At 27.9% G+C, this 42,707-nt stretch carries 41 protein-coding genes and 1 riboswitch (1 of these 42 only partly in view); of the genes, 4 read left to right on the top strand and 37 right to left on the bottom strand.

Annotated elements, in window-relative coordinates:
- From BUB01_RS18920 to mgtA, 6 genes are all read right to left on the bottom strand, one after another.
- Positions 1–461, bottom strand: a 461-nt coding sequence (locus BUB01_RS18920; protein WP_143152537.1) for a PTS sugar transporter subunit IIC, incomplete at its 3' end; no start/stop codon positions are given.
- Between the two features lie 28 nt (positions 462–489).
- Positions 490–903 carry a PTS sugar transporter subunit IIA gene (locus BUB01_RS18915; RefSeq protein ID WP_072991920.1) on the bottom strand — a complete coding sequence of 138 codons (414 nt, stop codon included), beginning with the start codon at positions 901–903 and terminating at the stop codon, positions 490–492.
- 206 nt (positions 904–1,109) lie between these two features.
- Positions 1,110–3,830 (bottom strand): sigma 54-interacting transcriptional regulator, encoded by a 2,721-nt coding sequence (locus BUB01_RS18910; RefSeq protein WP_072991917.1) that lies wholly within the window; start codon positions 3,828–3,830, stop codon positions 1,110–1,112.
- Between the two features lie 218 nt (positions 3,831–4,048).
- Complete coding sequence (locus BUB01_RS18905; RefSeq protein ID WP_072991913.1) at positions 4,049–4,690, bottom strand: undecaprenyl diphosphate synthase family protein; 642 nt, start codon at positions 4,688–4,690, stop codon at positions 4,049–4,051.
- Positions 4,691–4,843: 153 nt separating this feature from the next.
- Positions 4,844–5,686, bottom strand: a complete 843-nt coding sequence (locus tag BUB01_RS18900) for a CPBP family intramembrane glutamic endopeptidase (RefSeq protein ID WP_072991910.1) — start codon at positions 5,684–5,686, stop codon at positions 4,844–4,846.
- A gap of 119 nt (positions 5,687–5,805) precedes the next feature.
- Positions 5,806–8,367, bottom strand: coding sequence for a magnesium-translocating P-type ATPase (gene mgtA / locus BUB01_RS18895; protein WP_242958448.1), 2,562 nt, complete (start codon positions 8,365–8,367; stop codon positions 5,806–5,808).
- Between the two features lie 319 nt (positions 8,368–8,686).
- Positions 8,687–8,851, bottom strand: a riboswitch (M-box (ykoK) riboswitch).
- A 328-nt stretch (positions 8,852–9,179) separates the two neighbouring features.
- Here mgtA and BUB01_RS18890 point away from each other — a divergent pair.
- Positions 9,180–11,456: a bifunctional diguanylate cyclase/phosphodiesterase gene (locus BUB01_RS18890; RefSeq protein WP_072991907.1), complete on the top strand. Its 2,277-nt coding sequence runs from the start codon at positions 9,180–9,182 to the stop codon at positions 11,454–11,456.
- Between the two features lie 17 nt (positions 11,457–11,473).
- On the opposite strand, the gene BUB01_RS18885 is transcribed toward BUB01_RS18890, so the two are convergent.
- From BUB01_RS18885 to BUB01_RS18870, 4 genes are all read right to left on the bottom strand, one after another.
- Positions 11,474–12,322: a PhnE/PtxC family ABC transporter permease gene (locus BUB01_RS18885; protein WP_072991903.1), complete on the bottom strand. Its 849-nt coding sequence runs from the start codon at positions 12,320–12,322 to the stop codon at positions 11,474–11,476.
- Positions 12,322–13,125, bottom strand: coding sequence for an ABC transporter permease subunit (locus BUB01_RS18880; protein WP_084109025.1), 804 nt, complete (start codon positions 13,123–13,125; stop codon positions 12,322–12,324). Before BUB01_RS18880 ends, BUB01_RS18885 begins: the two co-directional genes overlap by 1 nt.
- Complete coding sequence (phnC, locus tag BUB01_RS18875; RefSeq protein ID WP_072991900.1) at positions 13,118–13,882, bottom strand: phosphonate ABC transporter ATP-binding protein; 765 nt, start codon at positions 13,880–13,882, stop codon at positions 13,118–13,120. The genes BUB01_RS18880 and phnC overlap by 8 nt, the downstream gene beginning before the upstream one ends.
- Positions 13,883–13,979: 97 nt before the next feature.
- Positions 13,980–15,029 (bottom strand): PhnD/SsuA/transferrin family substrate-binding protein, encoded by a 1,050-nt coding sequence (locus tag BUB01_RS18870; protein ID WP_072991896.1) that lies wholly within the window; start codon positions 15,027–15,029, stop codon positions 13,980–13,982.
- A 355-nt stretch (positions 15,030–15,384) separates the two neighbouring features.
- Between BUB01_RS18870 and BUB01_RS18865 the strand changes: the two genes are divergently transcribed.
- Both BUB01_RS18865 and BUB01_RS18860 read left to right on the top strand, forming a co-directional pair.
- On the top strand, positions 15,385–15,840 hold the full coding sequence (locus BUB01_RS18865; RefSeq protein WP_072991893.1) for a GNAT family N-acetyltransferase: 456 nt from the start codon (positions 15,385–15,387) through the stop codon (positions 15,838–15,840).
- A gap of 77 nt (positions 15,841–15,917) precedes the next feature.
- Positions 15,918–16,799 carry an SPL family radical SAM protein gene (locus tag BUB01_RS18860; RefSeq protein ID WP_072991889.1) on the top strand — a complete coding sequence of 294 codons (882 nt, stop codon included), beginning with the start codon at positions 15,918–15,920 and terminating at the stop codon, positions 16,797–16,799.
- Positions 16,800–16,947: 148 nt separating this feature from the next.
- Here BUB01_RS18860 and BUB01_RS18855 read toward each other — a convergent pair whose 3' ends face one another.
- From BUB01_RS18855 to BUB01_RS18820, 9 genes are all read right to left on the bottom strand, one after another.
- A complete protein-coding gene (locus tag BUB01_RS18855) occupies positions 16,948–17,742 on the bottom strand; it encodes an ABC transporter ATP-binding protein (protein ID WP_072991885.1) in 795 nt (264 codons plus the stop codon).
- The gene (locus tag BUB01_RS18850) at positions 17,735–18,634 is read right to left on the bottom strand and encodes an ABC transporter permease (protein WP_072991881.1); all 900 of its coding nucleotides are present in this window, start codon (positions 18,632–18,634) and stop codon (positions 17,735–17,737) included. Before BUB01_RS18850 ends, BUB01_RS18855 begins: the two co-directional genes overlap by 8 nt.
- Positions 18,635–19,636, bottom strand: a complete 1,002-nt coding sequence (locus BUB01_RS18845; RefSeq protein WP_072991878.1) for an ABC transporter substrate-binding protein — start codon at positions 19,634–19,636, stop codon at positions 18,635–18,637.
- 558 nt (positions 19,637–20,194) lie between these two features.
- A complete protein-coding gene (locus BUB01_RS18840; protein WP_072991933.1) occupies positions 20,195–20,620 on the bottom strand; it encodes a HutP family protein in 426 nt (141 codons plus the stop codon).
- Between the two features lie 116 nt (positions 20,621–20,736).
- Entirely contained in the window at positions 20,737–20,889 is a 153-nt protein-coding gene (locus tag BUB01_RS23325) for a hypothetical protein (RefSeq protein ID WP_159433278.1), read from the bottom strand.
- A gap of 632 nt (positions 20,890–21,521) precedes the next feature.
- The gene (phnX, locus tag BUB01_RS18835; protein ID WP_072991875.1) at positions 21,522–22,358 is read right to left on the bottom strand and encodes a phosphonoacetaldehyde hydrolase; all 837 of its coding nucleotides are present in this window, start codon (positions 22,356–22,358) and stop codon (positions 21,522–21,524) included.
- Entirely contained in the window at positions 22,358–23,455 is a 1,098-nt protein-coding gene (gene phnW / locus BUB01_RS18830; RefSeq protein ID WP_072991929.1) for a 2-aminoethylphosphonate--pyruvate transaminase, read from the bottom strand. The genes phnX and phnW overlap by 1 nt, the downstream gene beginning before the upstream one ends.
- A gap of 200 nt (positions 23,456–23,655) precedes the next feature.
- Positions 23,656–24,207, bottom strand: a complete 552-nt coding sequence (locus BUB01_RS18825) for a Uma2 family endonuclease (protein WP_072991872.1) — start codon at positions 24,205–24,207, stop codon at positions 23,656–23,658.
- A gap of 122 nt (positions 24,208–24,329) precedes the next feature.
- Positions 24,330–24,815, bottom strand: coding sequence for a hypothetical protein (locus BUB01_RS18820; protein ID WP_072991869.1), 486 nt, complete (start codon positions 24,813–24,815; stop codon positions 24,330–24,332).
- Between the two features lie 232 nt (positions 24,816–25,047).
- Between BUB01_RS18820 and BUB01_RS18815 the strand changes: the two genes are divergently transcribed.
- Positions 25,048–25,986, top strand: coding sequence for a type I phosphomannose isomerase catalytic subunit (locus tag BUB01_RS18815; protein WP_072991866.1), 939 nt, complete (start codon positions 25,048–25,050; stop codon positions 25,984–25,986).
- 188 nt (positions 25,987–26,174) lie between these two features.
- On the opposite strand, the gene BUB01_RS18810 is transcribed toward BUB01_RS18815, so the two are convergent.
- The 18 genes from BUB01_RS18810 to BUB01_RS18725 form a co-directional block, all read right to left on the bottom strand.
- Positions 26,175–26,576 (bottom strand): retropepsin-like aspartic protease, encoded by a 402-nt coding sequence (locus BUB01_RS18810; RefSeq protein WP_072991864.1) that lies wholly within the window; start codon positions 26,574–26,576, stop codon positions 26,175–26,177.
- Position 26,577: 1 nt separating this feature from the next.
- Entirely contained in the window at positions 26,578–26,823 is a 246-nt protein-coding gene (locus tag BUB01_RS18805) for a hypothetical protein (protein WP_072991861.1), read from the bottom strand.
- A gap of 350 nt (positions 26,824–27,173) precedes the next feature.
- Positions 27,174–28,418, bottom strand: coding sequence for a multidrug effflux MFS transporter (locus BUB01_RS18800; RefSeq protein WP_072991858.1), 1,245 nt, complete (start codon positions 28,416–28,418; stop codon positions 27,174–27,176).
- A 163-nt stretch (positions 28,419–28,581) separates the two neighbouring features.
- Positions 28,582–29,760 (bottom strand): MalY/PatB family protein, encoded by a 1,179-nt coding sequence (locus tag BUB01_RS18795; RefSeq protein WP_072991856.1) that lies wholly within the window; start codon positions 29,758–29,760, stop codon positions 28,582–28,584.
- A gap of 1 nt (position 29,761) precedes the next feature.
- Positions 29,762–30,838 carry a M24 family metallopeptidase gene (locus BUB01_RS18790; protein ID WP_072991852.1) on the bottom strand — a complete coding sequence of 359 codons (1,077 nt, stop codon included), beginning with the start codon at positions 30,836–30,838 and terminating at the stop codon, positions 29,762–29,764.
- 9 nt (positions 30,839–30,847) lie between these two features.
- Entirely contained in the window at positions 30,848–32,161 is a 1,314-nt protein-coding gene (locus BUB01_RS18785; RefSeq protein ID WP_072991849.1) for a PTS sugar transporter subunit IIC, read from the bottom strand.
- A 36-nt stretch (positions 32,162–32,197) separates the two neighbouring features.
- Positions 32,198–32,539 (bottom strand): PTS sugar transporter subunit IIB, encoded by a 342-nt coding sequence (locus BUB01_RS18780; RefSeq protein ID WP_072991846.1) that lies wholly within the window; start codon positions 32,537–32,539, stop codon positions 32,198–32,200.
- Positions 32,540–32,543: 4 nt separating this feature from the next.
- Positions 32,544–32,864 carry a PTS lactose/cellobiose transporter subunit IIA gene (locus tag BUB01_RS18775; protein ID WP_072991842.1) on the bottom strand — a complete coding sequence of 107 codons (321 nt, stop codon included), beginning with the start codon at positions 32,862–32,864 and terminating at the stop codon, positions 32,544–32,546.
- On the bottom strand, positions 32,861–33,919 hold the full coding sequence (gene ypdE / locus BUB01_RS18770) for an aminopeptidase (RefSeq protein WP_072991839.1): 1,059 nt from the start codon (positions 33,917–33,919) through the stop codon (positions 32,861–32,863). The genes BUB01_RS18775 and ypdE overlap by 4 nt, the downstream gene beginning before the upstream one ends.
- A 10-nt stretch (positions 33,920–33,929) precedes the next feature.
- Entirely contained in the window at positions 33,930–35,828 is a 1,899-nt protein-coding gene (locus BUB01_RS18765; protein WP_072991836.1) for a BglG family transcription antiterminator, read from the bottom strand.
- Between the two features lie 183 nt (positions 35,829–36,011).
- Positions 36,012–37,229: an NAD(P)/FAD-dependent oxidoreductase gene (locus BUB01_RS18760; RefSeq protein ID WP_072991833.1), complete on the bottom strand. Its 1,218-nt coding sequence runs from the start codon at positions 37,227–37,229 to the stop codon at positions 36,012–36,014.
- Between the two features lie 179 nt (positions 37,230–37,408).
- Positions 37,409–38,023 (bottom strand): hypothetical protein, encoded by a 615-nt coding sequence (locus BUB01_RS18755; RefSeq protein WP_072991830.1) that lies wholly within the window; start codon positions 38,021–38,023, stop codon positions 37,409–37,411.
- Positions 38,001–39,185: an ABC transporter permease gene (locus BUB01_RS18750; RefSeq protein ID WP_072991827.1), complete on the bottom strand. Its 1,185-nt coding sequence runs from the start codon at positions 39,183–39,185 to the stop codon at positions 38,001–38,003. Before BUB01_RS18750 ends, BUB01_RS18755 begins: the two co-directional genes overlap by 23 nt.
- Before the next feature lie 2 nt (positions 39,186–39,187).
- Positions 39,188–40,051 carry an ABC transporter ATP-binding protein gene (locus BUB01_RS18745; RefSeq protein WP_072991823.1) on the bottom strand — a complete coding sequence of 288 codons (864 nt, stop codon included), beginning with the start codon at positions 40,049–40,051 and terminating at the stop codon, positions 39,188–39,190.
- Positions 40,052–40,103: 52 nt separating this feature from the next.
- On the bottom strand, positions 40,104–40,379 hold the full coding sequence (locus BUB01_RS18740) for a hypothetical protein (protein ID WP_072991820.1): 276 nt from the start codon (positions 40,377–40,379) through the stop codon (positions 40,104–40,106).
- A gap of 3 nt (positions 40,380–40,382) precedes the next feature.
- Positions 40,383–40,904 (bottom strand): RNA polymerase sigma factor, encoded by a 522-nt coding sequence (locus BUB01_RS18735; RefSeq protein ID WP_072991816.1) that lies wholly within the window; start codon positions 40,902–40,904, stop codon positions 40,383–40,385.
- A gap of 161 nt (positions 40,905–41,065) precedes the next feature.
- Positions 41,066–42,001: an AEC family transporter gene (locus tag BUB01_RS18730; RefSeq protein ID WP_072991813.1), complete on the bottom strand. Its 936-nt coding sequence runs from the start codon at positions 41,999–42,001 to the stop codon at positions 41,066–41,068.
- Positions 42,002–42,332: 331 nt separating this feature from the next.
- Positions 42,333–42,707: the 3' portion of a hypothetical protein gene (locus tag BUB01_RS18725; RefSeq protein WP_072991810.1), read on the bottom strand. Its footprint extends 282 nt past the window's final position; the window shows 375 of its 657 coding nt (coding positions 283–657); its start codon lies off the right edge, out of view; the stop codon is at positions 42,333–42,335.

Here is a 42,707-nt window from a genome sequence, read left to right as displayed (position 1 = left end):
GGTATGAATCTTGATATTATCCATGTTGATAAACCTAATATATTCATTAGTTCTATCTTTTCATATTTTCCTTCCTCTGCATACTTTTCTGCTCTATGTTGGAAAAATACGTTACTCATTCTTGCTAATATATCTAGCTGTACTAAAAGTAGTGCTGCTGGTACCCCTATTCCTATTGCAAAATCTATTCCTTGATTTGTTGATATTGCCAATGCTCCTGCTATTATTGTTGCTGTTGCATAATCTGGTATTGTGGCTCCACCATAACTCCCTATTCCTAAAGTCATTAACTGTAGTGTTCCACCTACTAATAATCCTGTTTTTATGTCTCCCATTATAATTCCTACTATTAGTCCTGTTATAACTGGGTTTCTAAACCCTATTTTCATATTAGTCTCATCCCATTGAGCTATTCCGCCTAACAGTGATAAAATTATAATTTGCCATAATTGTATGTGCATATCTCTTCCTCCTTACTAAAATTATTTTTTAATCTTCATCTTCTGACGAACCTAAACATTCTGTAAGTACAATTGATTCTTTTGCAGATTGTTGTAAGTCTTTAACTATATCCTTAAGGTTACTATCTCTTTGTAGACTTGACTCTATTAATATAGGTAAATTAACACCTGTTATTATTTCAACATTCTCATACTTATTTTTTATTTCAAGTACACATGTATTAAAAGGCGTTCCTCCAAAAAGATCTGCTAATACTAATAATCCCTTTCCCTCTTCATAACATATCTCTACTTCCTTCTTTAATCTTTCTCTAAAGTTTTCTACTCCACTTTCATTTAAACCAACAGTATGAATTCCTTCTAAATCATTAGTAAACATTTTTAATGTTTCTTTTAATGATGCTGCCATATTTCCATGAGTTACTATCATTATTTTATACATTATTCTCTCTCCCTCTTCTGTTTTTGATGTCACTAACTTATTATAGCAAATATTATGCCAACTTTTATTTATAAATAATTTATCGTTAAAACCCTTTTAAATACCTACATTACTCCCTACCAAAATAAATGTGTCTAGTTTTTCTTATTTTGTCATATGCAAAACAGATAAAAGGATAAGACACAATTTTTATGTGTCTTATCCTTTTAAAAATTTAATTTCCCTATTCTAGATTCTATTATACTTTGTATAATAAAAATCTCTTTTTCTGTAACAACAAGGTTATATTCATCTGTAATAGCTTTAAATATATCATTAGATATATCTATAAATTTAATATTATTATCTCTATAACATTTTCCTTCCTCTTCACTAAATTCAAGCCCTTGCTTTAACATTATTCTTTCAATCATTACACTTATATGCATATATAAAGTCATCTTTAAATCTACTTTAAATCTTTTATCTAATATTCTTTCATATCCAAGTATTATACTTTCGACTTCATTTATTATTTTCTTAGGATTCAATATAGTCATTCTAGATATAAGATTGTCCATAGAAAACATCTTTATTATATCTTGTTTTATATTATTAATATTTTTATCAATAGTAACATCTTCTAATATGTTAAATAAAGTATCATCATAATTTTCACTTATTAAATCATGTATAAGTATAGTTTTTACACCTTCTATATCAAGCTTAGTAGTACTTATTATAAGTTTAACATCATAGTCTGAGAAAACCTTATCATTTTTCCCTTTAAGATTTAAAGCCGCATACTCATATTCCTTAACTTCTATGTCTGCATTACCTATACATTCTTTAATAAGATTTCTAACTTTTATTGCAGTTCCTATACCTGATATACAAGTTGTTAATATAGCTTTTTTCTTACTCTTTGCCTTTATTAATTTACACATTAATGGATTGTTCTTTTCTATACCAGTAATCATACTTTCAACATCTTGTCCATTAATAATTCGTCCTGCTATATCAAGTGCTATATTTGTTGTTATATTATTTATTATGCCTAAATCTCCACTTATAATAGATTCCAACTCTAAATTTATATCTACTAAAGAGCCCATATCAACCAATATTATAGTTCCTTTAGATGTATTTATTTCACTTATGTAATGTTTTATCTTATTTTTCACCTCTATTGGACTACTATCTATTGGCATATCAAATGCTTGAAATACAAACTCACCATACAATTGATTAGCTACGCTAGCTATGCTACTAGCTGTGGAATATCCGTGAGCTACTATTATGGCATTTATTAAAGAAGACTCATTTCCCATCATTGTAAAAACATAAAGTATAATTATAATTTGAACTCTAATATCTAATTCACAAGCTAAATTATTTTCTAAATTGCTAATTATATTTTCTGATATTATTAGTGGCTTACTTATTTCCTTCTTTAATATATTTTTAATCCTTTTCAATTTATTAAAATGTTCTTCATTATTAACTATGTTCATATTATTCTTATTATAAATTAAAACCTTAGTTAATATTTTACTAGTATTACCATAATATTTTATTCCATATTTGCCTTCTATTAATTTTAAAGTATTATCTACTGTTTCTAAATAAATATTATTAATCAAGTCATTACACGTTTCTTCTTCTTCATAAACTATAAGTTCTAAACTTCTATTTAATTCTATAGTTAAACTTTTTCTTAGTTCACTTATAGATATATTGTGCTTTTGATATTCTATAAATAGATATTCCACAGTTTCTATAAGCTCATTTAATCTATTATATCTATCATTTGCTAAAAGATTTATTTCACTTATCTCTTCATCTTCTCTTCTTAATTTCATATATTCTTCAAAATAATATTGTTTTATATTTTGATTAAAATTTTCTTCATATAAACATAAGTGTATTCTATTTATTTTTATTATTTCTTCATTCTGCTGCTCTTTATAAGCAAGTGCACAACATAACTTTATTATATTTTTTAAACTTCCAACGTTTCCTCCATTCTTTTGAGATAATATATAATTTATTACCTTTCTGTGTATATATATATCCTTATCTATTTTTAAAGCTTCATCTTTAAAAAACTTATAAATCATAGTAATTCTTTCATCTACTGGTCTTCTATCTAGCTTAGGAATATTTATAATCATAGGAATTCTTCTTCTAAAGGTTTGCAAAAGAGCTTCTTTAGGATTTTCTGTGGTTGCAAAAATAAACCTTACATTTGCTCTTCTTTCAGCTTTACTCTCTCCAAGCCTTTTAAATACACCCTTATCCATAAATACAAATAGCTTTTCTTGTCCTTCTGAAGAAAGTCTATGAACTTCATCTAAAAACAAATATCCTCCATCAGCTAATTCTAATGCCCCTAAATGCTCTTTCTCTGCTCCAGTAAAACTTCCCTTAACATAACCAAAAAGATTAGCCGATAACAATTCTGGATTATCTGCATAATCTGCACAATTAAAAATTATAAACGGTGCTCCTGATTTTATCTTACCTTGTTCTTCTGCATATCTATGGATAAGACTTGCAATATAACTCTTTCCAACTCCACTATCACCCGTTAATAATACAGACATATCCTTACTTGGATAAAATACTGCTGCTTTACACTTTTCAACCGCCTCTCTAAGACTCCCATTATACCCCACTAAATTATTAAATACATTATCGTTTTTATTATTAATAATTACATTTTTATTTTCCATAATATAAGTAAATAACACTGGTCTAGTTTTAATTTTCATAGCCTTCTTTTCTTCTACAAGCTCATTTAAATATTGACTAACTAAATTTCTTCTAATGGATAATTTCTCAGATATTTCTTCAGTGGTAACACCTTTAAAGTCATCATTTTGTATATACTTTTCTGTAATATCCCTAAGTAACTCTTCAATTCTTCTCTTGTTATTCTTTAGCATTTACCTCAACCTTCCCCATTATATTCAAACCACATATTAAATTTTATAACCATATTTTTAATATTAATTCTAACATATTTTAAAAATTTAAAATACATTTAATACGTATATAATAATCTCTAATAAAACTTGATCTTATATAATTTTCTTACTCCAATAATAAAATTTAAATTTTAAAAATTATATAAGACCACTTTACTATAAGGACACTTATTCTGTTAACCACCTAAAGTTATATCTTGTTTGTCATACCAATTTACAGCTTCATAAAAATGTTCTTTTTTAAAATCTGGCCAATAATCATCTACAACATAAAAGTCTGCATATATTGACTGAACTGGTAAGAATCCACTTAGTCTTCTTCTTCCCCCCCATCTTATAATTAAATCAACCCTAGATATGTCAGAAGATTTAATTACATTTGATACCTTAACCTTTTCTTCATTGGCTCCATGTAAAGAATTCAAATCCCATTCCCAACCATAATTCACTAAAAAATTAACCTTTGTAGTTCCCTTCCCAAAAATTTGTCTTGTTGTATATGGTAACAAATCTTTAGGAAACATAGCTGATTCTGTATTACCTATTACTAAAAGAGCAGCATCTTCCTTTGCTAAAAGTTTTACCGCGTTTACACATGCTTCTGTAAATGCTAATCTCTGCTCCCTTGGTCTTTTTGTATTATCTGTAGTAAAGCCATAGTAAGTTATTTCATTTACTCCAACCTTTTGACATAACTTAAAAAGTTCTAATCCTGGATCTAAACCACTATCATAGCCCTCGCCCTTCTCCTTACCTTGTCTTACTGCCCATCTTCTATTTCCATCTGGTATTACACCTATATGCTTAGGTATCCTCATAACATTCACCTCTTCAAATCAATATTGATACTATTATTTCCATAAATTAAATTAACATACTATTTTGTTAAAGAAAATTAAGTTTCTTCAACAAAAAAAGTGGGTTATCCCCACTTTTTAATTTAAGCAAATATATAATATTGAAATTATAATTTAAACAAGCTCTATTATTTCATCCTCAAAGTCTCTAGCTCTCCAGTTTTCTTTACAGAATTTGAATAAATATATACCTGATAAAATTACTAATACTAATGATATAGCAATACATATGTTTATTGATGTATCACTTGCAGTAAGGATATCAAAATTCAAAAATGATAATCCTAACACTCCACCAACAACTGTAGCCAAAAAGTTATACACTGAATGTAATATCATATTTAAAAATATATTATTATACTTCTTAAATATTACACAAAATGTCACACCTAAAATAAACGCATGAACTATTGATAATGAAATATGTAACAAACCAAATATAAGTGATGAAATCAAAATTGCAGCAGTAGTATTAAATCTAAATCTAAGTCTAGTAAATATAATTCCTCTAAATACAAGTTCCTCTACTACAGGAGCCATTATGCAGGCTACTAATATTGCCATAATAATACTATCTGATTTAATAGGACTTTCCTGTAATAATTCCTTTAACATCTCTGGTTTTACATAATGTATTATTCCTTGTAATAAAAAAACTGATGCAAAAGCAAAAATAAGGTTAAAAACTGTAAGTAATATGAATTCTTTCTTAGTCCCACTTTCTTTTATAAATTTAAAATTTATTTTATTATCACCTTTATTTTTATAGTAATATATGCCTACAAATATTACTATTGTGAGATTACTAACAAAGCCTATCAAATCAGTCATTATTCCATCTAATGAATCTCCATAGATAATAGTATATATAACTAAAGGAATTGCTAACACTATATTAATTATAACAAAAAATAATAATAACCATCTTATTTTCGTTTTTTCAAAAACTTCCAACATTTGAAAATCCCCCTTTTTTAGATTTATTTTAACACCAAAGTTTGTATTTTAACATTAAATTCTTCTTAAATATTAATTTGTACAAAATAAAATCGCCGCACAAAATACGGCGATAAATTTTAATAATCTAATTTAAACTTTTTAATATATAAAGTTTTTACAAGTTGAGTCAATAAGAAATAACAGAATATTGTTAAAGCTAATATTGGATAATACATTAATGGTAGTTTTGCAAAACCAAATGCTGATGCTAATGGTGAATTTACTAGAATTACACCTGCTGTTACTATTAATAATGAGGTTATTAATAGTGGTTTAGAAGCTCTACTTTGAATAAATGGTATCTTATTAGTTCTTATAACATGTATTATTAAAGTTTGAGTAAATAGAGATTCTAAAAACCAACCTGTTTGAAATAAACTTGGATTTCCAAAACAATTAAAAATATATAGCATTACAATGAATGTAGTTATATCAAATACTGAGCTTGTTGGCCCTATACAAAAAATAAATTTTTTTATCTCATCTACTGCCCATTTTCTTGGTTTTCTTATCCACGCTTCATCTACTGTATCTGTTGGTATTGTTGTTTGTGATAAATCATAAAGTAGATTATTAGTTAAAACTTGTATTGGTAACATAGGTATAAAGGGTACAAATATACTAGCTGCTATTACGCTGAACATATTACCGAAATTTGAACTTGCAGTCATTTTTATATATTTAACTATATTGCCAAATACTCTTCTTCCCTCTAAAACTCCTTCTTCTAATACAAGTAAATTATTTTCTAAAAGAATTATATCAGAAGACTCTTTAGCTATATCTACTGCACTATCTACTGAAATACCTACATCTGCTGCCTTTAAAGCTGGTGCATCATTTATTCCATCTCCCATAAACCCTACAACATGATTTCTTGATTTTAAAGCTCCTATAATTCTTTCCTTATGCATTGGTGATAACTTTGCAAATACAGATACCTTTTCAGCCTCTACCCCAAGTTCCTCATCTGTTAAATTTTCTATATCGCTGCCTAATAATATATGCTCTACAGGGAGATTAACTTCTTTGCATATCTTTCTTGTTACTAATTCATTATCTCCAGTTAATATCTTTACATCTACATTATATTCTCTAAACTTAGCTATAGCTTGTGCTGCTGTTTCCTTTGGCGGATCCAAAAATGCCATAAATCCAAGTAAAGTTAATTCACTTTCATCTTTGATTGAATATTCTTTTTTATACTCTTTAACTATCTTGTAAGCTATTGCCAAAACTCTAAAACCATCTTTACTTAAATTTGTTACAATTTCTTCTATCTCTTTACTCATTCTACCTACGAAAGGTTCGGTACCTTCTTTAGTTTCATATTTATTACAAAGAGCTAGTACCTCTTCAACTGCACCTTTACAGATTACTACATCTTCCATTCTTTTGTTTCTAACTACAACTGACATTCTTTTTCTTATAAAATCAAATGGAATTTCATCTATTTTTTCATATTTATCAGCTATATCAAATTCAACACTATCATTCTTGTGCTCTAATATAGCTGTATCCATTACATTCTTTAAACCTGTTTGATAAAAACTATTTATATACCCATACTTCAAAACTCTATCAGAATTTTTATTATAAATATTTAAATGTTTTTCTAATATTACTTTTCCACAAGTTATTGTACCTGTTTTATCTGTACAAAGTATATCCATAGCTCCAAAATTTTGAATAGCATTTAGTTTTTTTACTATAACCTTCTTCCTTGCCATAGACATTGCGCCCTTTGAAAGGTTAACTGTAACTATCATAGGTAACATTTCGGGTGTTAACCCAACTGCTACTGCCACACCATATAAAAAAGCTTCCATCCAGCTTCCTTTTATAAGGCCATTTATTAAAAATACTATTGGTGCCATTACAAGTAGAAATTTTATCATAAGCCAAGTATAATCATTTATACCCTTATCAAAACTTGTAAGTTCTCTTTCTACTGTTAATCTACTACTTAGTTGTCCAAAATAAGTTTTCTTACCTGTATTTAAAACTACAGCTATAGCTGTACCACTTTCAACATTGGTTCCCATAAAACAAAGATTTTTATCTTCTAAGGGATTATTTGTATTTTCTTCAGTGACTTGCTTTTCTACAGGTAAAGATTCTCCTGTTAATGAAGATTGATTTACAAATAAATCTTTTGAAGTAATCAAAATTAAATCTGCTGGTATCATATCACCTGAAGATAAATGTATTATATCTCCTGGAACTACTTCTCTTAATTCTATTTCTTTTTGCTCTCCATCTCTTATTACAGTAGCTGTTGTAGAAACCATAGCCTTTAATTTTTCAGCAGATTCATCGGCTTTAGATTCTTGTACAAATTTTAAAACAACTCCAAGGGCAACCATACATAACATAACTATTGCTGCTCTTAAATCACCTGTAATATATGAAATTACAGCTAATACTAACAATAAAATTACTAAAGGATTTTTAAAATTAATAAAAAAGTTATATATAACTGAATGGGACTTTTCTTTTCCTAACTCATTGTAACCATATATCTCTAATCTTCTTTCTGCCTCTTCCTCACTCAACCCATTTATTGATGTATCTAATTGTTTGAAAAATGGCTCCATAAGCTTTTTTTCAATAACATCTGTAAATTTTTTAAGTTCCATAACAATACCTCCTTAAATTCAGGTACTGCTATCCTTTAAGCTAAGGCAGGAAAACTGCCCTAGCCAAATGGTTAGCTGTACTATATTCAATTTTTTCCTTACTCAGCTTACTAGGACCTTCTTCCACGCCTTTCACCTCCAAATATATACAAATTAAAATTTTACATTATAATACCTCTGAACACTAAAATAATTTATTTTATCTTAAATTCAGAGTTGATTATTAAATCGGCAAGATTGAAATTGTTGTAAATTAATTAAAAAAAGCCCACTTCAACCAAATGAAGGGACTCATAGACTCATAAAAATATGGATCAACAAATTCTTTCACTCGTTGAGTTTTAGCTCTGTAAGACTTAGGACATTGCCAGCCACATTAAGTAATACCTTACTTCGATAATACCTGCTAACCCATTGGCGTCTCTGGACATTTCTGGGCAGTGGCGTGTGTTCTTTACAGTAACCTCACCTAACAAATAATCTATTGTTATAATATCATTTTATTCTTCTTCCAAGAAAATGATACTCCTAATCATTCTTTTTGTAAATAAGTTTTTTAATTGTCAAATGTTAAATTTTTTTAACCTTTTACTTAAAATATTATTAATATTAAATTTTCCTCATATATAATATACCTTTATAATTTACACAAATATATTTTCATAAATTATAATTTTTATTACTAAGTAGAGTAATAATTTGATATTTAGATATTACACATGCAAATTTGTTTCTTTTTGCTACTTTTTACTTTATAATATTTGATGTGATTGAAAATATAATTAATCTAATGATAAAAGGAGTGTTATTCTTTGAAGTTATCTAAAAGTATATCTAAAAGTTTTTTAATAACTATGATTTTTTCAATAATTCTTTATTTGATTTTATCATTATTTTTATTTAAATCCTTTCTTACTGGTGAAAAAAATAGAGCTAAATCTATTTTAATTAATATAGATAATTTTGTTTTAGAAAATACTTCTGATTTATCTACAAAAAATTCAACCTTATCAAAATATCTTTCTCTATATATGAATACTAGAGATTTAAAAGAATTTAATGCCCAAAGCTTTTTCAGTAATACACAAATTGACTACATGCTTGTAATCGATAAAAATTATAATAAAATTTATCAATATAATAATCCACTTTTAACAAATGATAATGTTTTAAATGATTTTGATAGCGCCTTTGATATAACTAAGAATTTATTAATAAAAAATAATCCTAAGTTAAATGGCTTTGTAGGAACAAACGATAACCTGTATTTTACAAGTGTTGAACCACTACTTTCTAACAACAATTTAAATGGATATATTATATTAATCAATAAATTTGATAAAAATCTTATAAATAAATTCAATAATATTTTGGGGAAAAATATTAGTATTACAAACAATTATTCTTCATCTACTCCTTATACTTACATAAATGGCAGGGAACTTTACATAGATATTATTCCTAATAATCGCACTTTAACTTCTTTAAAAATTAATACTTTAAATAATAATAGTAAATTTTTTATTCAAAATAAAGAACTTAGAGTTGTTTATTCAAGTACTAAAAATAATATGATTCTTTTTTTACTTTTTTTAATATTAACCTGTATGTTAATTATTTTCTTATGCTATTTCATACTTAATAAAAAAATAATTAGTAGAATAAAGAGCATTAATACTTTTATTAATAACGTTAATCTAAAAGACAGTAACTTTACTTATCTTCCTATAGATAATTCAAAAGATGAAATTTCTCTATTATGTGAAGACATAAATAGGATGCTTAGGCTAATCGTTGATTCTCAAAATTATATGGAAAGACTTGCAAGGTTTGACTCGTTAACCGATTTACCTAATAGGCAAAATATATTTTCTAACATTGATATGCTTATAAAAAACAACATTCCTTTTGCTGTATTTTTTATAGATATTGATAATTTTAAAATTTTGAATGATACTTTAGGACATAACAAGGGCGATGATGTATTAAGTGAATTAGCAATAATTTTAAAAACCATTGTTACTGATGATATTTCTATAGGCAGACATGGTGGAGATGAATTTATACTTATATATAAAAACTATGAAAGTATTAAAAATATAGAAATCTTAGCAAATAATATTTTAAATTTACTTTCAAAGAATATCTGTATTGATAAACATTCCTTCAATATTACTTTTAGTATTGGAGCAAGTATTTATCCTAATAATGGTAACGATGTATCAACCTTAATAATGAACTCCGATATAGCAATGTATGCTTCTAAACATAATGGAGGAAATTGTTATACACTTTTTAAAGAAGACATGCTAGATGATTTTTTATTAGAAAAAAACTTACTTGTAGCATTAGATAAAAATGAATTCATATTATACTTTCAACCTATTTTCAACATCAATTCTTCTAAAATAATTGGAGCTGAAGCTCTTATAAGATGGCAAAAAGATGGGGAAATACTTCCTCCTTTTAGATTCTTACCTCTTGCAAAAAGAATAGGTATCATACTTGAAATAGATAATTGGGTATTAAAAACTGCTTGTGAGAAATGTAAAGAATGGATTGATGACGGACTTGATATATGTATATCAGTAAATACTTCTTATGCACAACTTAAACAGCCTAATTTTCATAAACTTATTTCTGATATTCTAGAGGAAACAGGATTACCAGCAAATAATTTAAAGATAGAAATAACTGAAGATGAAACTATAGATAATATGAATTATATAATAAATGTCCTAAATAAAATCAAGGACCTTGGCGTTAAAATAGCTCTCGATGACTTTGGTACTGGATATTCATCCTTTAATTACATAAGTAAACTTCCAATCGACACTATAAAACTTGACCGTTCCTTATTAGTTACAATAGATAAAGATAAAAAATCTTTCCCTATAGTAAAAACAATAGTTAATTTAGCTCACGATTTAAACCTTGATATAACTAGTGAAGGAATAGAGACTAAAGAACATCTTAATGTGATGAAAAATCTTCACTGCGAAAATATACAAGGATATTATATAAGTAAACCACTATCTAAAGATGAGTTCATTGATTTTGTGCATAGCTTCAAAATCCCTAAGCTTTAGACTTAGGGATTTCTTATTTATTTTATATACTTATTTTTTATCTTTGTGGATGAGAATTCAAGAAACATTGCAAAGGCAAGTATGAGCATTGTTATTACTCCAACTTCTTTTAAATCATAATAAAATCCACCAGCCATAAATAGTTCAAAGCCTATTCCTCCTGCTCCCGCTGCTGCTCCCATTGCTACTGCATTAGTAAAGTTTATTTCAAATCTTAAAAAAGTCCATGCCATTAATGAAGTTGCTGTTGATGGTAAAACTGCTTGAAATATTATCTGCCAAAAACTTGCTCCCGATGCTTTTAATGCTTCTATTACACCTTCATCCATTTCTTCAAAAGACTCTGAATAAGCTTTTATAAGGTAACCTACGGTATGAAATGTTAACCCTATTACTGCTGCTACACTACCAAGTCCAGCTGCTACTGCAAATATAAGTACCCACAGTACAGTAGGTATAGCTCTTATGAAAGAAACTACTGCTTTAATTATGTTAGAAGTTGCTCTATTTGATAAATTCCTTGCTGCAAATATTCCTAAAAATAATGCTATTACAGCTCCTATTAATGTGGTTAAAAAACCTAATGAAAGCGTTACTAGTACCTGGTAAAAACCATATTGTAAATTAAAATGTGAAAGTTTAGCTCCTAAAAACATTTGCTTTATATTATTTAAAGTCTCCCCCATGGCAACAACAACAGATATATTTTTATAATCAAAAGTTTTAAATCCATAGATTGTAAGGAGTGCTAATATTATTAATGTTAGTTTTGTTACTATTTGTGCTTTACTTTGGACAGCGGTTTTTATCTTTCCATTTCTATGCCTTATATACGTTGACTTAGTTTGTAAATTAGAAATATCCATTAAAGTATTACCCTCCTTATATAATTAGATAATGTCTCTATAATTAAAACAGATATTATCATAGCTATTACTACTAATCCAGCTATGTTATACTGCATTGTTTTATAGTAAATATTAAATAAAAATCCTATACCAGTTCCGGTTAAAAGACCTATTAAAGCTGAACTTCTTATATTTGTCTCTATCATAAATAATATCCAACTTAATATTTGAGGAAATGTAGAAGGTATAACCCCTTGAGCCACTACTTGGAAATAACTAGCCCCAGTAGTTTGAAGTGCTTCTACAACTTCATAACTTGATTCATCTATTGCTTCAATAAATGCCCTTGTGAGGGTTCCAAAAGTCACAAAAAATAAGGCAAAATAACCTGTTAGTATATTTTGACCAAAAGAAAATAAAAGTATCATTGACCATACTACATCAGGAACATTTCTAAAAATTGAGGCTATAAATCTTACTACAACCGTTAATATATTATTTATTTTTGTGGTTTCAGATCCAAATAGCGAAAATATTAATGAAAAAATACTGGCAGTAGTTGTAGCTGTTATTGATAGAAATATGGTTTCTATCATTTTTGATATTATATCTGGGAGCTTTGCTAAAGAATCTTTATTAGGTATAAACCCTGTGAACATCCATATTAAAGCCTTAGGTACTGATACAATCGCCTTAGCAGGATCATAATCTGTTAAGTTCATAGCTAGTACAGTTAAAAAAGCCAAAAAAGTTAGGCTTATCAAAAATATTATATTTCTCTTTCTTATAGTATTTATTTCTACGGCCTTTACCTTAATCATTTATAAGTTCACCAGCCTCTATACCATAAATTTCATGAATTATTTCCTTAGTTAAGTTCCTTGCATCACCATCATAAATTATTCTTCCATCATTTATCCCTACAATCCTATCTGAATATTTCATAGCCACATCTACCTGATGTAAATTTAGTATACATGTTATTCCTGTTTCTTTATTTATATTTTTCAAATGATCCATTATTATCTTAGATGAATTCGGATCTAATGAAGCTATAGGCTCATCGCATAATACAAGCTTAGGGTCTTGTATTAAAGCTCTTGCTATTCCTACTCTTTGTTTTTGTCCTCCACTTAACTCATCGCATCTTTTATAAGCTTGATCTTTTATTCCAAGCTTACTAAGTATCTCAAATGCTTTCTTTTTTTCATCCTCACTATTAATACCCATAATACCTTTTATAGCTGATTTATATCCAAGTCTACCATGAAGCACATTTTCAACTACACTTAACCTATTAACTAAATTATAATGTTGAAATATCATACCTATTTTTCTTCTAAGATTTTTAAGTTCACTCTTCTTAAATGATGTTACCTTTTCATCATCAAATTTCACTTCTCCTTCTGTTGGATCTATAAGTCTATTTATACATCTTAAAAGAGTAGATTTTCCTGCTCCTGAAGGACCTATAATAGATAAAAACTCACCTTCATTAACCTCTAAATTAATATTAGATAAAGCCTTTACTCCACCTTTATATTCTTTAGATACATTTTTAAACTCTAATAATGCCATCACCAAAATCCCCTCATCTTAAATTTAACCCCAGGTGCTCCTTGCCACTTAAGCCCTGGGGTATTTTAAATCTGCTTCTTAAAAAACTATTTCAAATTTACTTAGATAAATCTCTTATTGGATTGAACCATGAGTCCTCAACCTTTAAAAATTTCTCTTTACCTTCTTTTTGTATTAAACCTTTGAATTTCGAACTTTTTGGTACAAATATCTTTTCATTATTTGTTACTTCATCTGACAAGAATGCATCTTGTATATCCTTTTGCTCTTTATCTGTTAATACCGAAGTGTTCATCGCAAACGGTGCATTTAATACTGGAGATGAAGATATTATTACATATTCTTTACCATGCAAATTTGTAAATGGATCTGCTGCATCATTCTTTATTCTATAAGTCGTTCCAGCTGTATTTGGTTTACCATCAGCCACTTCAACATAATTTGCTAAAGTAGTATCACAAAAGGCTGCTACATCTGCTCTATTAGTTAAAAGATTAGCTGCTGAACCCTGATGTGAGCCTCCAAATAATACTTCTGAAAAGAATTTATCTTTACCACCCTGTAACAAATCATCTTTCTTTAAGTCTTTCCATTTATCTGTTTTATTAAAATAAGTCACTATATTTTGAGTTGGTACTTTAAATCCTGAAGTTGAACTATTAGATACAAAAGATATTTTCTTTCCTTCTATTTTGTCTAACTTAAATTTATCACCATCTTTATATTGTTCTTCTTCTCCTTTATTTACAGCAATCCAACTATAATAAATAGCATCGTCTAATGTTCCAGACTTTCCACTTTGTACTGCAAGTGGCATTATCTTAGCATTTTTATTATGAGCTTCTACATAACCTTGTGCCCCCATAAATGATATTGCTGCATTATTGTTAGCTATAGTTTCTATTGCTATAGAGTAATCAGTTGTAGTTTTATGTTCAACTTTCTTACCAGTTGCCTTTTCTATTATTTTCCCAAATTCATCTCTACAATCCTTTAAATCTTCGCCGGATTCATTTGGATACCAAACAACTGTTATTTTATCACTACCCTTTTTATCATCAGTTTTACTTCCTGTAGTACTTGAACATCCTGCTAAAATTGTTGTTGCCAAAACTGCACTTGCCATTAAAGCTAAAACTCTCTTCATATTAAATTAACCTCTCACTTTCACTCATTATTTATTTTCAATAGCCTCTTGACTATAAATAAATAATAACCCATAAATGTAAATTCCTTGTTTAAAGCCTATTAAGTTGTGTTATACATTTGTTATAAACTCGTAAAAATACAGATTACTCTTCAACTAAGTGCATATGCAAATGGTGGATGGGATTAATTTTTTAGTTACTTAAAAATCTAATTTTTAGGATAATAAATATTATACTTTTAAGTAAACCATATTAAAATAAACAGCTTTTACCCCAATATATGGTATAATAATTCTAGTTCATACTCGTAATAAAATGCGTATTAACAATACAAATTTAATGGAGAAATAAATAATGCTGAAAATTGTTAGTTTGGAAGAAAGAAGAGATTTAGTAAATGAAGTTACAGACTGGCTATGGAAAGAGTGGGGAGCTAAAAATAACTATATATTTTTTAAGAATCTTGTAGAGTACAGTTTAAATGTAGAAGATATACCTCAAATGTTTGTATGCTTATTAGACGATAAACCTATTGGCACTGTTGGGTTATGGAGAAATGATTTAAAAAGTAGACAAGATTTATATCCTTGGTTAGGAGGTTTATTTGTATGCGAGCAATATAGAAACAAAGGTATTGGAACTAGATTGCAAAAATTTGCTATTGAACAATCAACTAAATTAGGCTATAAAAGTTTATATTTGTTTACTGAGCTTAGTGGATATTATGAAAAAAATGGTTGGGATTATGTTGGAAATGGAATGAACTATGCAGGAGAGATAGTTAGAATTTATAAACTATTATTGAAATAAAAATCAAGCTTTAATAATTAGGAATATTTTAAAAGCACAAATTTAAGAGGTATATAACTTTAAAAGGAGGTTATTTTATGCCTAAAGAGATAGATGCAAAAGCTTTACTTTCTCGTAATAAAAGTCCCAGCAGTTGGTTTGGTACTAATCATCTTTTTAATATTTATAGAGGTTGTGAGCATCACTGTATATATTGTGATTCAAGAAGTTTATGCTATAAAATAGATAATTTCGATGAACTTATTGTAAAAAGAAATTCTGTAGACATACTTAGAAAAGAACTTAAGAGTAAGAGAAAAAAAGGTGTTATAGGTACTGGTGCAATGAGTGATCCATATACCAAGTCTGAAAAAGAATACTTATTAACTAGAGGCTGTTTAGAAGTTATAGCCGAATATAACTATCCAATTCATATAACCACTAAAAGTAATTTGATTTTAAGAGATATAGATTTATTAGAAGAAATAAACAAAATATATACATCTGTAGCAATGACTATAACTACTACTGATGATAACCTAGCTAGTATAGTAGAACCATTTGCTCCATCTTCTAGTGATAGATTCAAAGCTCTTGGAATACTCTCTACTTTAGGTATATGTACAAGTATAACAATGATGCCAATCCTACCTTTTATTGAAGATAAAGAAGAAAATATTTTAGATATAGTTAATAAAGCAGATTACTATGGTGTAAAATATATTGTTCCTTGGATTGGAATGTCTTTGCGTGATAGACAAAGAGATCACTACTATAAGCAATTAGATAAAAATTTTCCTGGAATTAGAGAGAAATATGAAAAAAAATTTGGAGATAGGTATAGATGCTCTGGAGTAAATGCACGTAAATTAAATTATGCTCTATTAAATGCTTGTGAAAGATATGGAATTTCTTTAAAAATGCCGTCTTATTATAGTAAAAAATCATCTATACATTTAAATTTAATAAATAAAAATTAATGAATAAAGTCATAATGCTCTTATATGCATTTATTTACTCACAAAAAATGGGCTATATAAATTTTCTTATTACAACTAGAAATTCCAAGTTGCTGAAAATTTATATAACCCTATTTAAATTTAGAAATAATCCCCGCTAAACTTTCTATTAGGCTAAAATAACCCTATCATCAAAATCACCATTTAAAGTTACTGAATTAAATTGTTCAATTAACTTTTCTTTTGTTAATGATTTCTTACTTATTCCTTGTTTATCTAAAACTATTTTACCTTGGTGCATCATTACTATCCTATTTCCATAATCTAACGCATGGTTTAAATTATGAGTTATCATAAGAGTAGTTATATCTTTCTCTTTAACTATTTTATCAGTTATTTGCATTATCGTTTCTGACGTTTTAGGATCTAATGCTGCTGTATGCTCATCTAAAAGTAATAATTTAGGAGTTTTTAAAGTTGCCATTAATAATGATAATGCTTGCCTTTGACCCCCTGAAAGCAATCCTACCTTTGTATTTAATTTATTTTCTAAGCCCAAATTTAATATTGCTAATTGCTCTTTAAAAAATTCTATTTTTCTTTTATCTATACCAAAAGAAAAACCAAATCTTCTTCCTTTATTATCTGCTAATGATAAATTTTCTAGTATTGTCATAGAAGGCGATGTTCCCTTGGTCGGATCTTGAAAGACTCTGGCTATGAACTTAGCTTTCTTATGCTCTGAAATATTGGAAATATCGTTATCTTGTAATATCACATTACCTTCATCTAGATTAAAACTTCCTGCAATTAAATTTAGAAGAGTTGATTTTCCTGCCCCATTACTTCCTACTATAGTAAGAAATTCTCCATCATTAATAGCTACATTAAGCTTATCTATTACTTTTATTTCATTTATTGTTCCCTCATTAAATACTTTAGAAACATTATTTATATTAAGCATCTATAACACCTCTTTTCACTTTTTTACCTTTAATAGTATCCACAAATTTAACATTATTTAAGACTATTGCAAGTATAACTATTATTGATGTTATAAGCTTAACATCTGTTGGTGTTACTCCAAGTTTAAGAACTATTCCTATACTAAGCTTATATAAAAATGCTCCTATTATAACTATTGTAGTGGCTTTAATTACCCCTTCTTTTCTAAATATAGATTGACCTAAGATAATAGCTGCAAGTGCCATTATTATAAGTCCTGTCCCCATTGATATATCCGAAAAACCTTGATATTGAGCCATTATTCCACCTGATAGCCCAACCAAGGCATTTGAAAACATTAGTGCTAATATTTTAATATTTCCTTTATTAACTCCTAATGTTGTAACTAAGGTTTCATTATCTCCTGTTGCCTTCAATATAAATCCAAACTTTGTTTTAAATAATAAATCCATAATAAACTTTATAACTAAAGTTATTATTAATATAACTACTAGTTTACTCCATATTGAACCTGCCATGAACTTATTTAAATCTGAAAATATACTTTGTTTGTTAAACATAGAGATATTTGCTTTACCCATTACTCTTAAGTTTATTGAATACAACCCTATCATAACTAAGATTCCAGATAAAAGATTGGTTATTTTTAACTTAACATGCAAAAGACCTGTTGCAAGTCCTGCTAAGCTTCCAACTATCATTGACAATAGAATTGCTATAAATGGATTTACATTATTTAAAACTAATACTATCGATATAGCTGCTCCTAGTGAAAATGTTCCATCAACAGAAAGATCAGGAAAATCTAATATACTATAGGTTATATATACCCCCAAAGCAGCTATTGATATTATTAATCCCTGTTCTAATATTCCTAGTAAAAAAGGCATTTAATTCCCCTCCTTTACTATTTTTGCTTTATCAAGTATCTCCTTAGGTATTTGGATTTTTAATGCATCTAAAGTATTTTTATTTATAACTAATTCTGTATCATTTAAAGTACTAACAGACATTTCTTTTATATTTTTACCTTCTAAAACCTCTACAGCTTTAAGACCTGCTTCAAAACCTAATTTTTTATAATTTATACCTTCAGTTATTAATGCACCTGCCTTTACATGCGCCTCTTCTCCACCAATTACTGGTATTTTCTTCTCAATTGCTTTTTTAGATATTAGAGGCATAGATGATGCTACTAAATTATCTGTTAAAGTATATAACGCATCTACCTTAGATAACATCACATCTAAAGCTGTGCTTACGTCATTTACTGTATTAACACCTGTTACAACTAATTCTAAATTATTATCCTTAGCTATTTCTTTAATTTTTCCTATTTGAACTTCCGAATTTACTTCACTAGTATTATATATTATCCCCACTTTTTTAACATCTTTAAATATTTGCTTTAGTAATTTGAATTGTTTATCTAATGGTGCTGCATCACTGGTTCCAGCTACATTAGTATTTCCTTTGTCATAGTTTTCTACGATTCCTGCTTTTTTGGCATCTGTAATTGCAGTAACTATTATAGGAATTTCCTTACTTACATTAAAAGCTGATTGTGCTGCTGGAGTTCCAATAGCGAAAATCATATCTTTTTTTTCTGTTACAAAATTTTGTGAAATCATTTGAGCCGTACTTATATCACCTTGAGCATTTTTAAAATCTAAAGTAAGGTTTTTCCCCTCTTCATAGCCATTAGATTTTAAAGCATCCTTAAACCCTTCTCTTGCTTCATCTAATGCTGGATGCTCTGCTATCTGGTTTATTCCAATAGATACTGTTTTTTTCGTACTTTGTCCTTCATTAGATTTGTTTGAACAGCCAGCTATTATTGCTGTGCCTAAAAGAATTGAAATTAATACTGAAATTTTTTTCTTTGCTACCATACTACCATCCTCCAAATTTTAAATGATAATCCAAATCTTAGACTTGGTTATTCGAACTTATTCCTACTAATGTAATGAGTAGGAGTTTCATTTGAATTATAATCCAAATATTTGATTTGGTTATTTGAACATACTCCTACAAAATATATAATAGGAGTTTACTTCAAAGCTTATTTAATATTAAAAAGAGCCACTCTCTAAAATTTGGCAGAGAGTGACCCTAAGTAAACTTTATTAATATACTTCTTATATCCTACCAAATTACTATGCTACTAATTTAAACTCTATACTTCTCTATAAAAAAATTCTACATTGACTAATAAATATAATTTATTTAAGTTCTAAAGATACTTATCTACCATACTTCTAAAATTCTATTCTACCATGCCCTTAAAACTTAATGTTATATATAATATTATTATGTAATAAAAAATGTTCCTTCCTAAAATTTATTAATATAAATAGTAAACACTACTTTTTACAATTATTATATATCAAATTATTTTCTAAATTATACTAGTTTTTAAAAACAATGTCAACTTAAATAATAATTTTTATTTATACATCTTCTATTGCGTGTATTGATCTATGACCTATTCCTATTACAACTTCATTTAAGTGCAATAAGCCTATACTTAAAAATATAGCAACACTTAAATGTTCTCCAAATCTTGCTATTCCTATTTTACCACCTACATTAAGACCATTAGCCTTTGCAGAAATTTGCATAATTGCTTCCCTTGTAGCTCCAACTATAGCTCCATCATGAACATGACAATCCTTTATAATACCTGTTCTTTTTGATGCAACCAAGGCTCTTTCTATTATCTTAGGTATAGAAGTATTTAAATTTCCACCTATATCTACAGCTACAGCAAATATATTATCTTTTTTAAATTCTGATATTAAAACTTGTTCGTCTTCCCTAGTTGATGTCGCCATTTGAATTGCTACTTTTGCAACTTGAACACTCTTATTTTCTATCATAATCTACTCCTAACACTATTTTAAAATTTATATTTTGAAATGATCAACCTTTTCCTCAAGGTCATTTACACTTTCTTTAGTTGAATTTAACCACTTCTGAAATATCATTAGTCTTATCTGCTATACACATAACTTTTTTGAAATATTATTGGGGTTCCTTCTGCACCTTCATTTACTGATATAGCTACATTTTCTATTATATTTATAATATTGTCAATATAAGCCACTAATGATTGATTTCTGTTGTCATTTAAACATGGTAGCATTGATAAATACTCATTATACACCTTTTATTCTATCATTTGACTTATATAATTCACAATAAAAGACCCACCCATTTTATAATGATTGTATTTAAAACTAAAGAAAACACTAAAATCTAAAACCTTATTTTTAAATTTCTCCTTTCATCCCACCCTTTTTTAAGTATATAATAAGAATTTTCCACAAAATAATCCTTCTTATTACATAATATACTATATATATACGTTTGTCCAAAAAAAATTCAGTTCTTTATAATACAAAATTTTAATCTCTTTTAATTATTAATTGAAATTAATAATCTATCTAATTTAGGTTGCTGATAAATCAAAATATCCTATTAAATTAATTATAAAACTATTTATAATTAATTTATAATAAAATTATATAATTACCTTAGTAAATATAAATAATTTTTTATATTCACAAGAATGCTGTATCAAAATAACTTGCATTATTAACTAGTAGACAAGTTTAATTTAAAATTACAAACTATATTATTAAATCACAAAAAATAAAAGACTATTGGTAACCTTAAAGATTAAAAGCTACCAATAGCCTGTTTTAATTTATGTTTTAAATTGCCATTCTATAAAAAAATAGTTTTAATACAGTCCTCTTTTATAAACTCTTCAAATCAACATATATATATGGATTTTCTCCAAGTACCAGGTCTTTTTCCTTCTCTTATTAGCATATTTATTTTACCTATCAATTCTGGTAATTCATTCATTGTATCTATTACAAAATCTGCTCCTAATCCTAAAAACTTATCTCTTACTATCTTCATGACTTTTCTTTTCTCGCTTTCCGATAAAGATTCAAATTCCTCTTTATTTAGTCCAAGTTTTGAACTTCCAACAACCACACCTATAGACCAAACTCCTGCATTTATACCTTCCTTTATATCTGCTTCAGTATCACCAACCTTAATAACTTTCCAAACCGATGAAATTTTAAGTTTCTCTATATTTCTAAAAATCATATAAGGAAATGGTCTTCCATAAAAATTAGTTGCATCTGGAGTTACAATAAAATCTGGTTCATATCCTTTTTTCTTTGCACCTTCTAATACTAATTTCATCATATTATCTGTATATCCTGTAGTTGAACCAATCTTAATTCCATGATCCCTTAGAAATTCTACAGTTTCTACAACATACGGTAACGGTTCTGTGTAATCTGAAAGTGAGGACATAAGCAATTGTTCAAACTTCGAATATAAACGCTCTACATCCTCATTATTAGGAATTCTTCCATATATGTTTTCCCAAAACTTCCTTATTCTAGGCATCTCAAGTATATCCATAATATGATCCCTTTTTAGTTTACCCATAGGCTCTCTAGCCTCTTCCAATGTTATATTTATACCTTCTTGTTTAAAAACTTCACAAAACGCATTTACTGGAGCAAAGCATCCAAAATCAACTGTAGTCCCAGCCCAGTCAAAAACCACTGCTTCTATATTATCCATTACTTCCTCCCCATAACATAAGACTTTATTACATCACATAGAATATGAATGTCTTCTTCATAAATTTCACCAATATTCCCAATCCTAAAAGTATCTACATCTGTTAACTTGCCTGGATATAAAACAAACCCTCTATCCTTTACATAATTATAAAATTCATTAAAATTAAAATTATCATATGGAAAAACAAAAGTTGTTATTATAGGCGATTGAAATTCCTCTTTTATATACGAAAAAATTCCTATATCTTTAAGCTTTTCTCTTAACAATCTATTATTCTCACTATATCTAATATATCTACTTCTTACCCCTCCTTCCTCAAATAATTCATCTAGTGCCTTAGAAAAAGCAGCTACCACATGTGTTGGTGAAGTGTATCTCCACTTGCCGTCTTTTTCCATAGTAATCCATTGCTCATATAAATCTAAACATAAGCTTCTTGAATTTTCTTTACATCTAGAAAGTTTAGTTTTGTCAGCTATAACAAAACTAAAACCTGGTACTCCTTGAATGCATTTATTAGCGCTACTTACTAAATAATCTATTCCTAATCCTTTAACATCTATCTCTATACCACCAAAGCTACTCATTGCATCAACAATTAATGTTTTTCCATATTCCTTCGCTACTTTTGCTATCTCTTCAATAGGATTTAGTATTCCTGTTGTCGTTTCACAATGTACCATAACTATATGTGTAATAAATTCATACTCATCGTCTTTTAAAATTCTTCGTATCTCATTAAAATTTGGAATAGTATCATATTCACAACTATAAAGTTCATAATTTATTTTTCCTCTCTTAGCCATCTCTACTATTCTTTCCCCATAAGCTCCATTGCTAATTATTAAACATTTATCTTTATTAGAAATAACCGTACTTAAAACAGCTTCTACTCCAAAGCTTCCACTTCCTTGAATTAAAACTGCAGTATAATTTTCCTCTGATACTGTAGCTACTTGTAGTAGTTGTTTTCTAATCTTTTGTGTTATTTTTTTATAATCATCATCCCATGTACATCTGTCAAAAAGCATTTCATTTTTAACTGTATTAGTTGTTGTTAGTGGCCCTGGTGTTAAAAGCTTATAATCTCCCAAATTCTTATTTTGCTTTATTATTGTTTCAAATTCAATCACAATGTTAACCTCCATTAAAATTCTTAATGTTATTAAAGCTTTCATTTAAATTAAACAGAAGCTTTGCTTTAATCTTACATTTACAAAAAGAATTTTATATTATCGCTTAGTTAAATCCGCGTAAAAAAAAGAACCTAGCACTAAGACTAAGTTCTTATTTATTATTTAAATATATATTCTAGATTTATCTTTAAATCAGGGAATACTGTACTTATATAGTCATCATTATTCTTAAATACATTTGTAATTCTATATTGATTATCTTCTAAAGAATATTGAATAATCTTTCCATCCTGTTCAACTATATTATATTCAAGTACACCATAATTTTGATATACAGAAAGCTTAGTTATATAGTCATGTGAAGCTGTACTTTTAGATACTATCTCAAATATAATCTTAGGCACAGAAGTAAAACTCTCTCCTTGTCTTGTTGAGTTTTCACACATAACAAATATATCAGGCTTATACTTTCTTAAATCCTTATCAGATTTAAATATAACCTCTATCTGTTCATCAAATGGTTCACATTTAGTACCATCTAAATATATATTAAGCTTCGTTAATATTTTGCCTTTAATCCTATTGTGAACAATAGAGGTATTTGAACTTAGGAATATAAATCCATTATCATATTCTGCTTTACCATCATAGTTAGCCTGAATTTCTTCAAACTGTTCTTCTGTATATAAATAAGTATAATCAATTTCCATAGTATTAACCTCCTTGTTTATATAAAGTTCTCAATAATACTTCTTTCTTTATTATAACAAATAAAAGAAGAATCTATCAACAACTAAGCCTAACTATCAATTAATCTGATGTATACTATTTCTTAACTTTCCCAATATCCAAAAGCCTTCCCACTAGCTTTATCTCCTAACATCTTCACTTTATATTCACCATCTTCATTGGCTTGTATTGTCGTTTTTCCCTCCGAATTTGGTTTAATTGTTTTTATAACATTTGCTTTAGGATCTACAACTACAATATTAAAACTTCCTCCACTAATATCTGAGTTAAAACATAAATTTGCCCAATCGCCTTTTTTTAGCTTTATAGTATCTAAATCATAAATACCATCAAACTTTTTAAATTTTATAGGATCTTTATGTGAAGCCGAAGCAGCATACTCTTCCCAATAACATCCTTTTTTAGATAAATCAAATTTTTTCATATCTATTTCTGAAACATTCTCTTTAGAAGCTTTAGTATCATTAGCTATACTAATATTTTTATTATTGATATATAAATTTTTTAATAATAGAATTCCTATAATAACTACTATTACACTAACTATTAATATATATTTATTTTTCATTAGAAACCTCCATTTTGTATTATGATTTAGCAGATTACATTCCATTTAAATATATTTTACAAATATTAGTATACTATTGGAATTGAATAAAAACAACACACTTCAAAACTCACATGTAGAAAATTTATAAAATATATAGTACTATAAGTTATGAATTAGTAAAAACATCTAACATTAATAAATGCATATATATAAACTATATTATAAATAAAAACAACATAGGAGGAAATTTATGTATCCAATTAGATTTGAAAACTTATATTATGAAAAAGTATGGGGTGGCAGAGATTTTGAAAGCTTTAGAGATAACTTACCTGAGGGTAATATAGGTGAAAGTTGGGATATAGCTTGCCATAACAATGGTACTGGAGTAGTTGCAAATGGTGAACTAAAAGGACTTAATTTTAATGAATTAATATCTAAATATGGAACTGCAGTTTTAGGTACAAACGTTGATTTAGAAAGATTCCCACTACTAGTAAAACTAATAAACTCAAAGGAAAAATTATCTGTTCAAGTTCATCCTGGTGATGAATATGCCGCAAAGCATGAAGGAGATAATGGAAAAACTGAAGCCTGGTATGTAGTAGATGCAAAACCAGGTGCTAGTCTTATAGTTGGTACAAAAAACTGTACCAAGGAAGAGTTTGAAGCTGCTATAAAAAATTCTACTGTTGAAAATTATTTAAATAAAATAGAAGTTAAAAAAGGAGATTGTTTCCTTATAAACAGTGGTCTTGTGCATGCTATTTGTGAAGGTGTTATAATCGCAGAAATCCAACAAAATAGTGACGTTACTTATAGAGTATATGACTATGGAAGACCTAGAGAAATCCATGTTGATAAAGCTTTGGATGTAATAGACTTTAATCTTCAATGTGAAAATTTAAAGGGAAATGAAGAAAGTTTTAAAGGTTATAAAAAAAGCTTATTATGCGAAAATGAATACTTTGGCATAGAAAACTTAGTTATAGAAACTAACCTTGAGACTACTAGTAATTTAGAACATTTTGATATACTTACCTGTGTAGATGGACATGGATATATATCAGGAGCTAACTTTAATGAAGAAATTAAGATTGGCGATAGCTTATTAATCCCAGCTAGCTTAGGCAAATATGAAATTAAAGGAAACATTACAGTACTTAGAAGCTACCCGGTAGCACAATAGTAACGTAGGTCTGTAGTTTATTAATTTTCTTGTTTCGTCGTTACGCTCCAAGTCACCAGAAATTAATAAACTACAGCTCATAAACTAGATTAATATCTTACCTATTGTTATTTCTAAGTAATTAGTGAAATTTAATTTAGGCATATAAACGAAAATAATAGGCCAAAATATACAAGTATATTGGTCTATTATTTTTGTTCATATGCCTTTTTTATTATAGCTAAATCTACTAAATCAATTACTACTCCTGCCTTTATACAAAAATCTAATCCTAATAATCCATTAACTCGCTCATTGGGATCTATTTCTCCAAAATCTATTTTTAAATTATCCAGTTTTATATCTCCACAAGTAATTGAATCAATTCTTTTTCTTACTGAATAACATACTGTTCCACCATATCCAGATGCTTTAACTAACTTATCCTCTTCTGAAAAAGAAACATCCATATTTTCTAAAAAATCAGCAACTATAATAGTATGTGAAGCTCCTGTATCAATAATAACATCATCTATAACTATAGACTTATCTTCATGTGTTAATGTAATTGAAGTGTATATCAGACCATTTTTAAACTGTACTTTGTGCATCTTATATACTCCTTCTTACACCAATATTCTTTACTAATTCTATTACAAGTTCTTCGTTCTTAGTACTATATACTACCTGCCCATTTTTACACTTAGTAAATTCCTTTATAGCCTCTTTACCATCCTTTATAGCCTTTATAATAGCTACCTCATCTACATATTCTTTATTATCTATTTGATGTGATTCTATAATTTCAAACTTAACAAATTGATTAGGATATAACTCTCTAACTTCTTGCCACTTCATTATTATCATCTCCATAATTATACTTTAAGATAAAACTTATTTATTATTTTTAATTATATCATAAAGACAATGTTTCTAATCATTAATTTAAATATTTCATAATTAGAAGCTACCTGGTAGGCCTATAGTAACGTAGGTCTGTAGTTTATTAATTTTCTTGTTCTGTCGCAAGCTTCAAGTCACCGAAAATTAATAAACTCTAGCCCATAAACTAAATTAATGTTTTACCTATTGTTATTTCTAAGTAATTAATGAACTTTAACTTAGATGACCATTTATACATTAAAAAGACTATAAGTCTTGCACTAAAATTGAGTTGCCTTATAGTCTTTTTTCTTTTATTAGTATAACTATGATACTTTTTCATCTGCTTCATGAGTGTTTACAGGTTTTATATATGGCTTTTTATAAATATTAATCCATAATAGAAGGCCTATTAGTGAAACAATCATATACATTAATCCCATTACTAAGATTCTATCTGTAAAATTTAGTGAAATCATGAACATCCCTATACTACCAAAGATTGTGAAGGCACAACTCATTAGTGAAGATGCTGCTCCAGTGTCTCCATCTAACTGCTCTAGCATAAGATTTGTTCTTGGTGGTCCAACTAGACTTCCAAAGAATGAAGCCGGCATTAAAACTAAAGCAAATACCCATGGACTTAAATTTCCTATTATACATAATAATAATCCGCTTATACCTGATACAATATAAGAAATTGTTATAGTTAAGTTACTATTAATATGTTTTGCTAATTTTATATATACTAATGGTCCTATCATAAAAAATATAGCATTTGCTGCAAAGTAATAACTATATACCTTCTCACTTACACCAAATCCATTTACATAAATAAAAGATGATGCTGTTATATATGACATTCCTGGAATTGACATAATTGAAAATGTAACTAATAATGACATAAAACTTTTATTTTTTGCTACTACTCCTAATCTTCCTATAGACTTTATAATACTTCCTGTATTACGTTCATCAATAGTTTCTTCCATTGCTATACTTCCTACTAATGTAGCTAAACCTAATATAGCCAACACAATAAATACACCTCTCCACGAAAGTATACTAAGTATTGCTGCTCCAATAACAGGCGATATTATAGGAGAAAACATCCCCATTGATTGAACTAACGCTAAAATAGTTACACGTTTTTGTCCACTGTATACATCCTTTACTATAGCAGTAGCTACTGCTGTTGCCGCACCACATCCTATTGATTGTAAAATACGAAATAGAATAAGCTGATAAACATTAGTTGAGAATATACATAATAAACTTGAAATAGTGTATATACTCATTCCAATAATAAGTATAGCTCTTCTTCCATACTTATCACTAAGCGGTCCCCAAAAAATAGTTCCTATAGCATAGAATATAAAGAAAAGTGTTAATGTAAGATTTATCATACTAGCACTTGTACTGAAATATTCAGCCATTCTAGGAAGGGCTGGTAAATAAATATCTGTAGATAATGGTATAAATGCACTTAAAAATGTTATAAATACTACAAATCCTTTATCTCCGAGGTATTTTTGTTTCTTTTGGTTATTATCCTGTGTATTATGTTCCATTTCTACCTCCATCATAATAATTCATAACTTATATTATATTGTATATATTCTATAAGTTCAATTAATAAAAATCTCACATTTTTTTATTCAAATCTAATACTACTATCTTAAATAAAATAAAATTACGAGCCAATATATTACTAGCTCGTAATTTTTTAAATTATTAATTACAATATGTTTTTTTTATTCTATCTAAAGCTTTATTTAAAGTTTCTTTTTGACAACCTATATTTAGTCTTACAAACCCTTCTCCGTCTTGAACAAAGTAACTTCCTACAACAACTGAAATATTTGCTTTTATAAAAAACTCCTTCATTTCAGCTTCATCTTTAAAGACATTTCTCATATCTATCCATGCTAAAAAGCTAGAATCTGATCTCATAACTTTTGCCTTTGGCATATTTTCTTCAAAGAATTTATAAACAATCTCAAAGTTACTCTCTATATAGTCAGTTAATTGATCTAACCAATCTTCACTTTCATTATATGCTGCAATAATAGCTGGTATAGAAAATACATGGGGAGATGTAACATATACCTTTTCTAAATATTTTAACATTTTTTCTCTTATTGCAGCATTTTTTATTATAATATAGGAGGACTTTAATCCACCTAAATTAAAACCTTTATTTGGTGATATGCACATTATACTATGATTTATAATATCTTCATGTGAGTTCCATAGAGTTGTAAAAGGGGAGTGGCTGAATATTACATCTCTATGAATTTCATCACATACTAATAAAACATTATGCTTTATACATATATCACAAATACGATGTAGCTCTTCCTTAGACCAAACACGGCCACTAGGATTTTGTGGACTACAAAGGATATATAAAACTACGTTGTCTTCTACTATCTTTCTTTCAATATCTTCAAAATCGAAATAATATCTATTATCTACTAACTTTAAAGTACTACAAACCATCTTAGACCCATTTCGTTTAATAGCCTCTTCAAATGGATCATAGGCTGGTGTATTAATCATCACACCTTGTCCAGCCTTGCAAAAACACTGAACAATATAATGCAAGGTTCCTACTGTACCAAAAGTTAACTTAATCCATTCTTTTTCTAAATTAACATTGTATCTTCTTTTATTCCATTCTATTACAGAGTCATAATATTCATCATATGCATATGTATATCCATAATCACCTAAACTTGCACGATCGACTAAGGCTTTCTTTATAGCTGGTGAACATTCAAAATCAAGGTCGGCTAAATCCATAGGAATAGCCTCTTCATTTAACCCAAATTTTTCTTTTAAAATTTTGTTGTCCCACTTACGACATTTACCAAGCTTTCTATCGATTATTTTATCAAAATCATATTTCATATTATTTCTCCTTAAGAATAATGTATTCTTTACTAGTTTTATTTAGAGGTACTCCAATGCCATTTTCAATTAATACATCGTCCTCAATCCGTACTCCTCCAATGCCTGGTATATAAATTCCTGGCTCACAGGACATAATCATACCATCCTCTAGTAAAGTTGTGCTTTTTGGATTTAGTATGGGGAACTCTCCATCCCCCATACCTATTCCATGTCCAAGACCATGTGTAAAATACTCTCCATATCCTTGTTTATAAATATATTCTCTCACTGCTTTATCTACTTCATTTGCTATACTACCTTTTTTAATTGTGCTTATTCCAAGCATTTGAGCTTCTTTTACAACATCATATATCTTTCTTATTTCTTTTCTAGGTTCTCCAATAAAAATTGTTCTTGTCATATCAGATTGATACCCTTCATAGGTTATACCAAAATCTATTGTAATTGCTTCATTATTCATAAAAGCTTTACTGGTTGGTCTTCCATGAGGCATAGCCCCTCTAACCCCCGAAGCTACAATAGTATCAAATGCCATTTGACTAGCTCCATTTTTAATTGCTAAATACTGAATATAAGCCGATAATTCGTATTCCTTCATTCCAACCTTTATTTCTTTAATAGCTTCATCAAAAATATAATCTGTAATTTCACAAGCCTTTCTTACAAGGTTAATTTCATCAAAATCTTTTATCTTTCTAAGCTCATCAAGCTCATCTGTAAATAATACTAATTTTAAACCTACTTTCTCCATCTTAAGATAATCTTTAACTAATATTTGATTTCCTTCAATAGCAAGCTTATTATATCCTTCTGCATTCATTAATTCACTTATTTTTGAAATATAATCTCCACCTTGTGAATATACAAGAATCTCGAATTCAGTATTACTTTCTTTAGCCTCATTTACATATCTTCCATCCATAATTTGAAAGGCTTTATTCCTTGTTACTAATACATTTACACCTGATCCAGTAAGTGCATTTATATATTTTTTATTTGATTTACTTTTTATTAAAATACAATCTACATTTTTATCTACCAACAGTTTTTGTATTTTTTTTATTCTTTTATTCATAATTATCACCTAAAAATCAAGTTCTAAATCTCCAAGAATATCCTTATCTTCATCATTAAAAATATCCTTAGCATTTTGTTCTTTTAGTTCTTGTTTTTCCATTACTTTAAAGAATGGTAAGTAAAGAGCTGTAGCTAAAATTAATTGCAATCCGTTTGCTATAATTACCTTCCAGTCACCATTTGTTAAAAATCCTTCTAAAAATACACCTACATATGGTGGATCAAATACTGGTTTAGCTAAGAAACCATAGTGCATCATAAACATAGGTAAAGTACCTATAATAGCACCACCAAATACAAATGGTATAAACATAATTGGATTTAATATAATTGGTGCTCCAAATAATATCGGTTCATTGATACCAAATAATGATGGGAATAACGAAACCCAACCTATCTGCTTATAACGTTTTGATTTTGAAAGTAAGCATGCAATTACACATCCTATTGTAATACCACATCCAGTAAATCCAAAGAATGCACTAGATGTACCTGCTGTATAGAAGTGTGGTAATGGTTGTCCTGCTTGCATAGCTGCAATATTTTCTGCAATAAATGTGACCATTATAGGTTTTGTAATTGGTCCAAACACAGATGAATGTATACCAAAGAAGAAAATTAAACAAATACAGAAATTTAATGCTAATACTGCCCAAGGATTGTCCATACTACCTACAAGTGGTGATAAGAATTTAGTTAATAATTGTGGTGGAAGTGTTCCAAAACATTCTAATGATATGAAACGTATTGCTATAAAAGTACCTGCAACAATAATAGTTGTAGGAATTAATTCAAACGATTTTGATACGAAATCAGGTACACCTTCTGGCATCCTAATTGTAAGATTCTTTTCTTTACACAAACGATATAACTCAACAGCACCCATGGCAGCAAGCATTGCTGTAAATAGGCCTTTTGCTCCCATATTTCCTAACGATAAACCTCCATCTTTATTAATTTGTGCTGAAACAAATAGAAATGCAAATGTAGCAAGTGTAATACAACCAGGAATATATAATTTATAATGATTTCCAAGGTTATATGCTATACACATACTAACGTACAAACTAATAAGTCCAATAGACAAGGTTACTGGTAAATTTAATAATGCCTCATTACTTAAAATAAATTTACTTATTGCATTTTGTTCACCTATCATATTAGGTAATGCCGGAATTATAGCAAAGAAACTGCCAAGTATAGTAAATGGAGTCATAGCAACCATAGCTGCCTTTATAGCACTTAAATGTCTTTGTTTATCAACTTTATGCGCTACAGGCATAAGATATGTAGTCATAAATTTCTCAAACTTTTCAAACATCTCAATCTTCCCCCTTAGTTCTTTAATCTTTTGGCTTTATTTTTTGTTCATTTGTAATTCATGTTTTCTGTGAGTTACTAAAGCTAATTTTAAAACTGTAGCTCCATCCATATTTCCATACACATCCTTATCAATAACTGCACATGGAATATTTCTAGGCTTAGTTAACGATTCTATAAAATCTATTTTATGTGAAATTTGAGGTCCTACTAAAACTATATCCCAATTATCAATTTCAGCTTCTAATGAATCTGCTGGAATAGCTGTAAATTTAAAATCTTCTATATTTAATTTCTTACTTTCCTTGATTACCTTTTTCATATTTTGCATTAACATGTTTGTTGAAAATCCACCTGCACAACATAATAATATTCTCATAATTTTATTCCTCCTCTTTATCAAATACAAATATTAATGTTTCTATTAAATCACGAGCTAATTGTGAAGTCATATAATGATCCTGAGCATGAACCATAAGTAAACTTAACTCTGGTCTTTCTGATATGTCATCACTCATTTCCGCTGTAATTAATCTTGTTTGAATTTTGTGAGCTTCTAAATCTAATTCTCTAGATTCCTTAAGTAGAGCTCTAGCTCCTTCAAAATCTTTACTTTTTGCCTTTTTTAAAGCTTCAAAGGCCTTTGCTTTACTTTCACCTGCTGATGAAATAATCCCCATAATTTCTTTTTCTAATTCTGTCATATCACTTCTACTCCTTTAAAATTAATTGTGTCTTTATAAGTTTCCATATCAAAGTTTTTAATTATTTCAACATATAAATCAATACATTCTTCTAGATCTTTAACGTTTACAATAGAAAATGGACAATGCCCATATCTAACTGGCAAACAAGTAACTACTGTTGGTTTTCCTTCATTGATTTTATGAGCTTCACCACCATCAGTTCCACCTTTATTAAACATATCAAGCTGTAAGTTAAAGTTCTTTTCCTTTGCAGCTTCTTTTACTACTTTAAGCATTTTTCTATTTGGAACAAGAGTACGATCAAAATTTGTTAACATAACTCCTTTTCCTATTTGTCTTTTATTAGTATGATTTCTCACAAATTCATTAGAAAAACATGCTACATCTATTACAAACACAACATCTGGATTAATCTTATAGGCTGAAGTTTTAGCACCTCTAATCCCTACTTCTTCACTACTAGTTGCTGCCATATAAACTGAATTCGGATGTTCAATATCCTTTAATCTCTTTATCACTTCTGCCATTACATAGCAACCTAATCTATCATCAAAAGCCTTTCCACATGCTATATCATGAACCTTAAGACTTTCAAACTCTGTAGTATATGTGACCATATCTCCTATTTCTATCCCTAAGTCATAAACTTCTTTATCTGTAGTAGCTCCAATATCAACATATAAGTCTTTTGAAGTCCCATTATCGTAAGTTGCATTTATGATTCCATTAATTTTTTTATTTTCTGAAGTTGTGATCCTAACAGGTTGCATATACTTTGCAAGCTCTTTTACTCCTCCAACTTCCATTAAAAATATTAAACCTTCTTTTGATATACTTCTTACCATAAAACCAACTTCATCCATATGAGCAGCAATCATAATCTTAGGTCCACACTGCAATCCTTTTTTCTCAAATATAACAGAACCTAAATTATCATAAAGTATATCTGTGCTATATTCCTTACATACTTTTACCATAATGTCTCGTACTTCTTGTTCATTAGAGGCAATTCCATCAGCATTACTTAATTTCTTTAATAAATCTAAATCCATAACTGCCCTCCTATAATCTTAGTTCATTCAATTTTATAATAAATTCTTCATATGTATTTGAATCACATAACTCATTAACCAAACCTTGGTTATTCATTAAACTATTTAAAACATATGTTATATTTTTATGAAATTCTAGCTGCCCTTTAACTAAAGAAACCATAAAAATTATCCTCGGTGATTTATTATTATATTTCATATTGTTTTTTATAATTGCAATGGATAATAAATTATTCTTTCCACACATATTCATAGGATGGGGAATTGTTATACCATTCAAATAAATAGTGTCTAGGCACTTTTCCCTCTCTAGAACAAAATCTACATATCCTATTTCACTATAACCTTCTTCTTCTATTTGTTTAGCCATTTCCTTTAATAAATCTAAATACTCACATTCATCATCAACTATTTGAAAGAAATTTGGATTTAATAAATTGAGAAAACTATTTTCTGTAACTAATACAGTATCCCTAATTTCTTTATTAAATTTAAATATATTCTTGATTTTTAAAAGTTCCACATCATCTATAAGCTCATTGATATAAATTATAGGAACATTAAACCTTTCTTCTAAATCTGAAATTGTAAATATAATATCTGGCTCAAACCCTTTTACACTATCCATATCTAACAATGAAAAAGTTTCTATATTAGAAGTAGTAAACAGAGTTTCTAGTTTTAACTTAATAAGATAAGCACTACCACCACCCGAAGAACATATAACTGCAATTTTATTAATACTACTAAATTTAGACTGAGATTCTTTTTCCATATGAACTGCAAAATGTGTTGTAATAAATGCTATTTCATCCTTATTAATCTTCACAGAATACTTTTCTTCTATCATCCTACAAAATAAAATTGCAATGTTAAAACTTATTGGATATCTAACACTAATTTTATTAGTTAATGGATTATTAAAGTATACTTCTTCATGTAATCTATCAATCAATAGTGATACATGAGATAATAAGGATTTCTTAAATTCACCATCATATGAACATTTAGTATTAAACTCAACATCTATCTTTTTTAAAAACTCATCAATATCCTTTACTAGCACTTGTGAGTCACTGTATTTTAATTTATTGACTTTAGTTTTCTTTTTTAATAAACTTGTTAAAACCTCTAAATCTTCCTGGTTAAATTTAAGTTTAAATAGCTCTTCAATTACAGTTAATAAACTAAATGCAATTGAAGTATATTCACAAGCTTTATCACTTTTATAGCTTGATTGTGCTATGCTAATGTTTCTTCTATAGATTAAGACTTTTAAAAACGCATCAATTTCTTTTAACTCTGTATAATTAGTATCCAACTTATGTTTTTTGAGTTCAGAAATTAATTTTTTTTCAACATTTTTAAACTTTTGAGAGCTAATTTTTGAATTTAGATTTTTGTAAATTATTGAATTTTCACTTAAATATAATTCTGCCATTAATGAATCAATATTTAATCTATCAGCCTCAAGCTTAATTCCATAATGTGCTTTCTTAATTAACTTTATATTTTTGTTCTTTAAACTCTCACTTACTTTTTCTAAATCAGACTTAATTATAGACCGACTAGAGCTTAGAGATTCCGCTAAAAAATCTATTGTCACATAATCGTATTTGGAAATTAAGATGGCTATAATCTTTTCTATTCTTCCTTTAGGTGTTATCTCATAATCATCGCTTTGATTCATTATAAACTTATCAAAAGTTTCCTTATCTTCTACAATAAGATGATATCCTTGTCCTCTTTTAAGACAAATCTCAAATCCATTTGTACTTTGCTTTTTTATAAGATACTTCATATCATTGTAAACTGTCCTCGAAGATACATTTAAAGTCTTGGCAAAATACTCCAAATTGAGATACTTTTCACTTTTTAAAAGTTCCTCTAAAATTAGTTTTTCTCTCATGTCTTCTCCTTTCCGAAATGATTAACGTTTACATTTATAATTATACCTAAATATCCTTATTACAAAAGATTAACTTTTTCAATTTTTTGATGAAATATTATAACAAAAAGTATAGATATCTGATTCCATCCAATATCTATACTTCTATATAAATTATATTTTAATTGTTATACATTTCATATTTTATTTATCAAATCTATCAACTTTGAATAAATGTAAATCTTTATCCTCTTCACCTTTATAAAGTTTACTAAGCATCATTCCACCTAATATGGCAAACAGTATTCCATTTGCTCCATAACCTAAACAAAACCATAAATCTTTGTGTTTTGGATCTGGTCCAACAAAACCTAAATTATCCTGTGTAGATGCAAAAGCTCCACAATATTTGTACTCCACTTCTATATCTTTTATTTTATTAAACATGCTCTTTACTCTTTGCTCTAATATACTATATTTTTTCTCTGCTACCTTTTCATCAACTATTCCCCAAATAAAATCTATATCCTCACCGCCAACTAAAATTCTATTATCACTTGTAGTTCTAAAATAATTGTACGGATTAGTATTATCTCTAATAAGTACTTTATTTTGCCATCCATCTAAACTATTAACTGGCTTTGTAACTATATTATATGTAACTGTTTTAACTCCAAAATCTCTTTTTGTAAATCTATCAGTATTATATCCTGTAGCAATTATTACTTTCTTTCCTTTTACCTTGTAACCATAACTAGTTATAACTTCTACACCTTCATTTAAATAATTAATAGTCATCACTTCTGTATTTTCAAAAATACGTAATCCTTGTTTTGAACTAACCTCTAATAATTGATGAGTATATTTATATGGATCAAGCTGTGCTCCTCCTTTATTTGCATATACTCCAGCCTTTAAATCAAAGCTAAAAGGATTATCCTCTTCTGTAATAAAATTAACATCTAATCCTGCATTTTTTCTAATAAGATATTCTTCCTTAATAATATCTACTTCTAATTTTTTAGATGTATATAAAAGAGTATCCTTCCTTTCGTAATCACATCCATTTCCATATATATTTATAAATTCATCCATTTCCTCTAAAGCCTTTAACCCCAATTTGTAAGATTGTATCACATTATCTAAAGTTGTATATTCCTCTAATTCTTTTGCATTACTATCTAACTCATATTGTAAAAGTGATGTTGTTATACTAGTACTTCCATGAGCTATCCGATTTTTCTCTAGAATAACAGCAGGAATATTATTTTTTGTAAAATAATGTCCTAAAATACATCCTGTTACTCCGCCGCCTATAATAATTACTTCTGTTTCTATATCTTGTGTAAGATACTCATATTGTTTTGGTACCTTATTTATTTTAGTAAACATAGGAACTCCCTGTACACATTGTAAACTCATTCTCCCACTCCTTATTCATACTTAATAGAACAATTAATAAGCATAACATTTATATTGTTTGTAAAAAAATATAGATATTATTCACTACTTAATTTAAAAAAGTAGGCTAATAGAAATTTGAGTCAACTATGAGTTGTCTCAAATTTCTATCTGCCTACTTAGCGTATTAAAAATTCATATTAACTTTTTCTTTTCAATATAATTAAATTTACAGCAAGTAATGCTAAAGAGATTAAAAGTATACACCATTTACCATAAGTAAAACTACCTTGTACAAGACTGAATAAATACAAGTCTTTTGTATACTTTCCTGCATTAAATCGTTCAAAAAAATAATACATAAATGCTATCATATATCCCAGCATTTCATTTTCAAATATATTACTTGCAGTTATTCCGAGCATTCCCAAAAAGAAAATTGTTATACAAGTTCCTGCTATTAATTCTATAGCTTTAAAATTACCACCATTAAATACCTGTATTGCTGTGATTGCAGATGTACATAGTATCATGAAGATAGATATTAAGATTATTCTAATAAAAACTACCTTAGTAAAGCTTGTTTTCTTAGTAAAAATAGTTTCCTTTATATTTTGGTTATATTCTATAGTACATAAATAGGGAAATATTATTATCCCTATTATAGATATATAAAATTCGCCTATATTAGCAGCTTCTTTGTAAGTTAAAAAATTCATATCTATCATTAATGAAATCACTATTAAAAATACAATTGCTATTAAAATATTTGTTTTGCTTATAAGTTTTAAATTATAACAAATTAAGTTTTTCACCTACTGAACATCTCCTTCTATTATAGATATATATAGTTAACATTAATATTCCTATAGAAAGTACAAAGTAAAAAACTCTATTTATAGCTATATTATTTATATACTTAATATATTCAGCATTACTAGTAATCTCATTATATCTTATAAGGATTTTTTGAATTCCATAACTTCCCCTTAATTCAGTAATTGAAACAATCCACAACAATATTTGTATTATTATTGCTGGAATTGGATTTTTAACTACTACTGCTAAAATCATTCCTAATGCAGTAACAAACATTAAAGTTGGTAATATCCACGTTAAAACATACTTATAAAAAGCAAAATAATCTATAGCTACATTTAATTCAGCGCCTACTTTACTAAAAATTACTGTTTCATAAGTTGCTAAAATAAAATATGGTATTATAAAAGCAACTATTGTAGCTAAATATTTAGTTAGTATATATTTAAGTGAACTGACCTTCTTAGTAAAAATTATTTCTTGAGTTCTACTTTTCATATCTTTTATAAGCACAAATGCAGCTATAAAAATAGGAAAAATACCTGCTGTTATTCCCATATAGTCTGCAAATTCCCTTGCATATGCATTGGTAATTTTATCTTCCTTCACTATAGCATTATACTCTTCTAATGCAACTTCATATGAAGCTCCTGTTTGAAAAAGAGCATCTCTAAACTTCTCTCCATAATTGCTTCCTCCACCAATTATTTTATCTATTTCATCTAAAACATTTATAAAATCTGTTTCTGAAATTTCTTTTTCCGGAGATATTTTCTTTATTTCATCTCTTAAATCATTTTCTTGTTTTTCGCTTGTCTTTATTTTCTTAAGCAAGCCAAGCTTATAAGTACCAATTTTCCCCTCACTAAGCTCTTGTTCAAGATAATTACAAACAACCTTTTGTTTCATTTTAATATCTGTAATTGTTTTTCTTCCATAATTGCGCTCAAATCCAAATTTAGCTTGCATTCTATCTTGTTCTGGTAGTTTGCTTATTATTTCGTCAATTTCTTGTGGTGATTTTGGTTTTATATCATCAACATTAATACTTGGTTTTACTTGACTAAAACAAAACACTATAACTCCCAATGCAAATATAAAATAGGTTATACTTTTAAAATAATATTTAAGTTCTTTACAAAATAACTGCCAAAACATAATTATGCCTCCTTAACTACTTTCATATATGCATCTTCCATATTAGGAGTAATAATAACTGCATTTTCAAAAGGCTTACTATCCGCAATAAATTTAACTCTATATTTATCCCCATCAGCAACTGTAGATATAATATTATATTTATCTTTAATTTCTTCTAACTGATTCTTTTTTACTAATATAGACCATACATGTCCATTGGCATCCTTTATAAATTCATTAACTTTTCCTTTATAGACTATTTTTCCACTTTTAAGCACAGCCATATTTTCACAGGTAAATTCAATATCTTCAACTATATGTGTTGAAAGAATTACTATCTTTTCATCTGAAAAATCTCTAAGCATATTTCTAAATCTAACTCTTTCTTCTGGATCTAAACCTACAGTTGGTTCATCTATTATAAGGACTTTAGGATTATTTATCATAGCCTGAGCTATTCCTAGCCTCCTCCTCATTCCCCCTGATAATACTTTTATTTTAGTCTTCATATTATTCTCTAAATTTACTTTACATAAAAGATCCTCAATAATAGTCTTTCTTTCATTTTTATTATTAATTTCACAAAGAACAGCTATATAGTCCATAGCCTCATAAACTTTCATTGAAGGATACATTGAAAAATCCTGAGGTAAATACCCCACAATCCCTCTTATCTTATCTTTATTAGCTATATCAATTCCATTTATTTTTGCATCTCCACTATTTTTATTAATAAGAGTAGTAAGCACTCTCATAAGGGTAGTCTTTCCTGCTCCATTTGGTCCTAAAAGTCCAAACATACCTTCATTTATTTGTAAATCTACATTTTTTAAGACTTCTTTATTTCCATAGGATTTACAAAGATTATTTATTTCTATTTTCATACTAACACCTCATCTTATTCCCTTTTAAAATCTATACTAAAAATATTAACTTTCACACATTTAAACTAAATTCATAATATGATGTCACTAATAACATCAAAACTACACTTCCCATAATTACACCAAAATCAAAATCACTAAATACACTAAATGAGGTAACTACTATAAATAATAATCCTAATGTTATACACTCTTTTATTTTTCTTTTTCTAAGCTCCTTTTCATTTTCTTTTATTAACTCTTGCTGCATTTTTTCATATTCTAAATAATTTACTTTACAATACACTCTTTTTAGAAATTCTTTTTCCTCACTTGATATATTTTCCATAATTTATTCCTCCTGAAGCAAAAGCTTTAATTTTTTTCTAGCCCTATATATAAGTACCTTTATCTGAACAACACTTTTTCCCATTATTCTAGCCGCTTCACTATAACTCATATCATTATAATCAATTAGATATATTGCTATTTTGTACTCATCCTTTAATCTATTCATAGTTTCTTTTAGATAAATCTTTTCCTCTTGTTTAACTATTAAATCTTCTGCACCATTTTCATCTATAACTTCGAATTCTTCTAATGATACTCTGTTATTTTTTCTAATATAGTCTATACTTTTATTTCTTACTATAGTAAATAAATAGGTTTTAAAAGATGACTTAAAGTTGAATCTTTCTTTATAAACATATATACTTGCAAAGCTTTCTTGTGCTATATCTTCTGCTATATGATAGTCATGTATAAACTGTATTGAAAACTGAATTGCTGCCTGACGATACTTCAAAACTAAAGCTTCAAATGCAGTATCATCCCCATTTATAAAACTATATACTAAGTCATTATCTTCATTCATCTTTCCTCCCCCTTGCTATCTTTACACTTCTTATTCGTATAAACTTAAAAAAAGTTACATCAATTTTGTTTTTTTCCATATTTTTATTTTAGCATAAATTAAAAAGGCTCTATGGGTAAATCTTTATTATAAGACTTACTCTATAGAGCACATTTAATTTATTAAATAATTATTTTATATATAGGAATTAAAAATAAACTTAATATTGTAGATATTGCAATCATAATAGCGGCATATTCATAATCTGAGTCATAAGATTTCGTTATTATAGCAGTATTAGTCATTACTGGCATAGCAGACTGAATTATAAATACCTTTCTCATTAAATCTGGCAATGGAAATACTCTACAACAGAATATGACTACTAATGGTGATATTATAAACCTACCTAGTAAAACTCCCCAAATATGTTTGTCAAATTTTATTCCTTTTAAATCTATATAATAAATTGTATTACCTATAAAAATCATAGATAAGGGAGTAGTTAAATCACCTAAGTATTTAAAAGTATCCATCATAAACTTAGGTACTGGAATGGCTAAAAGTATTAATATTATAGCTAATATAAATCCCATTAGTGGCGGAGAAAATATCCTCTTAATTGTCTCTACAGACATAAATTTATTATATCCTTTGTTACCATCTTTACTTATCTCAAAAACACCTATAGTCCAAAATAAAGTAGTATTTGCTATGTAATATAACAAAACACTTGGTATACTTTCCGTGCCAAACAGAGCTAAGTTTACAGGTAATCCAATAAATATAGTATTTGACATAAAAAACATTGATAAAAAAACTCCACGTTTTTTCTCACCTATCTTAAGAATTTTTACAAATAACTTACCTATAAAATAAGTAATTATTATAGATACAAACGGAACAACAACATCCTCTCCTAAACTAAATAGCTTTGCTCTATCAAAATCCTTCATAAGACTGTTAATCATTAGAACTGGTAATGAAATATTAATAACTAACTTTGCAACTAATTCTGCTCCATCCTTGTCCATCCATTTTACCTTTGTAATTATGTATCCGATAGCTATCATTATAACTATACTAAATATGCTCCCAAAAGCATTAAAAATTTCCATAAATATTCTCCCCTAAATAAAATTTATGTAGAGTTCCCTCTTATATCCTTGTACATTTTAACATTTATATTTTTTTATAGCAAAAAAGTAATTTAATATGGATATACAACTACAACTAATTTATATTAATATTCTAAATATATCTAATAACCTTAAACTATTACATATAAATATGAATTTAATCCTTCTTTCCCTATTTACCTTTTTATAACCTACATAAATAATTATCTATTTTGTCATACTATAACAATATCTTTCAGTCTTAAAATAATTAAAAATAAACCCTCACCAAAATGAAGGTTTATTTTTCGTATTAATTTATACACGCTTTTTATCTAGTCAATGTATATGTATTTAATTCATTTTCAGGTGTAGAATTAAAATAAGTTGTTCCATTAAGGCCATATTTAACTGCATAACTTATTCCACCACTACCATCTTTTATCCCCTTTACTTGAACTGTTCCAACTGATGGAACTGTAAATTCTTTTGGCTTATTTTTAATCATAAATGATTCACTTATTGGAACACCATCCACAACCACTTGTACATAATCTCCATCTTCATCTGCATAATCCCATACCCAAATTTTAGTCTCTTTAGAATCAGAATTATGTTTTATTGTATAATCTTTAGCTTGGCTTTCTTCATCCTTTGCCAACAAAACCGTTCCAGCTGATACACTAGTTGATACCTTTTCTTTCAA

The sequence above is a fragment of the Clostridium cavendishii DSM 21758 genome (assembly GCF_900141845.1).
In the GTDB taxonomy this organism is placed as follows: Bacteria; Bacillota; Clostridia; order Clostridiales; family Clostridiaceae; genus Clostridium_AG; species Clostridium_AG cavendishii.
Note: the sequence above shows the minus strand (reverse complement) of the source record. Positions and strands in the feature narration are given on the sequence as shown.

What these genes read in the sequence shown, in the direction of transcription:
- BUB01_RS18760 (WP_072991833.1), bottom strand. Translation starts at nt 37,229, where the DNA reads ATGAGTTTACAATGTGTACAGGGAGTTCCTATGTTTACTAAAATAAAT.
- BUB01_RS18765 (WP_072991836.1), bottom strand. Translation starts at nt 35,828, where the DNA reads ATGAGAGAAAAACTAATTTTAGAGGAACTTTTAAAAAGTGAAAAGTAT.
- BUB01_RS18905 (WP_072991913.1), bottom strand. Translation starts at nt 4,690, where the DNA reads ATGAGGATACCTAAGCATATAGGTGTAATACCAGATGGAAATAGAAGA.
- phnX (WP_072991875.1), bottom strand. Translation starts at nt 22,358, where the DNA reads ATGGATAATATAGAAGCAGTGGTTTTTGACTGGGCTGGGACTACAGTT.
- BUB01_RS18860 (WP_072991889.1), top strand. Translation starts at nt 15,918, where the DNA reads ATGCCTAAAGAGATAGATGCAAAAGCTTTACTTTCTCGTAATAAAAGT.
- BUB01_RS18790 (WP_072991852.1), bottom strand. Translation starts at nt 30,838, where the DNA reads ATGAATAAAAGAATAAAAAAAATACAAAAACTGTTGGTAGATAAAAAT.
- BUB01_RS18850 (WP_072991881.1), bottom strand. Translation starts at nt 18,634, where the DNA reads ATGCCTTTTTTACTAGGAATATTAGAACAGGGATTAATAATATCAATA.
- BUB01_RS18750 (WP_072991827.1), bottom strand. Translation starts at nt 39,185, where the DNA reads ATGTTTTGGCAGTTATTTTGTAAAGAACTTAAATATTATTTTAAAAGT.
- ypdE (WP_072991839.1), bottom strand. Translation starts at nt 33,919, where the DNA reads ATGGATTTAGATTTATTAAAGAAATTAAGTAATGCTGATGGAATTGCC.
- BUB01_RS18740 (WP_072991820.1), bottom strand. Translation starts at nt 40,379, where the DNA reads ATGGAAAATATATCAAGTGAGGAAAAAGAATTTCTAAAAAGAGTGTAT.
- BUB01_RS18730 (WP_072991813.1), bottom strand. Translation starts at nt 42,001, where the DNA reads ATGGAAATTTTTAATGCTTTTGGGAGCATATTTAGTATAGTTATAATG.
- BUB01_RS18795 (WP_072991856.1), bottom strand. Translation starts at nt 29,760, where the DNA reads ATGAAATATGATTTTGATAAAATAATCGATAGAAAGCTTGGTAAATGT.
- BUB01_RS18885 (WP_072991903.1), bottom strand. Translation starts at nt 12,322, where the DNA reads ATGGATATTTCTAATTTACAAACTAAGTCAACGTATATAAGGCATAGA.
- BUB01_RS18775 (WP_072991842.1), bottom strand. Translation starts at nt 32,864, where the DNA reads ATGACAGAATTAGAAAAAGAAATTATGGGGATTATTTCATCAGCAGGT.
- BUB01_RS18865 (WP_072991893.1), top strand. Translation starts at nt 15,385, where the DNA reads ATGCTGAAAATTGTTAGTTTGGAAGAAAGAAGAGATTTAGTAAATGAA.
- mgtA (WP_242958448.1), bottom strand. Translation starts at nt 8,367, where the DNA reads ATGGAACTTAAAAAATTTACAGATGTTATTGAAAAAAAGCTTATGGAG.
- BUB01_RS23325 (WP_159433278.1), bottom strand. Translation starts at nt 20,889, where the DNA reads ATGCTACCATGTTTAAATGACAACAGAAATCAATCATTAGTGGCTTAT.
- BUB01_RS18915 (WP_072991920.1), bottom strand. Translation starts at nt 903, where the DNA reads ATGTATAAAATAATGATAGTAACTCATGGAAATATGGCAGCATCATTA.
- BUB01_RS18825 (WP_072991872.1), bottom strand. Translation starts at nt 24,207, where the DNA reads ATGGAAATTGATTATACTTATTTATATACAGAAGAACAGTTTGAAGAA.
- BUB01_RS18810 (WP_072991864.1), bottom strand. Translation starts at nt 26,576, where the DNA reads ATGCACAAAGTACAGTTTAAAAATGGTCTGATATACACTTCAATTACA.
- BUB01_RS18845 (WP_072991878.1), bottom strand. Translation starts at nt 19,636, where the DNA reads ATGGTAGCAAAGAAAAAAATTTCAGTATTAATTTCAATTCTTTTAGGC.
- BUB01_RS18805 (WP_072991861.1), bottom strand. Translation starts at nt 26,823, where the DNA reads ATGAAGTGGCAAGAAGTTAGAGAGTTATATCCTAATCAATTTGTTAAG.
- BUB01_RS18910 (WP_072991917.1), bottom strand. Translation starts at nt 3,830, where the DNA reads ATGCTAAAGAATAACAAGAGAAGAATTGAAGAGTTACTTAGGGATATT.
- BUB01_RS18785 (WP_072991849.1), bottom strand. Translation starts at nt 32,161, where the DNA reads ATGTTTGAAAAGTTTGAGAAATTTATGACTACATATCTTATGCCTGTA.
- BUB01_RS18870 (WP_072991896.1), bottom strand. Translation starts at nt 15,029, where the DNA reads ATGAAGAGAGTTTTAGCTTTAATGGCAAGTGCAGTTTTGGCAACAACA.
- BUB01_RS18820 (WP_072991869.1), bottom strand. Translation starts at nt 24,815, where the DNA reads ATGAAAAATAAATATATATTAATAGTTAGTGTAATAGTAGTTATTATA.
- BUB01_RS18780 (WP_072991846.1), bottom strand. Translation starts at nt 32,539, where the DNA reads ATGAGAATATTATTATGTTGTGCAGGTGGATTTTCAACAAACATGTTA.
- phnC (WP_072991900.1), bottom strand. Translation starts at nt 13,882, where the DNA reads ATGGCATTATTAGAGTTTAAAAATGTATCTAAAGAATATAAAGGTGGA.
- BUB01_RS18800 (WP_072991858.1), bottom strand. Translation starts at nt 28,418, where the DNA reads ATGGAACATAATACACAGGATAATAACCAAAAGAAACAAAAATACCTC.
- BUB01_RS18880 (WP_084109025.1), bottom strand. Translation starts at nt 13,125, where the DNA reads ATGATTAAGGTAAAGGCCGTAGAAATAAATACTATAAGAAAGAGAAAT.
- BUB01_RS18855 (WP_072991885.1), bottom strand. Translation starts at nt 17,742, where the DNA reads ATGCTTAATATAAATAATGTTTCTAAAGTATTTAATGAGGGAACAATA.
- BUB01_RS18815 (WP_072991866.1), top strand. Translation starts at nt 25,048, where the DNA reads ATGTATCCAATTAGATTTGAAAACTTATATTATGAAAAAGTATGGGGT.
- BUB01_RS18900 (WP_072991910.1), bottom strand. Translation starts at nt 5,686, where the DNA reads ATGTTGGAAGTTTTTGAAAAAACGAAAATAAGATGGTTATTATTATTT.
- BUB01_RS18735 (WP_072991816.1), bottom strand. Translation starts at nt 40,904, where the DNA reads ATGAATGAAGATAATGACTTAGTATATAGTTTTATAAATGGGGATGAT.
- BUB01_RS18745 (WP_072991823.1), bottom strand. Translation starts at nt 40,051, where the DNA reads ATGAAAATAGAAATAAATAATCTTTGTAAATCCTATGGAAATAAAGAA.